This is a genomic window from Methylobacterium currus (assembly GCF_003058325.1).
GTDB classification, from domain to species: Bacteria; Pseudomonadota; Alphaproteobacteria; order Rhizobiales; family Beijerinckiaceae; genus Methylobacterium; species Methylobacterium currus.
The window spans coordinates 150,001-197,500 of the sequence record NZ_CP028844.1; the positions used below are offsets into that span (position 1 = coordinate 150,001).

Sequence of the window (47,500 nt, forward strand, 5' to 3'; positions counted from 1 at the left end):
ATCGATTCGGAATGGCCCACGGCCAGGTAGCCGCCCGGGCGCAGGTGGCTGGCGAGCCGTCCGAGCACCGCCTTCTGCGTCGGCCGGTCGAAGTAGATCAGCACGTTGCGGCAGAAGATGACGTCGACGTCGCGGTCGACGGAATAGCGCTCGTCCATGAGGTTGAGGTGGCGGAAGCGGACCCGGCGGCGCAGCTCGGGCACGATCCGGCCGACCTGCCGGGCGGGGTCGCGGGCCGTCATGACGTAGCGGCGCCGGGATTCCGGCGGCACCGCGGCGAGCATCTCGTCGGAGTAGATCCCGTCCATGGCGGACCGCAGGACCTCCGTCGAGACGTCGGTGCCGAGGATCGCGTAGGCGAAGGGGTGGCCCGCCGCGATCATGTCCTGCAGGACCATCGCCAGGGTGTAGGCCTCGGCCCCGGTGGAGGCGGCGGCACTCCAGACCTTGAGGAGCGGACGCTCGCCGCGATGGGCGGGAAGGGTGCAGAGCCGCGGCACCAGCGTCTCGCGCAGGAGGTCGAAATGCGCCGGCTCGCGGAAGAAGTCGGTCTTGTTGGTCGTCACGCAATCGACGAGGTGCACGAACTCGTCCGCCAGCCGCCCCTCGTCGAAGAGGTGACGGGCATAGGCGTCCAGGCTCTCGAGCTGGAGAGCCCGCACGCGCTTGCGCAGGCGCCCCTCCACCATCGTGCGCTTGGAGGGCGGCAGCTGGATGCCGACGCGCTCCTCGATGACTTCGGCGATCGACCGGAAGTAACGCTCGCTCAGCTGCTGCGACGTGAGGGGGAGGGGCGTGGGGGAGAGGGGCACGGCAGGACGAGCCGCTCGCGGAAGGGTCGCTTCAGGAAGGATCACTTGAGCCCCGGTTTCTCAGGCCGCCAAAGCAGGACCGGCGAGAGCCGGCTCGTCGCCCGCCATCAGGCGCGCGAGGTCGAATACGACCACGAAGGCGTCGCCGCGCCGGCCGATGCCGGCGATGTAGCTGGAGCGCCAGCGTCCGCCGACCTCGGGGGCGGCCTCCATCTCGGCGCGGTCGAGCTCCGTCACCTCGAAGACCCGGTCGGCCACGAAGCCGACCCGCATCGTGCGCTCCGCCATCGGCACGTTGAGCAGGATGATCCGGGTCGCCGGCGTCGGTTCCTCCGGCGGCAGGCCGAGCTTGGTCCGCAGGTCGACCACCGGATAGCTCTGGCCGCGCACGTCGATCATGCCGACGAGGAAGGCGGGTGCCTGCGGCAGCGACGCGGGCACGCGGTAATCCAGGATCTCCTGGACGTTCTCGATGTCGATCCCGAAGGTCTCGCGCCCGAGACCGAGGGTCAGATATTGCCACACACTCGACATCCTGGCGCTCCGCCTTGCCTGCGGCCGGCCTCGGGACGACGAGGCACGACCTGGTGATCGCATGATGGGGTGATCGGAGAGGCTCCCGGCCGGGGGCCTTCGGTGCACCTCACGAAACGCCCGCTTCGGGGGTGCCGTCCTCGCAGGAGGAGGAAAACGGGAGCTTCGTGAGAGGCACGGGGACGGTGGGGCCTGCGGGCGGACACGCCCGCAGGCCGTGTCCGGCTCAGGAGACGCGGGTAAAGTCGGCGTCGTGCTCGTCACCCTCGCCCATGTCGAGGACAAAGCCCCCGCCGAGCGATCTCGGCGCCGGCCGGCCCGCCGCGACCCGCTTGGCCGGGGCCCGGGCCGGCGACTTCACCACCGCCGAGGGAGCGGCCATCCGGGACGCCGTGGCCCGCAGCTGCGACACGGCTCCGTCCACGCGCCCGTTCGCTGGCCGCGACCGCCCCACGGAGGGCTCGCCCCCCTCGATCCGGAAATAGGCGATCGTCGCCTGCAACGTCTCGGCCTGCGCCGCCAGCTCCTCCGACGTCGCCGACACCTGCTCCGACGCCGACGCGTTCTGCTGCGTCACCTTGTCGAGCTGCTGGATCGCCTGGTTGATCTGCCCGGACCCCACATCCTGCTCCCGGCACGCCGCCGAGATCTCCTCCACCAGGGCCGCCGTCCGCTTGATGTCCGGCACCAGACGGCCCAGCATGTCGCCCGCCGCCTGCGCCGCCTTCACGGTGTCGATCGACAACGTCCCGATCTCCGCCGCCGCCGTCTGCGACCGCTCGGCGAGCTTCCTCACCTCGGAAGCCACCACCGCAAAGCCCCGGCCGTGCTCGCCGGCCCGCGCCGCCTCGACGGCGGCGTTGAGCGCCAGCAGGTCGGTCTGGCGGGCGATCTCCTGCACGATGGTGATCTTCTGGGCGATGGTCTGCATCGCCTCGACGGCACGGCCCACCGCCACGCCGCTCGCCTCGGCGTCCTTGGCCGATTGGCGGGCGATGGTCTCGGTCTGGCCGGCATTCTCGGCGTTCTGCTTCACGTTGGCGGCCATCTCCTCCATCGAGGCCGAGGCCTCCTCGGTCGAGGCGGCCTGCTCGGTCGAGCCCTGCGACAGCTGCTCGGCCGAGGCCGACAGCTCCTGGCTGCCACCCGCAACCTTGCCGGCCGCATCCGCGACATTGACGGCGAAGGTCGTCAGGCTGTCGACCAGCGCGTTGACCGCCTCTTTCATGCGCTGATGGTCACCCTCGCATTCGATGTCGACACGCTGTGTCAGGTCGCCGGAGCTGACGAGGCTGAGGACGCGGTTGCCCTCCATGATCGGCAGGATGATGGCGTCGAGCATCCCGTTGATGCCGAGCACGAGCTTGGCAAAATCCCCGACATATTGGCTGGCATCGCCTCTTTCGCTGAGGCGACCCGCCGTAGAGGCTGTTATCAGGTGCTGGATTTCGGCGGTGATCGATCGGAGATTGGTGCGCAGCGTCTCGATCGTGTCGTTGATGAAGGCTTTCTTGCCGGGGAATGCCTCGAGAGGCGCATTGAAATCGCCCTCTCCGAACGCTTTGACGCAGGCCATCGCCTTCTTCTTCACGGCGATGTGGCCGGCGACCATCTGGTTGATGCCCTGCGCCATCACGGCGAAGTCGCCGCTGAAGCGATCGACCGGAACGAACACGTCGATATCGCCCTTGTCGTGCTCGGACGACATGCGGTTCATGTCCGCGATCAGGCGCTTGAGATTGCCTCTCAGCGTCTCGATCGTGTCGTTGATGAAGGCTTTCTTGCCCGGAAACGCCTCGAGAGGCGCATTGAAATCGCCCTCTCCCAACGCCTTGACGCAGGCCATCGCCTTCTTCTTCACGGCGATGTGGCCGGCGACCATCTGGTTGACGCCCTGCGCCATCACGGCGAAATCGCCGCTGAAGCGGTCGACCGGAACGAACACGTCGATATCGCCCTTGTCATGCTCGGACGACATCCGGCCGATGCAGTCGCCGAACGAGAGGGCCGGACGTGTCGCGGCTTCGAGCAGCCCGTTGACGGCGACCAGGATCGCCCTCGCATCTCCTGTTGCCGTCTCCAGATCGGCTCGCGCAGACAGGTTGCCGCTGGCCATCACCTGCCCCAGCCGATGTATCTCGTCCAGGGCCACCCGTGTCTTGGATGAACTTTTCATCCCTACGAAGAGAGACATGAGCATTCTTTCTGGAAAATAAGGGAAACGGATCAACGGACAGGTGCGGAATGCGCACGAGCGGGCGGCCACGCGCCGGGTGATGATCTCGGCCGATCCGGACGCCGCCGCGGCGTCCGGATCGGCCGCATCAAGCGCGTTTGAACTCCTGGTCGCGGACGTCCTCGGCGGCGCTCATGTCGAAGGCGAAGCCACTGCCATGGAGCCCGTTGGCCTTGGGCTTGGCCGCCGAGCGGGCCGCCGCCCGGGAGGGCGACTTCACGGCCGCCGACGGAGCGGCCATCCGGGCCGCCGTGGCCCGCAGCTGTGACACGGCTCCGTCCACGCGCCCGTGCACCTGCTGCGGCCCGGCCGCCGGGGCGGTGGCCCCGTTGATCCGGAAATAGGCGATCGTCGCCTGCAGCATCTCGGCCTGCGCCGCCAGCTCCTCCGACGTCGCCGACACCTGCTCCGACGCCGACGCGTTCTGCTGCGTCACCTTGTCGAGCTGCTGGATCGCCTGGTTGATCTGCCCGGACCCCACATCCTGCTCCCGGCACGCCGCCGAGATCTCCTCCACCAGCGACGCCGTCCGCTTGATGTCCGGAACCAGACGGCCCAGCATGTCGCCCGCCGCCTGCGCCGCCTTCACGGTGTCGATCGACAACGTCCCGATCTCGGCTGCCGCCGCCTGCGAGCGCTCGGCGAGCTTCCTCACCTCGGAAGCCACCACCGCAAAGCCCCGGCCGTGCTCGCCGGCCCGCGCCGCCTCGACGGCGGCGTTGAGCGCCAGCAGGTCGGTCTGGCGGGCGATCTCCTGCACGATGGTGATCTTCTGGGCGATGGTCTGCATCGCCTCGACGGCACGGCCCACCGCCACGCCGCTCGCCTCGGCGTCCTTGGCAGACTGGCGGGCGATGGTCTCGGTCTGGCCGGCATTCTCGGCATTCTGCTTCACGTTGGCGGCCATCTCCTCCATCGAGGCCGAGGCCTCCTCGGTCGAGGCCGCCTGCTCGGTCGAGCCCTGCGACAGCTGCTCGGCCGAAGCCGACAGCTCCTGGGACCCCGCCGACACGTTGCTCGCCGCCGCGGAGGCTTCCGACACGACGGTGCGCAGCTTCGCCAGCATCTGCTCGAGGGCGATGCCGAGCCCGTCCTTGTCCGAGAGCCGCTTCGCCTCGATGGTCAGGTCGCCGTCGGCGATCGCGGTCGCGACGTCGGCGACGGCCCGCAGGTTCGTGGTCATCGCGCGGAGATTGGCCTGCACCTCGCTGCTGAGACCGCCGTAATCCTTCGACAGCGACTTGGAGAAGTCGCCGACCGAGGCGGCCGCCAGAACCTCGGAGATCTCCCGGAAGGCCTGCTCGACCGCGAGCGCGGTGCCCTGGATCTGCCCGACCTCGTCGCGCCGCCCGGTATCGAGCGGGGTCGCGAGGTCGGCAAGCTTGGCGCTGACCCGGTTCACGGGCCTCGCCACGGTGCGGATCAGCATGAAGGCGATGCCGGCCACGATCAGCAGGGTGGCCAGGATGCCGAACACGATCATCTGCGTCGTCGTGTCGAAGGCGGCATCCTGCGCGTTGCGCCGCGTCTGCATCAGGGCGTTCTCGGTGCCGATCACCTCGGCGACCTTGGCGCGCAGGCCGTCCATCGCCTCCTTGCCGGCGCCGGCGCCGGCGATCTCGGTCTGCCGGGCGGCGTCGCGCGTCTCGGCATTGGCCATCAGGGCGATGCCCTTCTCGGCCACGCCGTTATGCCACGCTTCCGCCAGCCGGTGGACCGCCTCGAGCCGCTCCTGCTGGGCCGGGTTGTCGGCCGTCAGGGTCTTGGCCCGGCGCCAGGCGTCGTTGAAGGTCTCCCAGCCCCTCTGGTAGGGAGCGAGGAACTTCGGGTCGCCGGACAGGAGGAAGCCGCGGTAGCCGGTTTCCTGGTCGACCATCCCGGAGAGCGCGCGGTTGGTCGCGTCGATCACCTGAATCGTGTGATCCGACCAGTTGACCGCCTGCCGGATCTCCGACGACTTCCAGTGCACGACGGCGTTCACGCCCAGCTCGACGGCCAGCATCACGGTGAAGGTGAGGGCCAACTTTCGAGGCATCGAAATATTGTCGAACATGCTCATCGAAGAAACCTTCCCATGATCGGGTCGCAGAGGAATGATCGGTGCGCGGACCTCCCGTGGAACGGCCCGGCCGGGAGTGGGGACTGTGGGTGATCAGAACTTGCGGTCTGGGCTCGACGACGATCCGGGCGGATCGCCCGGAATGCCCGTCCGGGCAGGGGCGGAGAGATCGATGGATCTCGATCGCGTCCGTCCGGACGGGGGGCGGCAAGCCGGGCCTGCCGCCGGCTCGCATCAGGCGACGCGGGTGAAGTCGGCGTCGCGCGCGTCGCCCTCGCTCATGTCGAGGGAAAAGCCGCCTCCGCCCGCAGACTTGGCGGCGGCAGATTTCGGCGTGACGGACTTAGGTGTGGCCTTCGGCGCCGGGCGGCCCGCGGCGAGGCCCTTGGCCGGGGCCCGGGCCGGCGACCTCACCACCGCCGAGGGAGCGGCCATCCGGGCCGCCGTGGCCCGCAGCTGCGACACGGCTCCGTCCACGCGCCCGTCCACTGGCCGCGACCGCGCCGCCGGAGCGTCGCCCCCCTCGATCCGGAAATAGGCGATCGTCGCCTGCAGCGTCTCGGCCTGCGCCGCCAGCTCCTCCGACGTCGCCGACACCTGCTCCGACGCCGACGCGTTCTGCTGCGTCACCTTGTCGAGCTGCTGGATCGCCTGGTTGATCTGCCCGGACCCCACATCCTGCTCCCGGCACGCCGCCGAGATCTCCTCCACCAGGGCCGCCGTCCGCTTGATGTCCGGAACCAGACGGCCCAGCATGTCGCCCGCCGCCTGCGCCGCCTTCACGGTGTCGATCGACAACGTCCCGATCTCGGCTGCCGCCGTCTGCGAGCGCTCGGCGAGCTTCCTCACCTCGCTCGCCACCACCGCAAAGCCCCGGCCGTGCTCGCCGGCCCGCGCCGCCTCGACGGCGGCATTGAGCGCCAGCAGGTCGGTCTGGCGGGCGATCTCCTGCACGATGGTGATCTTCTGGGCGATGGTCTGCATCGCCTCGACGGCACGGCCCACCGCCACGCCGCTCGCCTCGGCGTCCTTGGCAGACTGGCGGGCGATGGTCTCGGTCTGGCCGGCATTCTCGGCGTTCTGCTTCACGTTGGCGGCCATCTCCTCCATCGAGGCCGAGGCCTCCTCGGTCGAGGCCGCCTGCTCGGTCGAGCCCTGCGACAGCTGCTCGGCCGAGGCCGACAGCTCCTGCGACCCCGCCGACACGTTGCTCGCCGCCGCCGCCGCATCCGCCACCACGGCGCGCAGGCGCGTCAGCATCGTCTGCAGGGCGAGGCCCATCGCGTCCTTCTCGGAGAGGGGCCTGGCCTCCACCGTGAGGTCGCCGCCCGCGATCGCGTCGGCGAGGCCGGCGGTCGCGCGCAGGTTGCTGGTCATCCGGTTCATGGCGGTGACGAGGTCGCCGATCTCGTCGCGGGAGGTCACCGTGACCGTCTGGCTGAGATCGCCCAGCGCCACGGCGTCGGCGAGCGTCACCGCCCGGCTCAAGCCCCGGGAGATCGTGACGGCCAGCCAGGTCGCGATGGCGAGGCCGAGCAGGAGCGCGCCCGCGATCACCGCGAGGAGCAGCGTCTGGCCCTCGCTCGATTCCGCCTTGGCCCGCGCCACCGCATCGGCCATGCGCTTGTTCTGGAACTCGACCAGGGCGTCGAAGGCACCGACCGCAGTCGTGCTCGCGGTCGAGTAATCGCCCGAGGCGAGGGCCGCGGCCTTGATGCTGCTCCCGCTCTCGGCGGTCGCGAGGGCCTTCTGGAACGACGCGGCCCAGGCATTGAACTTCTGCCGGATCGCCTCGACCGGGACGTTGCGGGCGGCGGCGACGCGGAGCAACTCGTCCATCGCGCGCGTGATCTCCTCGCGCACCTGCTTGGCGGCCGTCACGCGCTGCTCCAGCGCCTCGACGCTCGTGGCACCGGTCGCCGACTGCATCTGGCCCCAGGCCCGCTCCAGACGGGCCTGGAAGCCCGCCGCGGCACGGACGAACTCGTCGTCGCCCGGCTCGCCCGACCGGCCCTTGATGATCGCCTCCAGGTCCGCCCGCAAAGCGGCCGTGGCGGGACGCCCAGTCGTGGTGATCTCCGACCACGTCCGGGCATTCGAGTTGAGCCGGGTCAGCTCCAGCACCTTGGCGCCCACGGCGCGCACGGTGTCGTACTTGGCGGACAGATCCTCGAAGAGGCGCCGGCCCTCCTCGGAGTTGATGTAGGTCTTCGCCTTCGCCATCGCGGCGAGCGTGTCGGCGGCGTTCTCCGCCACGCGCTTGCTGAAGTGGGCCATCTGGGCGTCATCCGCGCTGATGACCGCGGCGCGCGTGTTCGAGATGCCCCGGAGGGCATTGGCCTTCGCGTCGAGCACGTGCGTCTGCACCTCGGCGCGGCCGACGACGAACTTCATCGCCTCGTCGGCCGCCGTCAGCTTCTGGTACCCGACGCCGCCGGCCACGCCGGCCAGGACGAGGACCGAGGCGAAGCCGCCGGCGAGTTTCGCCTTGATCGTGAAACGCATGGAATGTCTCCGGCCTCGCTCAGTTCAGGATCCGCTCGACGTCGGGCAGGATGACGAAGTCGTCCCCGCACTTGACGATCGACTTGATGTATTCGGGCCGCCACGAGGTGCCGACCTTCGGCACCTGCTGCGCCGTGCCGGTCTGGACCTCCGTCACCTCGAAGACCTTGTCGGCGACGAGGGCCACGACGACGGGATCGCCCGCGATCCCGACCTCGATCACCACGAAGCGGGTATCCGGCGTCACGGCCTCCGGCTTCATGCCGAAGCGCTCGCGGATGTCGGCGAGCGGCACGACGTTGCCGCGCACGTTCATGACCCGGTCGAGATGCGCCCGCGCCCCCGCCACGCGGGTCGTCGAGATCGGGTCGATGATCTCGCGCACCATGCCGGCATCGAGCGCGAAGGTCTCCGAGCCGATGCGCACCATCACTACCTGCAGGCCGCCCACCTGCCGCAGGGCTTCCACTGAGCCTGTCATCATGCCACCTCTTGGTATTCGCGCGGCAGCTCCGCATGACCGCCGGTCACGAGCCGTCCGACGTCGATGATGAGGGCGGCGGTGCCGTCGCCGAGGATCGTCGCCCCCGAGAAGGTCGTCACGTCGGCGTGCAGCTTCGACAGCGACTTGATCACCGTCTGGTGGTTGCCGATGATCTGGTCGGCCACGAGCCCGACCCGGGTCGCGCCGACCGAGACGATGATCACCTTCTGATACGGGTCGGGCTCGCCCTCCGCGTCGAACAGCGACCGCAGGCGCAGGAACGGCACGAGGGCGCCGCGGATGTTCAGGAAGTCCCGGCCGCGGCTCGCCCGGTCGTTCTCGGGCAGCTCGACGCATTCCTCGACCGCCGAGAGCGGGACGACGTAGCGCCCCTCGCCGACCCGGATCAGCAATCCTTCGATGATCGCCAGCGTCAGCGGCAGCCGCAAGGTGACCGTGGTGCCGGCCCCCGGCACGGTCGCGATGTCGATCGTGCCGCGCAAGCCCTCGATCGTCTTCTTGACGACATCCATGCCGACTCCGCGGCCCGACAGCGCCGAGATCGTCGCGGCGGTCGAGAAGCCGGGGGCGAACAGGAACTGGTAGACCTGCTGGTCGGTCAGCACGGCACCGGGGGCGACGAGCCCCTTCTCCTCGGCCTTGGCGCGGATGCGGGCCGCGTCCAGCCCGGCGCCGTCGTCGCGCACGCTGACCCGCACCTGGGCGCCGGCATGCTCGGCCGAGAGGGTGATGCGGCCTGTGGGGTCCTTGGCCGTGCCCGCACGCTGCCCCGGATCCTCGATGCCGTGGTCGATGGCGTTGCGGATCAGATGGACCAGCGGATCGGCCAGGCGCTCGATCACGGTCTTGTCGAGCTCGGTCTCCTCGCCCTCGGTGACGAAGTCGACCGGCTTGCCGAGATCCCGCGACAGGTCATGGACGAGGCGCCGGAAGCGGCCGAACAGCGCCCCGATCGGCACCATGCGGATGCTCATCGTGGTGTCGCGTAAGCGCGCCGAGAGGCGCTCGATCTCTTCGGCCACCGTCTTGATTCCGGAATCGGCGTGCAGGCCGGCGAGCTGGCTGAGCCGGGCCTGGGCGATGACGAGCTCCCCGACCCGGTCCATCAGCTCGTCGAGGCGCCCGGCCTCGACCCGAACCGTGCTGGCGGTGCGCTCCTCGCTCCGTCGCGCGCCCGCCCGCGGCTCAGGCGGCGGCGGGGCAGGGGGAGCGGGACGAGCGGCCGGCGGCATGGCGGCGAGCCGCGCCACCGGATCCGCGGCGGCCTCCTCGGTCACGACCGGCTCGGGCGGGACCTGCGCCGGAATCTCCGCCGGGACCGGCATCGCGGCCTCGCCGCCGAGCGGCGTCAGGGTGAGGGTCATCTCGTCCTGGACGAACAGGAACACGTCCTCGATGGCCTCCCGGGTCACGCCGGCCGGCAGCGTGACCTCCCAGCCGATCGACAGGGCCTCGGGATCGAGCGCGGCGAGGTCGGGCACGGCGTCGAGCCGCGGCACGATCGTGCGAGCCCCGAGGTCCCGCAGGTCGTCGAGGAGGGCGAGCGGGTTCGTGCCGTTGCGCAGGATGTCCGGCGCGAAGGCGATCCCGACCCGCCAGCCGGCCGCCCCGGCGACCGGTGCGGCCCCAGGGGCCGGCGCGGCCTCCGCACGGCCCGTCGCCCGGCCGACGAGGCCGCTGAGCTCGTCGAGGATGGCTTGGCCGAAGATTGGCTCGGCCCCGTCCGGATCCTCGATCAGGAGGCGGATATAGTCCTTGGCCGAGAGCGCGACGTTCACGAGGTCGACGCTCGCCGGGACCCGCCCCTGGCGCACGAGGTCGAAGGCGGTCTCGAAGTCATGCGTGAACGCCGCCACGCGCTCGAAGCCGAACATCGCCCCCGAGCCCTTGATGGTGTGGAGCGCACGGAACGCCGTGTCGATCAGGGCTCTGTCCTGAGGCTTCTCGCCGAGATCGAGCAGCGTGGTCTCGAGGCAGGCGAGAAGCTCGTCGGCCTCCATGCGGAACACGTCGACCGGGTTGAGGGAAGTCATGTCTGCATCGACCCTTGGATCGCGCGGGACTCTTGGATCGCGCGGGTATCACGAAGACGAATGCGTCACGCCGCCCCCGGCCCACCTCCGTCAATCGCGTCCCGTGCCGCAGCCCGGGTCGTGCGAGGGGCGGCAAGATTCGTAAAATTGCGAAGATTTGCTGAGAAATACGGAATTTCGCAGGACGGTATCTTGGCCTGTCATGGGATAATTTTCGGTTAGCAATCGAACGCTACGCGCTCCCTTACGGTAAAATTTGCCGTCTACCCCAAGGGGAGCGGGGCGAGGAGGGGCCGCGCCGGGCCGATGGCGCACGGCGTCGCGGGCGCGGCGCGGCGCGCTTACGCAGATGACGGCAAAGGCCCGGCTTGGATCGAGCTGGCCGGCTCGATACCGGCCGTCCGTGCGGCTCCCCGCGTGGCGCCGGGCCGACGCCATGGCGGCGGCGACGCGGGCTGGACCGGCCTCCCGGGTGATCGGTCCGATCGTGCGGACGCGCTCCCCCCGCGACCCGCGCGAGCGCGCCGTCAGAACAGGTCGATGCCGTCGAGATCGTCCGCCGACTGCGCCGCGTTCGCGGCCTTGTTGGCTTGCGCGCAGTCCGGCCTCCGGCCCAGCACGTGCTGCCGGAGGCGGTCCCGCACCTCGCCGAGGGTGCAGGCGGCGATCATCGCCTCGGCCCAGGCCTGGTCGGGCTCGGTTTCCGGCGCATCGAGCCCCCGCGCCGCCGTCGCCTCGGCCATCCGCCCGAATTCGGCGGCCAGCGCCCGCAGCACGGTCTCGCCGTTCTGGAGGCGCTGCTTCGTCAAGTCCTGGAACTGCATGGCGACGATGGCGCCCGACACGTCGGCCGTGATCGACTGCGTCGTCTCGGCGGTCTGCTGCAGGACGCCGGCGAACCGGGAATTCTGTGCGACGAGCGCCTGCATCACCGTGTGGACGCGCGCCTCGGCGCTGCGGCTCTCGTCCGAGACGTCGACGGTCGCGATGTCCTGCAGGAGGCCGTGGCTGTCGCGCAGGCCGGTGGCGATCGAGCCGATCTGCTCCTTGATGGTGCCGGAGAGCGCGTTGATCGATTGCGCCAGCTGGCGGACCTCGTCGGCCACCACCGCGAAGGCCCGGCCCGCCTCGCCCGCCCGCGCCGCCTCGATCTTGGCGTTGAGCGCCAGGAGGTTGGTCTGTCGGTTGATCGCCTCGATCCGCGCGACGCTGCCCTCGACCGCGTCGATCTCAGCCAGGACCGAATCGAGCGCCCGCGCCGTCGCGCCGCCCTCGCGCGAGAGCCGGCCGACCTTGTCCATCAGCGCCGTCAGCGTCTCCCCGAGCCCGGAGGCGACGTCGGCGAGGGGGACCGAGCGTCCGTCGATCTCGACGGCCTGGATCGAGGTGACGAGGCCCTGCACGATCTCGGCCTGGTCGCGCGTCGTGGCGGCGATGTTCTCGAAGCGATGCGTCAGGCCGTGGACGCTCTCCTCCATGTGGCTCGACGCGAGACCGAGCTCGCCGACCAGCGCGTCGAGCGCCCGCCGCTGCAGGGCGGACAGGCCGAGCCAGGATTGCAGGAGATCGCAGGAGTGCTGGAGATCGGCGGCGGCCGACGCGGCCGGCGCGGCCGGTTCGGCGCCGGAGACGACCGCAGCCGGGGCGACCGCAGCCGCGACGAGGGCCGGCGCTTGCGCGCGGGACTGCAGCCACCGTGTACGGGGGCGCTCCCGCGTCACCTGCGCCACCTCGGAAATCATCGTCCTCACTCCGTCGGACCGTTCGTAGCGTCCGCGCTCGTCACGGCGAGTCTCGGATCGTGGTGACGCTACGGGCCCCATGCTTGCGGAAGCGTTAGCGTTCGGTCCGCGACCGGATCGATCGATTCAAGGAAGTTTTACGGGGAGTCCGCATAGTCTTCCTTCGAGGCGCGGTTCGGACGCCTCGCCAGGATCTCGGCGCCGTCATGTCAGATTACCTCCCCATCACGATGCCGGGCGATTGCACCCTACGGTCGATCCGCGCCCTTCACGGCGAGATCGCCGCCGCCCTCGCATCGACCGCGGACCTGGCTCTCGATTGCGCCGGGGTCGAGCGGGCCGACATCGCCTTCGTGCAACTCGTCGTCTCGGCGGCCGGCACGGCGGAGCGGAGGGCGAAGCGGCTCACCCTCGTCGGCGCGTCCGACGTCGTGCAGGGCGCCTTCGCGCGGGCCGGCCTGACCACGCGGCCTCCTTTCCGCAACGCCGCCTGAGCATCGCGTCGCACCGACCTCCCCTCGTCCTGCACGCCCTCCCCGCAACACGATCTTCCCGGAGTTTTCCTTCCCATGGCTACCGTTCTCGCCGTCGACGATTCCTTGAGCATCCGGCAGATGATCAAGGTTGTTCTCGGCCCCGCCGGACATACCGTCATCGAGGCAGGGGACGGTGCCGAGGGGGTCGCCAAGGCCAAGTCCAACGCCCTCAACCTCGTCATCACCGATCTCAACATGCCGGTGATGAACGGCCTCGACATGATCAAGGCCCTCCGGACGCTGCCGGCCCTGACCGGCGTGCCGATCCTGTTCCTGAGCACGGAATCGGACGAGGGCATCAAGCAGCAGGCCAAGGCCGCCGGCGCGACGGGCTGGATCACCAAGCCGTTCAAGCCCGAGCAGCTGCTCGCCGTCGTCTCCAAGCTGACCCGCGCCTGATCCCGGCCGCGGCTCCGGCGGTTCGCGAGGCTCCGGGGGCCCGGGCTCGCCGCGATGGGTGTTCGGCCGCCTCGACCCGCTCGACGGGGTGAATCCCAGCCATGCTGCGGGTTCCATGCGGGTCGGCCGACCGTGATGGACCGCCGAAGCGACAAAGCGTTCGATGGATGGTCACCCGCCGTGCTCAAGTCCGCGCGGCGGGTGCGGGGCACCGTGGTCTCAGGCGGTGCCGAGGAGGTCCAGGATGATGCGGCGATCGGCGACGACGCCCGGATCCTCCCGGTGGCGCGGATAGGGCCGGTCGCAAGGAATATCGGCCCGGATGCGGGCCGGCCGGTCGGAGAAGACGAGGATGCGCTGCGCCAGCATCAAGGCCTCCTCCACGTCGTGGGTGACCAGCAGGGCGGTGAAGCCCTTGTCCTGCCACAGCCGCACCAGCTCGGCCTGCATGGTCAGGCGGGTCAGCGAATCGAGCTTGCCCAGGGGCTCGTCGAGGAGCAGCAACGGCGGCGCGTTGACGAGGGCCCGGGCGAGCGCCACCCTTTGCGCCATGCCGCCCGAGAGCTGGTGCGGGAAGGCGTCGGCGAAGCCCGACAGCCCGACGAGCGCCAGAGCCTCCTCGACGCGGTCGCGCTCCGCCCGCAGCCGGCCCCGGGCCTCCGGCCCGACCGCGACGTTGCCGATGACGCTGCGCCAGGGATAGAGCGTCGGGTCCTGGAACACGAGGCCGCGGGAGGGGTGCGGGCCGCGCAACGGTGCCCCGTCGACGCTGATCCGGCCCTCGTTCGGCGGCTCGAGCCCGGCGGCCAGACGCAGGAGCGTCGACTTTCCGCACCCCGACGGCCCGAGCAGGGCCACGAAGGCGCCGGGCTCGACGTCGAACGAGACGCCGTCGAGGACCGGGAGCGGCGCCTTCTTCAGCGCGAAGGCGTGGCGCAGGTCGCGAACGGAGAGGGCGGCGCCGCGGGCGGGCGCGGGACCACCTGCGGGAACCGGGACGGGGCTTCTGGACGGGGCGACCAGGCCGGCTACCATTGGACGAGGCCCTTCTGCCAGGAGAGGAAGCGGTCGCGCACCCGGAACAGCAGGGTGATCAGGCCGGAGCAGGCCAGGGCCATCACGGCGAGCGCCGCGTACATGTTGGCGTAGGCCGCCCAGCCCTGCGCCCATTGCAGGTACCAGCCGAGGCCGGCCTTCACGCCCAGCATCTCGGCCACGACGAGCACCGCGAAGGAGCTGCCGAGGCCCATGAACAGCCCGACGAAGACGTGCGGCAGGGCCGCCGGGATCGCCACCCGCAGGATCAGGAATCCCTCGCGGGCGCCCAGCGTCCGGGCGACGTCGTAATAGGCCTTGTTGACCCCGGCGATGCCCGACCACGTCAGCACCGTGACGGGAAATCCGGTGGCGAGCGCGACCAGGAAGGTCGAGGCGGCGCCGCTCGACGGGAAGACGAAGAAGGCCAGCGGCAGCCAGGCGGTAGCCGGCAGCGGGCCGACGAAGCGCAGGACCGGGTGCACCCAGTAGCCGACGCTGCGCGACCAGCCGACCGCGACGCCGAGGCTGAAGCCTGCGAGCGCCCCGAGGGCGTAACCGCCGGCGAGGAGGCGCAAGGAATGCCAGACGCTGTCGGCCAGCCGCGCGTAATCCTCGACGAAGACCTCGACGATCGCCTGCGGCGGCGGGAAGAACGGCATCGGCAGCCAGCCGCCCTTGGCGGTCGCCACCTCCCACAGGCCGACCAGGCCGGCGAGCACGACGAGCCAGGGCGACCCGCCCTGGACCCGCCGGACGAGCCCGGCCTCACCGGGACGCAGGAATCCGGCCGCCAGGACGAGGACACTGACGGCCGCGAAGCCGGCGGCGAGCTCGCGGGTGAACCCGAAATCCGCGAGATCGGGCGGCCAGGCCACGAGAGCGGAGAGCCCGGCCCAGGCGGCGGCGGCGGCCACCGAGGCCGGGGCGGGCCGGAAGGCGGGGCGCCGGACGGCGTCGTCCGCGCGGGCAAGCGCGATGTCGCTGGCTATGTCGCTCATGGGGACCGCCCTCAGCTCAGGACGTCGGCGGTGACGCGCTCGGCGAATTGCCTGGCGTCGGTGCGGGCGCGGATCACCTTCACGATCTTCAGCTCCTCGACATAGGCGGCGATCTGCTGCTTGAGATCGGCCCCGAGGGGATGGTGATGGTGGGTGTGGCTGCGCAGCATCGCGGCGAGATCCTCGACCGAGCCCTTGCCGCCGTAGCCGGCATAGACCTTGGCGGCGTAATCGGGATCGTGCGCGACCCGGGTGCCGGCCTCGAGCAGCGCCCGGGTGAGGGCGGTCGCCACCGGGCGCTCGTCGCGCACCAGCGACCCGCGCAGGGCGAGCACGCAGCAGGTGCGGTCGTGGTACTCGGCCGAGAGATTGCTGGCGATCTCGGTCAGGCGGGTGTCCTTCCTCCACAGGAAGGTGCGCGGATCGCTGTCGGCGAGCGCCTGGGCCTCGCCCTTCTCCACCGCCAGGGCGAGGAGATCGAGGGGATAGGCCCGCCACTCGACGTCACGCTCGGGATCGATGCCGCGCTTGGCCAGCAGCAGGCCGAAGAAGTTCTTGGCCGGCGAGGCCTGGTCGCTCACCGCGATCACCTTGCCCTTCAGCGATTCGAGGCTGGTCGCCCCGGCGGACGTCGCGCCGAGCAGCCGCATGCAGCCGCCATGGATGCCGGCCGTGACCTTGACGTCGAAGCCCTGCTCCAGGGGCTTGAGCCAGCGCAGGGCCATGCCGATCCCGCCATCGGCCTTGCCGGTCGCGATCGCCTCCAGCAGCTGCTCCGTCGAGCCGCCGAAATTGACGAACTCGACGTCGAGCCCATGCCGGGCGAAGACTCCGCTCTCCTTGGCGACGGGGGCCGCCGCGGTGCAGATCGCCGAGGCGTTCCAGGCGAGCTTGATCGGGCGCAGGGCGCCTCCCGGTGCAGGCCCCTCGGCTGCGACCCGGCAGATCGGCGCGCCGGCGAGGTCCGGGACCGGCAGGAGCCCGGCGGAGGAGGGCGATCCGACGAGGCCCAGCGGCGCCGCGAGGCCGAGGGCGCCGGCGCGGGCGAGGAAGCGGCGACGGGTGTGGGGGAGCGTGGGGAGCGTCATGGTGCGGGGGCTTCGCAGGATCTCGGGGCTTGGCGGGGGCGACGGTCAGGCGGCCTGAGCGGGCGCTTCGGGCGCGCGATGGTCGAGCGTGCCCCGCACGGTCTGCGGGGAGCGCAGGAGGTTGAGGATCGGGCAGAAGCGGTCGACCTCGGCCTCGAGGCGGGCTACGGCCTCGCGGGAGGCCGGCGAGACGACCCTGACGACGTACGTGATGTCGTGCGGGCTGACCGGCACCGCCTCGAAGCCCGGACGCCCGGCGCGGGCATCGAGCCGGCCGCTCACCGCCACGTCGACCGCGTCGAGGGGCACGCCGAGGCGCGCGGCATGGATCAGGTAGGAATGGGCGAGGCAGCTGCCGAGGATGCCGAGCTGCAGCTCGGGCGAGCCGGGGCCGAGGTCGTACCCGGCGAAATCCGGCGGCGAATCCGTGATGACCTGATGGTTGCGGATCCGAATCCGGCGCACGCCGCTGCGGCCCTCGACGCTGACCTGCGCGGCGAGCGGCACCGGCCCGAGGCTGCCGGACTCGATCCGCGCCTCCCGCGCGGCGACGGCGGCGCGCTTCTCCACCAGGTACTCGTTGAGCGACGTCATGCCATCCTCATGCGTTGGGCGCGTCGTCATTCGGTGCGCGCGAGTTGTCGTGAGGTGCTGATCTTGTCGTTGCCGATGATGATCGTCAACGAGACAAGTTTGTTTTTATATTCCGGTTTTCTGTAATAGATGTGCGCGAGTTGCGCGGTTGACAGAACAGTTCTTCTCGGAAGACCGATTTCGCCGTCCGCACGCAGGCTTGGTCCGGCGCGCAAAGCCGGGCAGATGCCATCTCGCGGAACCGTGCGAGCGCGCCTCTCTGCGGGCCTGATCCCGATATGATGGGCCGCAGGGCCGTCTGCCCTCGCGCTGGCCGGCGTGGCGATCGAGCCGAGATGTGCAGCCCTCAGGGCCGCTCGGTCGTCTTTCAGGCTCAGGGTGTCGCGCCCCGGGTCTGCGCCGGGGCGCGGACCGGGTCAGAAGTCCGGGGCGGCCGGGGCCGGCAGAGCGGGCTTGTCCTTCGGCTTGTCCGCCACGAGCGCCTCCGTGGTGACGAGCAGGCCCACTACCGAGGCCGCGTCCTGGAGCGCCGTGCGCACGACCTTCACCGGATCGACGATCCCGGCCTCGATCAGGTCGAGGTCGGTCTCCCGTTGCGCATCGAAGCCGCAGGTGTCGGAACCGCTCTCGCCCACCATCGCCACCACGATCGAGCCCTCGACCCCGGCATTGGCGGCGATCTGCCGGATCGGGGCTTCGCGCGCCCTCAAGACGATCGTGATCCCGGCCGTCACGTCCGGGTTGCCGCCCTGGAGCGCCGCGACCGCGCCGCGGGCCCGCAGGAGCGCGGTGCCGCCGCCCGGCACGATGCCCTCCTCGATCGCCGCCCGCGTGGCGTTCAGCGCGTCGTCGAACCGGTCCTTCTTCTCCTTGACCTCGACCTCGGTGCCCCACCGACCCGCAGCACCGCGACGCCGCCCGACAGCTTGGCCGGGCGCTCCTGGAGCTTCTTGCGGTCGTAGTCGGAGGTCGTCTCCTCGATCTGCGCCTTGATCTGGGCGACGCGGGACGCGATCTCGGAGGCCCCGCCCGCCCGCGCCGCCGACGATCGTGGTGGTCCTGGGCAGGGATCACGCCGCGAGGGAGACGGGCGCAGCCCGCAAGCCCGCCTGGCGCATCAGCGGCAGCACCCGCTCGCCGAAGAAGGCGAGGTCGGGCTTGAAATCGTAGAAGCTGAGCTGGAGCCCATCAATCCCGGCCCGCTTGAGCGCGGCGAACTGCGCCACGACCTGCTCGGGCGAGCCGATCACCCGGATGTTGCCGCCGATCGCGGCATAAGGATCGGCCCGGCCCTCCCGTCCCTTCCAGGCATGGGCGTCGGAATCGAGCGTACGAAAACCCTTCGGGCTGCGCGGGTCGGCATGGGCCACGATGGCGTCGGCATAGGCCCAGGCCTCGGCGTCCGTCTCGCGGCAGATCACCAGCGGATTGATCAGCGTGCGGATGTCGCGCCCGACCGCGCGGGCCGCCGCCTTCACCCGGGCGGTGTGGTCGGGCAGCGCCTCGAGCGCGCTGTCGATGTCGGCGCCCGCCGGGCTCGTCACGAACACGATGTCGGAGTAGCGCCCCGCGAAGGCGATCCCCGCCTCCGAGCCCGTGGCGTTGACGAGGATCGGCCGGCCGTAGCGGGGCTTCGGGGTCACGAAGCCGTCGCCGAGGCACCACGAGGATTCGCCCGTGAACGAGAACGGCGCATCGTCCTGCCACAGGCGCTGCACCACCTCGACGAACTCGGCCGCGAGCGCGTAGCGCCGGTCGTGCTCGATGCGCGGCCAGCCGAACATCTCGTGCTCCACCGCCCGGTGGCCGGTGACGACGTTGAAGCCGAAACGGCCGCCGGAGATGTGGTCGAGGGTGGCGCCGAACTTGGCCAAATGCAGCGGGTGCCACGGCCCGTAGAGCACGTGCACGGTCGCCACCAGCAGGATGCGGCGGGTGAGGGCCGACAGGGCCGCGACGCTGGTGAAGGAATCGAGGGCCTGCCCGTCGAGCACGCCGCCGTAGCCGCCCTTCGGCAGCCATTGCGACAGGGCGAAGACGAGGTCGAAGCCGAGCCTCTCGGCCTCCAGCACGAGGTCGCGATTGTAGTCGAAGCTCCAGTCGGTGGTGCGTGGCAGGGTCGAGGCGGTCCAGCCGCCGGCCTGGATCGGCAGGAACAGGCCGAGCAGCAGCGGCTCCGCCAGAGCCCGCGACAGCGGACTGTCCGGGAAATTGGTCGGGCTGGCGAAGCCGGATCGGCCGACGAGAGCGCCCGGAGGATGGATGAGGGTCATGACGGTGCTCGCCCGGGAGGTCGCGGGCCGCGGGCCCGCTCGATGGCGCCATCCTATAGTTGACAAAATAGATCGACAATATCAATTTAGCGCCGTCGTCGCGACCCGGCGGCGCCGAGCCGGAGTGACCCGCCATGGACCGAACACGCCGCCTGCTCCCTGTTTTGGGACGGGCGCTCGCCGACGCGGTGCCAACGGCTCTCCTGATCCTGGTGGTGAACTTCTTCCTCTTGCGCCTTGCCCCCGGTGACGCCGCCGAGGTGATGGCCGGCGAGGCGGGGGCGGCGACCGAGGAGACGCTCGCGGCGATGCGCAGCCGCTTCGGTCTCGACCTGCCGCTCGTCGACCAGTTCCTGGCCTACCTGAACAACCTCGCCCATCTGAGCCTCGGCGTCTCGCCGCGCTACAACATGCCGGTCGCCGAGCTGATCGGGCAACGCCTGCCGGGCACGCTGATGCTGATGGGCCTGGCGCTCGCCCTCGCGCTGCTCGCCGGCCTGGCGCTCGGCGCGCTGATGGCCCGGGCGCCGGGCGGAATCCTCGACCGGGTCCTGTCGGTGGCGGTGCTGCTGTTCTACTCGGTGCCGGGCTTCTGGATCGGCCTGATGCTGATCGTGCTGTTCTCGGTGAAGCTCGGCTGGCTGCCGAGCGGGGGCGCGCGCACCATCGGGCAGGGGCTCACCGGCGTCGCGGCGCTCATCGACCAGCTCCGCTACATGGTGCTGCCCGGCCTGTCGCTCGCCCTGTTCTACGTGGCGATCTATGCCCGCCTCGTGCGCGCCGCGATGCTGGAGGTGCGGGCCCAGGACTTCGTGCGCACCGCCGCCGCCAAGGGCCTGTCGCCGCTGGCGATCACCCTGCGCCACGTCCTGCGCAACGCGCTCCTGCCGGTCACCACGGTGGCGGGCATGCATGTCGGCGGGCTTCTCGGCGGCGCGGTCGTGGTCGAGACGGTCTATTCCTGGCCCGGCCTCGGGCGCCTCGCTTTCGAGGCGGTGATGGCGCGCGACTTCAGCGTGCTGCTCGGCGTGCTCCTGCTCTCCTCGCTCCTGGTCCTCGTCGCCAACGTGGCGGTCGACCTCATCCAGGCGATCCTCGACCCTCGCATCGCGGTGCGCTCATGACCTCGTCGCCGATGACCCTGCCTCTCGCGCAGGCCCCCGCCGCCGTGGAGCGTGGGGCTACGCTGCCGGCGCCCGCGCCGCGCCGGGCGTTGCGGGCCTTCCTGCGCAACCCGACCGCCCTGTCCGGCCTCGCGATCCTCGGCGTGGTCGCGGTGGCTGCCTTGGCCGCGCCGTTCGCCTATCCCGACGATCCACTCGGCATGGTGGCGCAGCCCTTCCTGTGGCCGGGCCAGGACCCGGCCTATCCGCTGGGCACCGACTCCCTCGGCCGCGACGTCGCCGCCGGGATCGCCCACGGCGCCCGGGTCTCGCTCCTCGTCGGCTTCGCGGCCACCGCCACCGGCCTCGCCGTTGGCGTGCTGGTCGGCGCCACCGCCGGCTATGCCGGCGGGCGGATCGATCGGACGCTCGGCCGCGTGATCGCCCTGTTCCAGACCATCCCGTCCTTCATCCTGCTGGTGGTGCTGGTGGCGATCGCGCAGCCCTCGATCCCGGCGATCACGCTCGCCATCGGCGCGACCTCGTGGCCGATTGTGGCCCGGCTCACCCGGGCCGAGTTCCGCTCCTTGCGCGAGAAGGACTTCGTCACCGCCGCCCGCGGCCTCGGCTACGGGCCCGTGCGGATCGTGTTCGCCGAGATCCTGCCGAACGCCCTGCCGCCGATCGTCGTCACCGCCTCGGTGATGGTCGCTTCCGGCATCCTGATGGAATCGGCCCTGTCCTTCATGGGGCTGGGCGACCCCAACGTCGTGAGCTGGGGCAGCATGATCGGTGCCGGCCGGGAGGTTCTGCGCAGCGCCTGGTACCTGACCGCGATCCCCGGGGTCGCGATCGTGCTCAGCGTGCTCGCCCTCAATCTCGTCGGCGACGGGCTCAACGACGCCCTCAACCCGCGTCTCGCCGGGGAGGCGTGAGATGGCGCTTCTCGACGTCCAGGGCCTCGGCATCGCCTTCCCGCGGGCCCGGCCGGTGCAGGACCTGAGCTTCACCGTCGATCCGGGCGAGACCGTCGCGCTGGTGGGAGAATCGGGCTCGGGCAAGTCGCTCACCGCGCTCGCGCTGATGCGCCTCCTGCCGCCGCGCGGCCGGATCGAGGCCGGCACGATCCGGTTCGATGGTCGCGACATCGGGAGTTTGAGCGAGCGCCAATTCCGCGAGATACGCGGGCGCGAGATCGCGATGGTGTTCCAGGAGCCGATGACGGCGCTGAACCCGGTGCTGACCGTCGGCGTCCAGATCGCCGAGGTCCTGCGCCGGCACGAAGGCCTCTCGGCCCGCGCCGCCCGGGCCCGCGCCGTCGACCTCCTCGACCGCGTCCGCCTCCCCGATCCGCACAGGCGGGTCGACGCCTACTCGCACCAGCTCTCCGGCGGCATGCGCCAGCGGGTGATGATCGCCGTCGCGGTCGCCTGCGCCCCGAAGCTCCTCGTCGCCGACGAGCCGACGACGGCCCTCGACGTGACGATCCAGGCTCAGGTGCTCGACCTCATCGACTCGCTTCGCCGCGACCTCGGGATGGCGGTGCTGCTCATCACCCACGACCTCGGGGTGGTCGGGCAATGGGCCGACCGCGTAATGGTGATGTATGCCGGCCGCCGGGTCGAGGAGGCGAAGCCGGACGCGCTGTTCGACGATCCCCTCCATCCCTACACCCGCGGCCTCCTCGCTGCCTCACCCCGCGGCCGGACGACCCTCCATGGTGAGTTCCGGCGCGGCGAGGCCCTGCCGGAGATCCCGGGTTCGATCGCCTCGGCGCACGGCCAGCCCGGCTGCGCCTTCGCACCCCGCTGCCCGCTGGTCGAGCCAAGCTGCCGCGCCGCTCCGCCGCCGGCTCTGGCGCGGCCCGACGGGCGCATCGTCGCCTGCCCGGTCACGACCGCGATCGCCCATCCCGCCCTTCCGCCCCGCATTCCCGGCCATCGTCATGACGCTGCTCTCGGTCTCTGACCTCACGACCGCCTATGACGGGGTGCGGGCGGTCGACGGCGTCAGCCTGACGGTCGCGCGCGGGGAGACCGTCGGCCTCGTCGGCGAGTCCGGCTGCGGCAAGTCGAGCCTGGCGAAGAGCCTGCTGCGCCTCGTCGAGCCGCAGGGCGGCGAGATCGTCTTCGACGGGGTGGCGGTGCGCGGTCTCCGCGGCAGCGATCTGCGCGCCTATCGTCGCCGGGCGCAGATGGTGTTCCAGGACCCCTTCGCCTCGCTCAATCCCCGCCAAACCATCGGCAGCATCCTCGAGACGCCGCTCAAGGTTCACGGTCTCGGCGGCCGGGGCGAGCGCCGCGCCCGGATCGCCCGGGCCCTCGACCAGGTCGGCCTGCCGGGGAGCGCGGCGACGCGCTATCCGCACGAGTTCTCCGGCGGCCAGCGCCAGCGCATCGGCATCGCCCGCGCTCTGGTGGTCGAGCCGCAACTCGTGGTCTGCGACGAGCCGGTCTCGGCCCTCGACCTCTCGGTCCAGGCCCAGATCCTCAACCTGCTCGCCGCGATGCGCCGCGAACTCGGTCTCGCCTACCTGTTCGTCTCGCACGACCTGTCGGTGGTCCATCACGTCGCCGACCGGGTGCTGGTGATGTATCTCGGCCGCATCGTCGAGAGCGCCCCGACCGGGGCCCTGTGGGTCGCCCCGCGCCACCCCTATACCCGCGCCCTCATGGCCGCGGTGCCGGATCCTTCGCGAAAACGCCAGGCGCCGCCGCTCGGCGGCGACCTGCCGAGCCCGACCGACGTGCCGGCCGGCTGCCGCTTCCACCCCCGCTGCCCGCTGGCGACCGACCTCTGCCGCCGCGACGATCCGGCCCTGCGCCCGGTCGCGGACGGCCATGCCGTCGCCTGCCACCACGCCTGACTGAATTCCCCAGCACGAGGATTTTCCATGAGCCTGCGCCAGACTGCCCGCTTCCGCATCGTCGGCTTCAGCGGCAATACCCACCGGCCGTCGAAGTCGCGGGCCCTCGTCGGCGCCATCGCCGAGGCCGTGGCCGCGCGCCGTCCCGTCGACGTCCAGCTCCTCGACATCCTCGATGGCGGGCCGGAACTCGGCGCCGCCTACATCCCGAACGACCTGAGCGCCCGCGCCGCCGCCCTGATCCGGGCGATCGCGGAGGCCGACGCCCTGATCGTGGCGAGCCCGGTCTACAAGGGCTCCTATGCCGGCCTGTTCAAGCACGTCTTCGACCTCATCGACCCGGCGGCGCTGGCCGACCGGCCGGTGATCGTCGCGGCGACCGGCGGCGGGCACCGCCACGCCCTCGTCGTCGAGCATCAGTTGCGGCCGCTCTTCGGGTTCTTCGGCGCCCACACGGTGGCGACCTCGGTCTATGCCAGCGATGCCGAGTTCAGCGACGGCCGCCCCGCCGACGCCGCCCTGGAGGCCCGGATCGCCTTAGCCGCCGGCCAACTCGTCGAGGCCCTGGCGCACCGCACGCCCCGCGCCGCGGTTCCGGTGGCCGCCTGATGACCAGCTTCCTTACCCGCCGGGCCATCCTCGGCACCGCGCTCGCGGCTTCCGCCATCGGAGGCGTTCGCGTCAGTCCCGCCCGGGCCGCGTCGCCCCTGCGCATCGGCACCACCGCCGGCCCGGTCGGCCAGACGCTCGACGTCGCCGCAAAGCTCGCCAAGGCGCAAGGGCAAAGCGTCGAGATCATCGAGTTCACCGATTGGGTCACCCCGAACGAGGCGGTGGCGACCGGCAGCCTCGACGCCAACCTGTTCCAGCACGTGCCCTTCCTCACCAGCGCCATCAAGGCGAGGGGCTACGCCCTGGTGCCGGTGGCGCCGGCCATCATCCTGCCGGTCGGCCTGTTCTCGAAGTCCATCAAGCGCCTTGAGGACGTGCCGAAGGGCGCCTCGGTCGCGATCGCCAACGACCCGGTCAACGCCGCCCGCGGCCTGCACCTGCTCGAGAAGGCCGGCCTCCTCTCCCTCAAGCCGGGCCTCGGCGACGCGGTCACGGTGGCGGACGTCGTGCAGAACCCGAAGGGCTTGCGCATCCTCGAACTCGACGCCGCGCAGCTTCCCCGCGTCCTCGATGACGTGGCCCTGGCCCAGATCAGCTTCACCTACCTGATCGCCTCCGGCGGCGACCCGAAGACCGCCCTCATCACCGACGGGGCCGGCGACCGGCACTACACGCTGAGCTTCGTGGCGCGTCCGGACAATCGCGACGACCCGCGGCTCACCGCCTTCATTGCCACCTACCGCTCGCCGGAGGTGAAGCAGTTCCTGCTCGACCGCTACGGCGGGTTCCTCGAGCCGGCGTGGTAGGGGCGGGGCCGGGACGCCCGGCCCCCCGTTTGTGAGCCTGGAAGCAGGGGAGGGCCTGCGGGCGCTCCTCACGCCTCCCGCGGGTCGATGTACAGATCCGAAAAATTTCCGGTGATCCCCTCGGCACCGGAGGCGAAGTTCTTCACCTTGCGGTGCGCCACGATGATGCCGGAGGGGGCGATCAGGTCGACCGACGGCAGGTCGGCGCGGATGCGACGCTGGAAGGCAACGAACAGGTCGCGGCGGCGCGCCTCGTCGGGCTCGATGGCGGCGGCTTCGAGCAGGCGGTCGACCTCGGGGTCGGCATAGTGCGCGGCGTTCGAGAACGGCAGGCCGAGCTTGAAGTTCTTCGACCAGTAGGCGCGCTGCACCCCGATCGTCGGGTCGAAGGTGTTCGACAGGGACTCGATCGTCACGTCGAAGGCGCGGTCGCGGTAGACCCGGGTGAGATAGGTCGCGAGGTCCAGGCGCTGGAAGTCGACTGCGATGCCGATCCGGGTGAGCGCCTGGCGGATGAAGTCGCCGTAGCGCCCCTCCAGGAACGGGTTGAGGGTGAGCCGCAAGGGAAAGCGGATCCCGCCAGCACCGCGGCGGTGGCCGGCCTCGTCCAGCAGCGCCTCGGCCCGCTTCACGTCGAACGGCACCGGGCCGAGGCTCGCATCGTGGAACTTCGGGTGCACCACGCTGACCGGGGTCGGCGAGACCGCGCCGTGCCCGAAATACACCGCCGCCAGCAGGGCCTTGAGGTCGATGGCGTGCGCCACCGCCTGCCGCACCCGCCGATCCTGCAAAACCCCCGTGTCGAGGTTGAAGAAGAGCTGGGTCTGCGGGCCCGAATAGGCGTAGGTCGTGGTGTCGACCACGAGCTTCGGCAGGGCGCGCAGGCGGGCGAGGTCGGCGAGCGGGACCGGGTTGCCGCCGAGATCGACCTCGCCGGCCTCGAACGCCGCCGCCCGGGCGCCCGGATCGGTGATGATCCGCATCACGATCCGGTCGAGATAGGGCTTTCCGGCGTCCCAGTAGTTCGGGTTCCGCTCGAACAGGAGGTGGCTGCCCGGCACCCATTCCTTGAGCACGAACGGCCCGGTGCCGATGGTCTGGGCGAGGCTGGCATTGGCCTCCGGCCGGATCGCCTCGTAGACGTGGCGCGGCACGATGGGGGATTCCGCCCCCGCGAAGGCGCTGATCAGGAACGGGGCCGGCCGCGACAGCACGATCTCGACGCTGTGGGCGTCGGGCGTCCGCACCTCGGCGACGTTGGCGAAGGTGACGCGCCCGCGCGGATGCGCCTCGCGCAGGCGCAGGAGCGAGAACGCCACGTCGGCGGCGGTGAAGGGCCGACCATCGTGCCAGGTCACGCCGCGCCGCAAGGCGAAGCGGTAGCGCAATCCGTCCGGGCTGATCGTCCACTCCGTCGCCAGGTTCGGCAGCGGGGTCATGTCGTAGGCGTAGCGCAGCAGGCCCTCGTTGATCTTGCTGCCGATGGTCTGGCCGGTGCCCGAGGTGGTGTTGATGGCGATGATCGCCTGCGGCTCGGGAAAGAACACCCAATTGAGCGTGCCGCCGCGCACCGGCGTCTCGGCCGGGGCCGCGAGGAGCGGGGAGCCGGACAGGGACGCGGGCAGGGCGGTGCCCGCGGCGGCGCTCAGGAGCAGGCGGGTCGCGTGGCGGCGCGTGAGGGGCATGACGCGGGCTCTCCGAAAGGGGGAGCAGGGTCGGCGTTCGTTCCTTAAAGCGAACATCATCCGACCATGCGGCCGTGATTTCACGATTTCGCTATTGGAGTGTCAAGCAAATGCAGCCAGACTATCTCGGTTCGCCAATCGTATTCTCCATGAGATGCAGATGACAGGAGATATTTCCGCTGCCAATAGTTCTGTAAAAAGAACATTCTCGTTGACCGGACGGTTCGGCGCGGCGAGACTGCCGCTCCGTGAGAACGTGCCCAGCCGCGCCGGAGACCGATCGATGCCGGAGACGCAGCCCCGAAGGATCTGCTGCCAAGCGACCAGCCGTCAGGATCCGAGGCCGGAATCCGTCTCCCGCGGCCGGCACGTCCTGGTGATCGGTGCGACCGCGGGCGGACTGGGACTGGCATCCCACCTGCTGCGGCGCGAGGCCCGGGTGCAGGTCACCGTGATCGAGGCGCAAGCCTCCCGCTGTCGCCGCCTGCGCCGCGGCGAGTACGCCGCCCTGATGGCAGCGGAGACCGGCCCGCTGCCGGCCGAGCCCCTGCACCTCGTCGAGGCGCTGCGCCGCCATGCCGGCCGTCTCCACGTCGCCGAGACGACATGCCTGTCGGTCGCTCTCACGCCACGGGGCGTGGCGGCGCGGACCGCCGACGGCACCACCTATCTCGGTCGCGCCGCGGTGCTGGCCTTCGCCTTGCAGCCGCCGTCCCTGGGGGCTCCGCCGCGGGAAAGGAATGCCGCGATCCGTGCCCTGCGACTCGACCCGGCCGACCTGCCCCTCGGGACCGGCGCCGCCGCCTTGGTCCGCGCCCTGCGGGCGCTGGTGCGGGAAGCGCGCACCCGCGGCGTCGCCATCGACGAGGTTTTGGCCGGCCTGCGCCTGCATGCCCCGACCCTGTGGCACAGCCTGCCCGACGAGACGCGCGAGCGCCTGTTGCGGCACGGACGACGGGTGTGGGACCGGATCCTCGGCGGCGGGACATCCGGGCCGGTGACGCGCCGCGATGCCCCGGGACCGCTTCCCCTCGCGCGGGATCTCGTCTCGCACGGCCTGATGCTGGCGCGCGCCGGCGGCCTCTCCGTCGCGCCGGAGGCGGGGGATCGGCTGTTCGCGGCCGATCCGACGATCCTGATGCCCTACGCGGCGCCCCGGCTCCTCGACCTCGAAGCCGCCTGCGCCTGGCTCGCGGGGCGCGTCAGCGACGGCGCTGCAGCGCCTGTCGTACCGTCGGCTGCGGCGCTAGCGGGGCGGGCATAGAATGCGTTCAGATGTGGTAGGTGAGGCTCGCCGCGGCCTCCGCCTGCGGCAAGGCCCGCATCTGCTCCAGGGTCAGGTTGTCGAGGATGCCCGCGATGCTGTTGCGCACCGCCAGCATCGCGAGGCGCACCGAGCAGGCCGCCTCGTCGGTGCAATCCTCGCAGGGGCGGTAGGCCGTGCGGCTGGCGCAGGGAAGCGGCGCCAGCGGGCCGTCCAGGACCCGCACGACGTGGCCGATCCGGATCTCCTCGGCCGGGCGCGCCAGGGCGTAACCGCCTCCGGGACCCTTCTTGCTGTGCACGAAGCCGGCATTGCGCAGGTCGCCCAGGATCGCGTCGAGGAATTTCTTCGGGATGCGGTGCGCCTCGGCGATCTCGGCGACGCCGATCCGGGCGCCCTGGGGCAGCCCGGCGAGGTGCACCATCGCCTTGAGGCCGTACTTGCCCTTGTTGGTCAGCATCGTCGTCCTGCGTGAAGCGCCTGCGGCGGGAGCCATAGCCGGCGCGCGGTGCCGCAGAGATGGGAATTTGTCGATCGGTTCGGTAGACTTCGCCTCGGCCGGGCGCCGCGACGGCATGTCCGGCGGCGGGCCGGACGAGGGCAGCAACCAAGACCGCCATCATAGTCCATAAAAGCCATGAGCTAAATAGATTGGGCCTGTGAAATTCCCTCGCCGGACGGCGTGCTCCCCTCCGTCGCGAGCGGGGTCCTTGGCGAGCGGGGTCCTTGGCGAGCGGGGTCCTTGGCGAGCGGGGTCCTTGGCGCGCGGGGACGGCATGGCGCGGCGCGACGGCACCCTGCATCCGGGCGCCGTCCTACCCGCCGGTGGTCACCACGCCGCTTGGAGCGATGCTGGAGCCGGGGCCGGTCCGGGGCCACCTCGCGCGGCGCGTCAGCGCGCAGCTTCGAGCACGAAGTCGATCAGGCTGCGGATATGCACGGCAACGGCCGTCCGGGCCGCCGCGGCGTCGCCGGCGATCAGCGCGTCGGCGATCGCCAGATGCTCGCGCGAATCGGGCTTCAGACGCTCCTTCAGCCGGTCGATCTCGAACAGCCGGGTCGTCGCGCGCAGGTCCTTGAGGATGCGCGCCATCACCTCGTTGCCGGAATGGTCGATGAACATCGTGTGCAGGTTGTCGTCCGAGCGCCAATGCGCGTCGGTGTGGTAGGTCGTGGCCTCCAGCATCTGGAGCACCTCCTGGCGCACGCCGGCCAGGATCGTCCCCGGGATGCGCCCCGCCGCGAGCGCCGCCGCCTCGGGCTCCAGCACCTCGCGCACCTTCAGGCTCTTCAGGTACTCGCCGAGATCGACCCGGCGCACGACGTAGGAGCGCCCGGCCTTCACCACCATGCCCTCGCCCTCGAGGCGCTGCAGCGCCTCGCGCAGGGGGGTGCGCGACACGCCCAGGGTCTCGGCCAGGCGCGCCTCGACGATCGCGTCGCCGGCCCGCAGCCGGCGGTGGCGGATCATGTCCGACAGGGCGCCGTAGGCGAGGTTGCCGAGGTGGAGCGGCGCCGCCTTCGGGTCGGCCTCGCCGGGCGCCGGTTCGGCGGCGCGGTGCGAACGGTATGCCATCGGTACACTCATACGGGCCGCCGGCCGGCCCTCGCAAGATCAGCCACTCGGGATCACCCGCTTGCGCAACGGTACACGAACGGTATACCAAACGCTTGCGGAGAGCGGGAGAGAGCGATGGGCGGGCTGCGCCGGATGGTTCTGGGATGGTCGCTCGCGGCTGCGGCCGCATCGGGGGCGCTCGCGGCGGAGTGCACCTCGCCGGTCAAGCCCTCCGACCTGACGAAGCCCGGCAGCCTTGTGATGTCGACCAACCCGACGCTGCCGCCGATGCAATATGTGGACCGGTCGGGCCAGCTCGTCGGCATGCGCATCGAGCTCGGGCGCGAGATCGCCCGGCGGCTCTGCCTCACGCCGGACTACGTCAAGATCGAGTTCCCGGCGATGATCCCGGGCCTTCAGGCCGGTCGCTGGGACATGATCAATACCGGGATCTTCTTCACGCCCGAGCGGGCGAAGATCATGCAGATGATCCCCTACGAGAGCCAGACGATCAGCATCGCGACGGCGCTCAAGCCGAAGGTGCCGGTGACCCGGGTCGAGGATCTCGACGGCCGCACGATCGGGGTCGAGATGGGGGGCTTCGAGGAGAACAAGGCGAAGGCGCTCAATGCCGAACTGAAGGGCAAGGGCCTTTCCGGCATGACGATCCGCACCTTCGACAGCTACGCCCTGGCCTACCAGGCGCTGCGGGCCGGCCATGTCGAGGCGGTGGTGTCGATCGACGCCGTCGCCAAGGAATACGCCGACCGCGGCGAGTTCCAGCGTGCGCTCACAGGCCTGTTCCCGACCCCGGTCTCCCTGGCGTTCAAGAACCGGAACCTCGCCGACGCGGTGCTCAAGGTGCTGGAGGCGATGCAGGAAGACGGCAGCTTCGCGGCCCTGCTCGGGCGCTTCGGCGTGGTGCCGGTGCCCGGCCGCCTCGCCGTGCAGGGGCCGGCCGGCTGAGCGGGACCCGACCCGTGGCGGGCTGGAACTGGGCCGGGTTCTTCGAGTACCTGGCCAACCCCTACATCCTGATGGGCGCCTGGGCCACGCTCTGGCTCACCGCCGCCGCGATGCTGATCGGCCTCGCGCTCGGCTTCGGCCTCGCCTTGATGCGGCGCTCGCGCCATGTCTGGCTCTCGGCGCCGGCCGGCCTCTACGTCTGGCTGTTCCGGGGCACGCCGCTCCTGGTGCAGCTGATCGTGATCTATACCGGGCTGCCGCAGCTCGGGATCAAGTTCACGGTGATCGAATCGGCGCTGATCGGCCTCTCGCTCAACGAGGCGGCCTATCTTGCCGAGATCATCCGGGCCGGGATCGACGCCGTGCCGAAGGGTCAGGTGGGCGCCGCCCGGGCGCTCGGCCTGCGCGAGCCGCAGGTGATGGCTCATGTCGTCCTGCCCCAGGCCCTGCGCATCGTCGTGCCGCCGCTCGGCAATTCGGTGAACGGCCTCCTCAAGACGACCTCGATCACCTCGGTGATCTCGATGGAGGAGCTTTTGCGCCGCACCCAGGTGCTGATCCAGGAGCGCTTCGAGGTGCTGGAGCTCTTCTCCGTCGCCGCCCTCTACTACCTCGCCATGACGACCGCCTGGCAGCTCGTGCAGCGGCGGCTGGAGCGTCACTACGGCCGCTCCGACCTGCCGCCGACCGGCGCCGGCGCCTGAGGACCTCTTCTCCATGACCAAGCGCTTTCGCGGCACCTATACGGTGATGATCACCCCCACCGACGCCGAGGGCCGCCTCGACCTGAAGGCGCTCGCCGCCTTCACCGAGTGGCAGATCGCGCAAGGGATCCACGGCCTGATCCCCCTCGGCTCCACCGGCGAGTTCCTGTCCCTCGCCGAGGAGGAGCGGGTGGCGGTGGCCGAGACGGTGATCCGCGTCGCCGCCGGCCGGGTGCCGGTGCTGGTCGGCACCGGCGCCGAGGATACCCGCGAGGCTTTGCGCCTCAGCCGCCAGGCGGAAGCGCTCGGCGCCGACGGCGTGATGATCATCCCGCCCTTCTACGCGACGCCGACGGCGGACGAGCTCGTCCACCATTACCGCACGATCGGCGAGGCGATCGGCCTGCCGATCATGGTCTACAACAACCCGGCGACCGCGAATGTCGACCTGCGGCCCGACCTCGTCGCCCGCATCGCCGAGATCGACAATTGCCGCTACATCAAGGAATCGACCCTCGAGGTGACGCGGGTGCGCGACATCCTCCGGCTCTGCGGCGACCGGATGACGGTGTTCGGCGGCATCCTGGGCTTCGAATCCTTCGTCGAGGGCGCGGAGGGCTGGGTGGCGGTGGCGTCGAACGTCGCGCCCGGACCGCTCGCGCGCCTGTTCACCCTGGTGGCCGACGAGGAGAAGCTGCGCGAGGCCCGCGCCCTGTCGCTGCACTGGCTGCCGCTGATCGAGGCGGTGGGGGGCCAGGCCTACGTCGCCGGCACCAAGGCGCTCCTCACCCATATGGGCTTCCCCGCCGGCCCGCCGCGGCCGCCCCGCCTGCCCCTGCCGCCGGCCGCCGACGCGGCGATGCGCGACCTCGTCGCGCGGTTCGGCCTGCGCTTCGATGGGTGAGGCGGGCGCCTGGACGCTGATCGTCGAGGGGAGGGCGGTTCCGGCCGCTCCGGGCGCGAGCCTCGCGGCGGCGCTCGTCGCGGCCGGCCAACTCTCCCTGAACACCGCCAGGGACGGCACGCCCCGGGGTCCGTTCTGCGGCATGGGCGCCTGCCACGACTGCCTCGTGACGGTCGACGGCCGTTCCGGCCTCCGGGCCTGCATGACCAAGGTCCGGGACGGGATGCGTGTGTCGCGCCAGCCGGCCCTGCCTGAGCCCAGCGCCGACCTCGCCGCCCTCCCGGCCGGGATCCCGATCCTCACGACCGACCTGCTGGTGGTCGGCGCCGGGCCGGCCGGGCTCGCCGCCGCGGAAGCCGCAGCCCGCGCGGGCGCCACGGTCACGCTCCTCGACGAGCGCCCGGCCCCGGGCGGGCAGTACTTCAAGCAGCCCTCGACCGAGGACGCCGCGCGCGGGGCCGACTCGCAAGCGGCGACCGGGCGGGCCGCGATCGACCGTCTGCGCCGCCTCGGCGCGAGCCTCGTGTCCGAGGCCCTGGTCTGGGGTGCCGAGCGCGAGCCGGACGGCGCCTTGCGGGTCGGCGTCCTCGTCGCCGGCGAGGCGCGGACGCTGCGCCCCCGCCTCGTGATCGTCGCGACGGGCGCGATCGAGGCCGCCCCGATCCTGCCCGGCTGGACCCTGCCCGGGGTGATGACGGCGGGCGCCCTCCAGACCCTCCTGCGCAGCGACGGCGTGGTGCCGCCCGGGCCCGTGGTGGTCGCCGGCAACGGCCCGCTCAACCTTCAGGTCGCGGTCGAGCTCCTGCGCCGCGGCGGCACCGTCGCGGCCCTCGTCGAGGCGGCGGATCCGCCCTGGCGGCGGCCCGGCGACGGAGCGGCGCTCGCCACGGCCGGCCCGGGCTTGGCGGCGGCGGGCCTGCGCCAGATGGCGATCCTGCATCGGGCTGGCGTGCCGGTCCTGTGGGGGGCGCGGGTGGTCCGGGTCGAGGGCGAGGGCGGCGTCGAGCGCGTCGTCGTCGCCGGCCGCACCGGCGCGACCCGGACCTTCCCGGCCGGGTTCTGCGCCCTCGGCGAGGGCTTCCGGCCGGCCAACGAGCTGCCGCGCCTCCTCGGCTGCCGTCACGAGCCGGACGGGCGGGGCGGCCTCGCGACCGTCCGGGATGCGCACGGCGCGACCTCGCTCGCGGACGTGTTCGTCGCCGGCGAGGCCGGGCGCTTCGGTGGCGCGGTGCTGGCCGGGTTGCAGGGCACGCTCGCCGGCCGGGCGGCGGCGCGGCGCCTCGGCCGTCCGGTGCCGGGCGACGACGCGATCCTGCTGCGCCGCAGCGCCCGGGCCCGCGCCTTCCAGGACGCGCTCTGGCGGCTGTTCGCCGCTCCGGCAGCTGGTCTCGCCCGGGCCGACGACGCCACGATCCTGTGCCGCTGCGAGGCCCTGACCCTCGGCGACCTCCGGCGCACCATCGCCGCGGCGGGCCTGCGGGACGTCGCCTCGCTCAAGCGCCTGACCCGCGCCGGCATGGGCCGCTGCCAGGGCCGCCTCTGCGGCGAGCATCTCGGGAGCCTGGTCGGCGCCGCCCCGGGCGAGCGCGCCGGCCTCGCGCCGCAGATGCCGCTGCGGCCGGTCCCGATCGCCGCGCTCGCGGTCGAGAAGCCCGAATGGGGCGGCCACCGCCGCAGCCTGCTGCCGGATTGGGATCCGGCCGAGACCGGCGAGCGCGTGGCGCGGGAGGCCGACATCGTGGTGATCGGCGCCGGCATCGCCGGCCTGTCGACCGCCCTGTTCCTGGCCCGCGCCGGCCGCGACGTCCTGGTGATCGAGCGGGCGGAGCCGAACGCGCTCGCCTCCGGCGGCAATGCCGGCAGCCTGCACGCCCAGCTCCTCTCCTTCGACCACGGCGCCCGGGCGGAGGGCGGCGGCGGCCCGGCCGCCCGCACCCTGCCCCTCCAGCGCGATTCGATCGCCCTGTGGCTCGACCTCGCGCGGGAGCTTGACCGCGACGTCGAGATCGGCCGCACCGGGGGGCTGATGGTGGCGGAGACCGAGCGCGACCTGGCCTTCCTGGCGGAGAAGACCCGGATCGAGCGCAGCCAGGGCATCGACAGCCACGTGATCTCGGCCGCCGAGCTGCGGACCCTGGAGCCGGCCCTCTGGGAGGGGTTTGCGGGTGCCGCCTACTGCCCGCAGGAGGGCAAGATCAACCCGCTCCTCGCGACGCACGCGATCCTGGAGGCGGCGCGGGCCGCCGGCGCCCGCCTGCTCACCCGGACGGCGGTCACGGGCATCGCCCGGGACGGCGCCGGCTTCCGGATCGAGACCGCCCGCGGCCCGGTGCGGGCCGGCCGGGTGGTCAACGCCGCCGGCGCCTTCGCGTCGGTGATCGGAAGGATGCTCGGTGTCGAGGTGCCGGTCTTCGGCGCCCCGTTGCAGATGATCGTCACCGAGCCCGCCGCGCCGCTGGTCGGTTGCCTGATCGCCCATGCCGACCGCCACCTGACCCTGAAGCAGGCGCGGAACGGCAGCCTGCTCGTCGGCGGCGGCTGGACCGCCGGCCTCGATCCGGTCCACGGCCATCCGCGCCCGCTGATGGCGAGCCTCGAGGGCAACCTGTGGGTGGCGCAACACGTCGTGCCGGCCTTGCGGGCGTTACGGGTCGTGCGCTCCTGGGCGGCGATGAACATCAACATCGACGGCGCCCCGATCCTCGGCGAGGATCCGCGCCGGCCGGGACTGTTCCACGCCGTGACCTCGAACGGCTACACCCTGGGCCCGCTCGTCGGCCGCATCACCGCCGACCTGATCGCCCGGGGCGACACGGACCGCGACGTGGCGGGGTTCTCGGTGGCACGGTTCGAGGGGAAGGCGGCCGGCTCGTCCTCGGCATAGGCGCGCGCGACACTCCCGCTGCCCGCGGCTGAGGGGTCTGCGTGAGTCGCCGGCCGAATGCCGTGATCGACGGATCGTCTTGTCGCGAGCGCGTCGGAGGATCGGCAGACCGGATTGGCGACGATCGGGCGAAAGCTGCCGCGTCTCCGGCAACGCTCCGGCCGCCCGCGACTGGAGACCGAAGCGGCCACCGGCCGGCGTCGTCCAGACGCCGGCCGGTGGCCGCCACGGAGCGGTCAGCGCCGCGGCAGGCTGTGCAGCGCCCTGAGGAACGCGTCGACGTCCTCGCGGGTGTTGTAGAAGGCGAGCGAGGCCCGGATCGACTGGTCGACGCCGAAGCGGCGCAGGGCCGGCAGGGCGCAATGGTGGCCCGAGCGCACCGCGATGCCATGCCGGTCGAGGTGATGGGCGACCGTCTCGTTCTCGTATCCGTCGATCACGAACGACATCACGCTCGCCTTCTCGCGCGCCGTCCCGAGGAGCCGCAGGCCCTTCACATCGGCCAGCCCTGCCTGCGCATAGTCGAGCAGGTCGTGCTCGTAGGCCGCGATGCCGGGCAGCCCGACGCCCTCCAGGTAGTCGAGGGCGGCCCCTAAGCCCACCGCCCCCGCGATGTCCGGGGTGCCGGCCTCGAACTTCTCCGGCGCGCCCTTGTAGACGGTCTTCGCGAAGGTGACGTCCTCGATCATGTGGCCGCCGCCCTGCCAGGGCGGCATCGCCGCCAGCAGGTGGCTCTTACCGTAGAGCGCGCCGATCCCGGTCGGCCCGAATACCTTGTGGCCGGAGAAGACCAGGAAGTCGGCGTCGAGCGCCTGCACGTCGATGGGGATGTGCGGGGTCGATTGCGCAGCATCGACCAGCACCGGCACGCCGTAGGCGTGGGCGAGAGCGATGATCTCACCGATCGGGTTCACCGTCCCGAGCGCGTTGGCGACATGGGTCACCGACACGATCTTGGTCCGGCCCGACAGCAGGGCGGCGTATTGCTCGAAGATGATCTCGCCGCGGTCGTTGACCGGGATCACCCGGATCGTCGCGCCAGTGGCCTGCGCCAGGAGCTGCCAGGGCACGATGTTGGCGTGGTGCTCGATCGTCGAGACGATGATCTCGTCGCCCGGGCCGATATTGGCGCGGCCATACGAGTTGGCGACGAGGTTGATGCCCTCGGTGGTGCCGCGCAGGAAGACGATGTCGTCCTTCGACGGCGCGTTCAGGAAGCGGCGGGTCTTCTCGCGGCCGCCCTCGAACAGGTCGGTCGCGCGCGCCGCGAGCGTGTGCGCCGCCCGGTGGATGTTCGAGTTGTGGCGGCCGTAGAACTCACTCGTCGCGTCGATGACGCTCTGCGGCTTGTGGGTGGTGGCGGCGTTGTCGAGCCAGACCAGCCGGTGGCCGTTGACGCTCTGGTGCAGGGCCGGGAAGTCCCGGCGCACGCGCTCGACGTCGAAGGGCGCCGCGACCGGGCTCGATCCGAGGGCGAGCGCCCGCGGGGTCGGGCCGTCATGCCGCGCCGGCTCGACGAGCGGCCGGGCCGCCGGCCGTCCGCCGGGGCGGGCCGGGGCGGGGGCGAGGAAGTAGTATTCCGCCTCCGCGGAAGGCGACTCGGGGAGGCGGCCGGCGGGCGCCTGCGCCACGCCGCGTCGCGACGGATCCGCCGGGACGAGCCCTGACGCCACCGCCTGCGCGAAGGCGGTGGCGCGCGGATGGTCGGCGGCGATCTGCCGGAAGAGATCGGTGCCGCCGGGCAGGCCGGCCGCAACCTCCGGCAGCGTCGGCACGAAGTACTCGGGCAGGCCCCGGGCGGCCAACGGGTCGCTCAGGGGATGCACCGAGGGGATCGCGCCGAGATCGAGGACGTTCGCGCTCACCGGGGCCGACGTCGCCCCGACCGGGCTGGCGGCCGAGGGGCCGGTCAGGCCCGGCAGGCCAATGGCCGGCGTGCCGAAGGAGCGGGCGCCGAGGGCGGACAGCCCGGGCTCGACGCCCGAGGGGGCGCCCCCGGCCGGAGCCGGGGGAACCGCCGAGGGGAGCGCATCGAGGGCCTGCGGGACTTGAATGCCCTGCGGGAGCTGGGGTCTCGCCGGCAGCGTCGGCGCGAAGGGGGCGCTCGCGGCCTGGCCCTGCCCGCCGATCTCGCGGGCGAGTCGCCCGACGAGATCCGCGTGGGCGAGCTCGGCCGGCGTCCCGGAGGGGAAGCCGGACGGCGCCTCAGGCGTAGTCATGGTAGTTGCCGAGCAGCACGTTATCGAGACGGGCGATCGCGTCCTCGACCAGCACCGCGGCCGAGAAGTAGCGGGTCACGAGGTGCGAGGCGATCGAGTGGTCGTTGGTGCCCATGTAGCGCACCGACAGGCCGGGCTCGATCTCGCCGGTCACGCCCGACTTGTGCAGGCCGACCACGCCCTGCTCGCCCTCGCCGACGCGCAGCAGCAGGATCGAGGTGGTCTGGGCGCCGGTCACCGGGTCGATGTCGATCGGCAGCTTGTCGCTGGGGACGAGCGGCACGCCGCGCCAGGTGATGAACGGCGCCCCGAACAGGTGGACCACCACCGGCGGCACGCCGCGGCGGGTCGCCTCCCGGCCGAAGGCCGCGATGGCGCGGGGATGCGCGACGAAGAAGGCGGGCTTCTTCCAGACCAGGGTCAGAAGCTCGTCGAGGTCGTCCGGGGTGGGGGGACCGCCACGGGTCGGGATGCGCTGGCGCGGCGCCACCTCGTTGAGCAGGCCGAACTGCGAGTTGTTGAGGAGTTCCCACTCCTCGCGCTCCTTCACGGCGTCGACCGTGAGGCGGATCTGCTCGCGCAGCTGGTCGATCTCGTTGGAGTAGAGATCGGTGACGCGGGTATGGGTGTTGAGGATCGTCTGGATCGTCGAGAGGTGGTACTCGCGCGGATCGATCTCGTAGTCGACGAAGGTGGTCGGCAGGCGCGGCTCGCCGGCATGGACCGCGAGCAGCTCGATGCCGTGCTCGCCGTGGGAGTTGGTGTGGCCCTTGAGCCGGTCGCGCTCCTCGCGGTACTGGGCGATGCGCGAGGCGATGGCCTCGTCCTCGATCGCGGCGCGGTCGAGGGTCAGCAGCGTCACCGCCGAGAGCGCCTTGACGGCCGGGGCAGGGCCCGCTTCGCCGACGAGGTCGCCGTCGCCGAAATGGTCGCCGCGGGTGGCCAGCCCCTGGCGCAGGCGGCCCTTGTAGGGACCCGACAGGGTCAGCTCGACGGTGCCGTCGGCCACCACCACGAGGCTGCGCCCGGTCGAGCCCTCCTCGGCGATGACCTCGCCGGCTTGGTGCCGGCTCTCGGTGAACCTGGCCGCCAGCGCCGCCAGCTCGGCGTCGCCGAGGCGGCTGAACAGCGGCACGGCGCGCAGCGAGCCGGCCTTGACCGGGCGGGACTCGCCCTCGGCCGACAGGTCGACGCGGCCGGGCTTGGCCAGCACGACGGCGCGGCGGTTGACCCGGTAGACGCCGCCCGCGACGTCGACGAAGGGCAGGAGCCGCAGCAGGAAGCGCGGCGTATTGGCCGCGTTCTGGACCGAGGTGACGGTCGCGGTGGCAAGGTTGCGTGCGGCTGAGGCGCTGACGCTCAAACCCGGTCCGCTCATCGAAGTTCGTCTCCGTGTCGCCGTGATGGGCCTGTCCCGGCCCGGCATTCTGCGCGCACGACGCCGGGAACCGTCGCCGTTCCTGCGGAACGGCAAGTCGTGACAGATGGTCGTGCGACGATCATCTTGCCCGGTCCGGCGTCTCGATATCCGCGACGGCAGCAGACATTTCGAGAGACTGTCCGTTCCGCCGTTCGCTGACGCTGGGATAGCCCCAGCGAACAGCCAGGGTCAATAGAATGTTTTTTCGTTTATCGGCCATTCGGGCGAGATATTATCTTTAAATTAGTCACAATTTACATTTTTCATCTCATATATAGTAATAACATAGAAATATTTTCTAAGTCAGCGAGAGCAGTGCTGCGCTCTCGCGATGAACCGTCTCCGGAACGGATTTTTCGGGGCCGGTCAGATCCCCTCGCCGAAGAACTGGTCCATGGTCAGGGCCGGCTCCTCGTCGCGTGGGATGCGCGAGACCACCCGGGCCGGCACGCCCGCGACGGTGGTGTGGGGCGGGACCTCGTGCAGCACCACCGCGGCGGCGGCGACCTTGGCGCCCTCGCCGACCCGGATGTTGCCGAGCACCTTGGCGCCGACGCTGAGCAGCACCCCGCGCTCGATCTTGGGATGGCGGTCGCCGCTCTCCTTGCCGTTGCCGCCCAGCGTCACCGATTGCAGGATCGACACGTCGTCGGCGATCACCGTGGTCTCGCCGATCACCACGCCGGTGGCGTGGTCGATGAACACCCCCGAGCCGATGCGCGCCGCCGGATGGATGTCGCAGCCGAACACTTCCGAGATCCGGCTCTGGACATGGAGGGCCAGCGTCATCCGGCCCTGATGCCAGAGCCAATGGGCGACGCGGTAGCCTTCGAGGGCGGCGAGGCCCTTGTAGAACAGGAACGGGTCGAGGTAGCGCCGGCAGGTCGGATCGCGCTCGCGGATCGCGATCAGGTCGCGCACCGCGTGGGCGCCGGCCTGCGGGTCGGCCTCGAAGGCGGCGAGGCAGAGGTCGCGCATCGACAGCCGGGCGAGGTCGCCGTCGCCGAGCCGGTGGGCGAGGCGGTAGGCGAAGGCCTGCGCCAGGCCGCGCTGGTCGAGGATCGTCGCCTGGATGATCCCGGCATAGAGCGGCTCCTCGATCAGGGCCGCCTCGGCCTCGGCGCGCAGCTCCGCCCAGACGTCGGCCTCGGCCGTGCTGTGGCTCGTGGCGCGTAAGGAAGGCTGGCGCAACGCGGCGGTGTTCACGCGAATGGCCTCCGCCGAGGCAGCCGGGGGTGCCAGATCCATGCCGATCAAGGTCGTTCCGCCAAGTTTGGTCTGCCAAGTCTAATGTGCAAAATTCATGTCGATGGCCTCTCGCACGGCGGTCACTGCACGCGCCGGAACAGGTCCGGCAGGTAGCGCCGCAGGGTCTCGTGGCCGTCGAACTTGACGTCGACGGTGGGGATGCGGCCGTCCTGGCGGTGGATGCCGACGATCCGCCCCTTGGCGTTGCGCCAGATCCCCAGGGCATCCGCAAGGTCGAGCCGGTCGAACACCACCTCGTCGCCGCGCGTCATCATCGCCGAAACCATAGCGTCCTCCTCCGATCGGTCTCGCGAAGGGCCCTGCCGCGCGACGCGACCCTGCGGGCGGGAAGACCCTTCCTCAATTCCGGCGAGACCGGAGAAGGGTATGGTCGCAATCTGAGCGGACGAGAGCATTTGCTTCGCTAAGCTATTGATTTAAATCGATAATCGACGAAACAACGGCGCACCGCAAGCCCTGTTCCGCACCCGTCCTCCGTTCCGTCGGGACTCGCGGGGCCGGGTGGCGTCGACCCGGGCCCGCCCCGCGGTCCCGTCACGGCGCGAGCCAGGTCTCCGAGAAGTCGCCGGCGGTGAGGTCGATGCTGTTGAACAGGCGCCGTACCCGGGCGTTCTGCACCGTGATCGTCGGGATCGTCACCAGCGCCAGGGCCGGCAGGTCGGCGCCGACGATCGCCTGGATCTGTCGGAAGGTCTCGCACCGGCGGGCCTCGTCGACCTCGGTCGCCGCCTGGCGGAAGAGGTCGTCGACCGCCGGGTTGTCGTAGTGGGCGGCGTTCAGATAGGGCAGGGGGTGCTTGATCCCGTCCGACCAGTACAGCCGCTGGACACCGGCCGTCGGGTCGAACAGGCGGCTGATGCCGTTGAGGTTGAAGTCGAAATCGCGCTCTGTATAGACGCGGCGGATGAAGGTGGCGAGATCGCCGTCGACGACCTCGACCTTGACGCCGAGGCGCGCGAGCGCGGCGCGCAGGTACTCGGCGGTCTTCCTGAAGGTCGGTCCCGGAAGGAAGGTGAGGCGGAGGGGAAACCGCGTGCCGTCCGGCCCGCGCGGCAGCCCGGCCTCGTCGAGCAGCCGGTTCGCCCGGGCGAGGTCGAACGGGTGGGCGAAGGGCGCCTCGTCGTTATAGGCCTTGAGCGAAGCGGGGATCGTCGAGCCCGCGGCCTCGGCGTGGCCATAGAAGATCGTGCCGGTGATGATCCGGCGGTCGATCGCCGCGGCGAGGGCGTGGCGGACCTCCCGGCGCGCCAGGACCGGCCGGTCGAGGTTGAATTCCAGCACCTGCGCGTTGTTGAGGTAGTCGTCCGGGGCGGTCGTCACCGCGAGGCGCGGATGCGCCCGCAGCCGCTCCAGTTCCGGCAGCGCCGCGCTGTAGGTGACATCGGCCTCGCCGGATTCGAGCGCCGCCGAGACCGCCATCGTGTCGGCGACGAAGCGGATCACGATGCGGTCGAGAAAGGGCCGCCCGGGCTGCCAGTAATCCGGGTTGCGGCTCAGGACGACGTGGCTGCCCCGGGCCCATTCGGTGAAGAGGTAGGGCCCGGTCCCGATCGGCGCCCTGCCGTTCGGGCTGTCGCCATAGGCCTCGCCCGGATAGGCGTGGGCCGGCACGATCGGCGACTCGGCCGCAGCGAGCGCCTTGAGGAGGTATGGCGTCGGCTTCGACAGGACCAGGATCGCCGTCAGCGGGTCCGGCGTCTCGACCTCGACGAGGTTCGCGAAGGTGATGCGCCCGCGTGGGCCGATTGTCTTCAGCGCCAGGAGCGAGAAGCGCACGTCGGCGGCGGTGAACGGCTTGCCGTCGTGCCACCTGACGTTCGGGCGCAGGGTGAAGCGGTAGCGCAGGCCATCCTGGCTGACGCTCCAGGCCGTCGCCAGCAGCGGTTGCGGAGTGAAACTCGCATCGAAGCGCAGCAGGCCCTCGGTGACCTTGGTGCTGATGTTGCGGGTGCGGGTGTTCGTGTCGGTGAGCGGCACGAGGGTGGTCGGCTCGCCGACCTCGACGAGGGTCAGCGTGCCGCCCCGATGCGGCTCCGCATCCTGTGAACGGGCGAGGCGGGCGCCGAGCGGCAGGAGCAGCGTCGAGGAGAGGAAGGCGAGGGCTTGGCGGCGATCGGGCATGGACGGCCTGGGGAGAGGGAATCGGAAGGGCGGCCGGCCTCGGTTGCGGCTATCCGGGGCGGCGGGCCAGGTATCGCGGCGCTCATGCTCCGCTCCGGGCCTGCTTCATGTCAACGAGAATGTTCTTTTTATAGAACGCCCGCAAGGGAAACGGCGATCCTCTCGCGGCGCCCGAGAAAACAAGACTCTTTTGAATTCGGAGGATTTCAGGATTCAACGGCGACGACGTCTTGTCTTCGTCACGGGCATCGAGGAAAACTCCCCTTTCACTGGCCCTCCACCGTTCTCTTCAAAGAACGTCATGTCGAAAGCGCAGGTGCGCGTTCGACATGTCAGCCCGACGATACCCTGCGAAGACAGTTCCATAGGACGGACCATGCTCGCCCTCGCCAGACGCACCCTGCTCGCCGCCGCCGCGCTCTCGCTCCTCTCGGGCGCCGCTCTCGCCGCCCCCCTGCGGATCGTCGCCTCGCCGGTGCCGCACGCCGAGATCCTGCGCTTCATCAAGGACAAGCTCGCCCCCGACCTCGACATCCAGGTCATCGAGATCTCCGGCGACATCCGGCCGAACTCCCTGGTGCTCAACGGCGACGCCGACGCGAACTTCTTCCAGCACGCGCCCTACCTGCACACCGAGGAAGCTCAGCTCGGCACCACCTTCGCGGTGACCGCTTCCACCCATGTCGAGCCGCTGGGGATCTACTCGCGCAAGGTGAGGAGCCTCGCCGAGGTGCCGGCCGGCGCCACCGTGGCCGTGCCCAACAACGTGACGAATCTCAGCCGCGCCCTGAACCTGTTGCAGGCGGGCGGCCTGATCACCCTCGAGGCCGGCCTCAAGGACGGCCAGCTCGCGACGCCGTCCGACATCGCCGGCAACCCCAAGCGGATCGCCATCGTGCAGGTCGCCCCGGCCCAGCTGCCGCGCGCGATCGACGACGTGACGCTCGCGATCATCAACGGCAATTACGCGCTCGAGGCCGGCCTGATCCCGGCGAGGGACGCGCTGGCGCTCGAGAAGGCCGAGAACAACCCCTATGCCAACATCCTCGTCACCACGAAGGCCCTGGCGCAGGATCCGCGGGTCCAGCGCCTCTCGGTGCTCCTCGCCTCGCCCGAAGTCGCGACCTTCATCCGCGAAAAATACCGCGGCTCGGTCGTCCCGGTGCATGGCGGCTGACGGCTGACCGTCCCGGGCGCCGGCCCCGCCGGGCAATGGGTCTTCACCGAGGCCCCGCCGGGCTTCGAGGAGCATGGCGGCGCGGCCATGGCGAGGCCGCCCCGCGCGCTGAGGACCGGCAGGGCGGGGTGCATCCGGTAAGTTCGACATCGACTACCCGAGATCGGCCGAGCCCGTCCCGGCCCCGCTTCCGCGACGTGCCCCGGTCGCCCACGCATGTCGCAGATCAGTTGAAGTGCCCGACCCAGCGAACGGTGTAGCGCTGCCCCTCCGGACGGTTCTGCGCGCCGAACTCGTAATAGGCGTTGAAGAACAGGAAGTTGTCCTTGTCGAGCGCCAGCAGGGCTCCGGGGCCGGGGGCGAAGACGCGTTCGCGCCGGCCGGGCACCGCGACGCCGTTGGCCAGCGTGTCGCTGATCTGCTGCAGCCAATAGCCGTTGACGCCGAGCTTCAGCTCCTTCGTCACGCTGTATTCGCTGGCGAAGTTCGCGTGCAGGGCCTGCCCGGCCTGGGTCGAGACCACGGTCGGGCCGAAGCCGATATTCGGGCGGTCATTGGACGCGTTCCAGAGGTAGTGGAACCGGGCCGAGACGGTCCAGTCCGGCGCCAGGAACAGCGTGCCGGCGATGGAGCGGGTTGAACGAGAAGGTGTTCGAGCCGAAACTGACCGCCGCGATCGGATCGTAGCGTCCGGTCGGCAGGATCATCTGGGCCTCGACGCGCCCCATGAAGACCGGGCCCTCGTCGCCCATGATCGGGTCGAGCTGGATGAAGGGCCCGACCAGGAGGTCGCCGATGCCCTGCTGGGCCTCGAGGACCGCCCCGCCCAGGCCGTCATCCGTGCTCGAAGCCGGGATTGCCGGGAGGATGAGGTCGAATCCGAAGGCGCGGGGGCCGACCTTGAGCGGCGAGACGTAGAGGAGTTGCGTCAGGCTGGCGAAGACCGTGACGTCCTGGCGGGGCAGGCCGAGGCTGCGGCCGCGATTGTCCGTGAGGCGGCCGGCCGTGTAGACTTGGAGATACTGCGTCGGATACCAGCCGGGCCCGGAGGGCGGGGCGCCGTCGAGGAAGCTGGTGAAGCCGAGATTCACGCTCGGCAGGTCGTAGGCCGACGCCGTGCCCGGGATGCCGAGCGTGGCGGCCAGGGCCGTGCCGGCCCTCTTGGCGAAGGACCGGGCTCGCCGCGGCAGCCCGGCGATCCGTCTCGTCATGATGCCCCTCGTGGATGGGGTCCCCTCGTGGATCGACCGTGCGGCGGGGGACCGGGTTGCCGCGTCGTCGTCGCCCGTCGTGGCGTCTCGGGGACCTCGGCGGCCGGGCTCACGCGCCCGGCACGGAACCCGGCGGCAGGAAGTCGACCTCGCAGGCGGCGGAGCGGCGCACCACCTCCTCCGGGTCGGTGAGGTCGTGGAGCAGGTCGAACAGCTGCTTCAGCTTGCGGCCCGGGCTCACCCAGAAGATCGCCCGGTTGGGCGTGTCGGTGCGGTTGTAGTAGGCGTGCGGCTTGCCCTTCGGCATGCAGACCAGGTCGCCGGCCTTGGCCTGGAGCCATTCGCCGTCGAGGTAGAGGTCGAAGGTCCCTTCGAGGACGTAGATGAACTCGTCCTGCGTCGGGTGGACGTGCGGCGGCACGAAGGTGCCTGGCGGATCGTAAGTCTCGAAGGAGAAGGCGCTGTCGCAATTCGCCTTGAAGTAATAAGTATGGCCGAGCACGTTCCATACCGTCCCGTCGATGGCCTCGCCTGCCCGTATGATCCGCGCAGGAAGCGGTCCGTTCTCGCTCATCTTTTCCTCGCTGTGCTGATTGATTGAGCGTGGTGGCGCGATCTTGTCTCTCATCTGCTGATGAATACTCGGGCCTCGCGCCGGCGCCGGCTATCCACCCGGCGTCGGCCTTATCCACTTTACGCGGGAAACGGAGGGCCGGCCGGCGACGGGGCCTTGTGCGGGTTTCGGCGCCACAGGCATTCTCTTCCTCTCGGGCCTGGACGAGCGGTTGGGGCCATGGACGACGAGACGCTATCCGATCCGCCCCGTTTGGCAGGGGCCGCCCTGCCCCTGGCGCGCTACGCCGTCGTGGCGACGCGGGACCCCGCCCTGGCGCGCGAGCAGATCGGGCGGCTCTTCTGCCCGCACGGCCTGATCCTTCCCGGCTCGGAGGCCGCCGCACGTTTCGAGGCGCGGCACCATTCCGCGGCCTTCGGCGGCCTCACGATCAACTTCGTGTCCTACGGCGCCCGGGTGGAGATCGACCCGGGCTGCCTCGACCGCTTCTTCCTGCTGCAGATCCCGCTCGCCGGCTCGGCGCTGGTGCGCAGCGGCCGCCACGAGACCCTCGCCGATTCCCGTTGCGCCACCCTGCTCTCGCCGGCCCTCCCAACCCGCATGGTGTGGGAGGCGGGCTGCGAGAAGCTCATCGTGCTCGTGCCGCGGGGGCTGCTGGAGGAGCACGTCGTCCGGGTGCTCGACCGGCTCCCGCGGCCGTTCGACTTCGATCCGGCGATCGACCTGCGGTGCCCCCGGGGGGCCGCGATCCTGTCCCAGGCGCGGCTGCTGTAGCACCTTGCGGAGAGCCGCGCGCGGCCCGGCTCCGCATCCGACGCGGTCGAGCGCGAGCTCGCCTCCGCCTTCGTCACGCTGCTGGTCGGGCACATGCTCGAACGGGGCGGGGGAGGGACCGTGCCGGCGCAGGCGCCGCGCGTCTCGCTGGCCCCCGCTCATGTCCGGCGGGCCGAGGAGTACATCCGAGCGCATCTCGATTCCGCCCTGAGCCTGCCGCACCTCGCCGAGAAGGCCGGGAGCAGCATGCGCTCGCTCCAGGAGGGCTTCCGCCAGTTCCGCCACAGCACGATCTCCGACTTCATCCTGGCCCAGCGCCTCGACCGGTGGCGGGCCCTGATCCTCGCCGCCGACCCGGAGGCGAAGGTGGGCGACCTCGCCCTCGGCGTCGGGCTCAACCATCCGGGCCGCGCCGCGGCGGCCTATCGCGACCGCTTCGGCGAGACTCCGTCGCGGACGCTGCGCCAGCGCCGGCGCTGACGCGCGCGCAGGGGCGTCAGGCGGCGCGGGATGTGCCGACGATCCGCGCCGCCTGCTTGGCGGGTGCGCCGGCCTGATAGGCGGGGGCGCGGGCGAGGAGGTCGGCATAGACCGGCGGCCGGAGCGGCGCGAACAGGGCCGTCACGGGGTTCGCCTCGCGGGTCGGCACCCCGATATCGGCGAGCAGGCTGGCGAAGTGGCGGTTGTGGTAGGGCGCGATGCACAGGCCGCCATAGCCCTTCGCCGAGGGGCGCTCGTGCTGGCGCCACACGCGCAGGCGGGCGATCTCGGCCTCCATCTGGGCCCGGGTCGGCTGGCGCGCGAGCCGGCCGTCCATGTACCGCACCAGCCAATGGGCGCCGAGCTCGGCCGACAGGTTGGTGGCGAAGCTCGAATTGAAGCCGACGAAGCCGAGATCGGGCAGGTCGGGGTTCACCATCCAGCGGTAGAGCCTGTACTGGCCCTCGGCATCGACGAGCGTGGCGCGGTCGGCGGCCGCGAGCACCGGCACGTCCTGGCGCCAGCCGGTGGCCATCACCACGAGATCGGCCGGGATCCGCTGGCCGCCGGTGAGCACCGCCTTCGAGCCCTCGTAGGCCGCGATCGTGCCCTGGATCGTCGCGATCCGGCCCTCGGTCACCAGCGCGTAGAAGCCCGGCGTCTCCACGGCGAGGTTGCAGTGGATGTCGTCCTCGATCCGGGTCTTGGGCCGCAAGCCATTGCGGCGGAGCTTGAACTGCGCCGTCAGCAGCGTCTCGAGGGCGCGCCAGTTCGCCCAGACCAGCGGGGCGGCGAGCCTCTGCACGAAGCGCCGGACCGGCCCGGCATCGAAGGGCAGGAACATCGCCTCCGCCGCCCGGCAATAGAGGATCCGCTTGAAGTTGATCAGGCCGCCGAAGAAGTAGGGGATCTTCCAGGCCGGCTCCAGGAAGACCACCGTGACGGAAGCGGCCCCATGCCTGACCGCGCTCACCGCGACGTCGGTGGCCGATTTCGAGTAGCCGAGCACGACGACCCGCTGGCCGCGGACCGATTCCGCGTCGTTGTGCTCGCTCGAATGCAGGATGCGTCCGCCGGCGGCCTCGAACGCGTCGGCGCCGGGATGCACGGGCTTGTTCTTGTGGCTGAACTGGCCGGTGCAGACGGCGACGAAGTCGTAGGACTGCGTGGTTGCGGTGCCGTCGGCCCCGGTCGTCGTCACGTCCCATCCCCGGTCGGCGCGCTTCGCCAGCCGCGTCACCGACTGGCCGGTGCGGATCAGCGGGAGGAGGCCGAACCGCTCGGCATATGCCCGCAGATAGGCGAAGACCTGCTGCCCCGACGGCCATTCCGGGTAGCCGTCCGGCATCGGCAGCTCGCTGAAGGCGTAGATGTCCTTGGGCGTCTGCGTCCTCACGTCGGGATAGGAGCGCGACGGCTCCCAGACGCCGCCCAGATCCGGGCCGCGCTCGATCACCGTGACCTGGTGCCCGCTCTCCCGGAAGGCCTTGGCGGCAGCGAGTCCGCTGATGCCGGACCCGATGACGCACACGTTGCGCTGCGTGACCATGA

41 protein-coding genes and 1 pseudogene (1 of these 42 cut by a window edge) are annotated in these 47,500 nt (G+C 71.1%); 16 read left to right on the forward strand and 26 right to left on the reverse strand.

All coding sequences use genetic code 11. The features are described from left to right. The 8 genes from DA075_RS30780 to DA075_RS30815 all read right to left on the reverse strand — a co-directional run. On the reverse strand, positions 1–812 hold the 5' portion of the coding sequence (locus DA075_RS30780) for a CheR family methyltransferase (RefSeq protein ID WP_244936687.1). Its footprint begins 58 nt before the window's first position; 812 of the gene's 870 nt are visible here — the first part of the coding sequence; it begins with the start codon at positions 810–812; the stop codon falls past the left edge of the window. Positions 813–872: 60 nt separating this feature from the next. Then, entirely contained in the window at positions 873–1,346 is a 474-nt protein-coding gene (locus DA075_RS30785) for a chemotaxis protein CheW (protein ID WP_099956974.1), read from the reverse strand. Positions 1,347–1,572: 226 nt separating this feature from the next. Next, complete coding sequence (locus DA075_RS30790; RefSeq protein ID WP_174800199.1) at positions 1,573–3,540, reverse strand: methyl-accepting chemotaxis protein; 1,968 nt, start codon at positions 3,538–3,540, stop codon at positions 1,573–1,575. 130 nt (positions 3,541–3,670) lie between these two features. Further along, a complete protein-coding gene (locus DA075_RS30795; RefSeq protein WP_244936688.1) occupies positions 3,671–5,617 on the reverse strand; it encodes a methyl-accepting chemotaxis protein in 1,947 nt (648 codons plus the stop codon). A gap of 258 nt (positions 5,618–5,875) precedes the next feature. Further along, positions 5,876–8,146, reverse strand: a complete 2,271-nt coding sequence (locus DA075_RS30800) for a HAMP domain-containing methyl-accepting chemotaxis protein (protein WP_099956975.1) — start codon at positions 8,144–8,146, stop codon at positions 5,876–5,878. A 19-nt stretch (positions 8,147–8,165) separates the two neighbouring features. Continuing rightward, positions 8,166–8,630 (reverse strand): chemotaxis protein CheW, encoded by a 465-nt coding sequence (locus DA075_RS30805; RefSeq protein ID WP_420813173.1) that lies wholly within the window; start codon positions 8,628–8,630, stop codon positions 8,166–8,168. After that, positions 8,627–10,684, reverse strand: coding sequence for a chemotaxis protein CheA (locus tag DA075_RS30810; protein ID WP_099956976.1), 2,058 nt, complete (start codon positions 10,682–10,684; stop codon positions 8,627–8,629). The genes DA075_RS30805 and DA075_RS30810 overlap by 4 nt, the downstream gene beginning before the upstream one ends. Positions 10,685–11,211: 527 nt before the next feature. Then, complete coding sequence (locus DA075_RS30815) at positions 11,212–12,426, reverse strand: methyl-accepting chemotaxis protein (RefSeq protein WP_244936689.1); 1,215 nt, start codon at positions 12,424–12,426, stop codon at positions 11,212–11,214. Between the two features lie 206 nt (positions 12,427–12,632). Between DA075_RS30815 and DA075_RS30820 the strand changes: the two genes are divergently transcribed. Together DA075_RS30820 and DA075_RS30825 are read left to right on the forward strand one after the other, a co-directional pair. After that, a complete protein-coding gene (locus DA075_RS30820; RefSeq protein ID WP_099956978.1) occupies positions 12,633–12,920 on the forward strand; it encodes an STAS domain-containing protein in 288 nt (95 codons plus the stop codon). Positions 12,921–12,995: 75 nt separating this feature from the next. Beyond that, the gene (locus DA075_RS30825) at positions 12,996–13,361 is read left to right on the forward strand and encodes a response regulator (RefSeq protein ID WP_099956979.1); all 366 of its coding nucleotides are present in this window, start codon (positions 12,996–12,998) and stop codon (positions 13,359–13,361) included. Between the two features lie 219 nt (positions 13,362–13,580). Here DA075_RS30825 and DA075_RS30830 read toward each other — a convergent pair whose 3' ends face one another. The 6 genes and pseudogenes from DA075_RS30830 to DA075_RS30855 all read right to left on the reverse strand — a co-directional run bounded on the left by DA075_RS30830 (position 13,581) and on the right by DA075_RS30855 (position 19,352). Then, on the reverse strand, positions 13,581–14,396 hold the full coding sequence (locus DA075_RS30830; protein ID WP_099956980.1) for an ABC transporter ATP-binding protein: 816 nt from the start codon (positions 14,394–14,396) through the stop codon (positions 13,581–13,583). Then, a complete protein-coding gene (locus DA075_RS30835) occupies positions 14,390–15,397 on the reverse strand; it encodes an ABC transporter permease (protein WP_099956981.1) in 1,008 nt (335 codons plus the stop codon). Before DA075_RS30835 ends, DA075_RS30830 begins: the two co-directional genes overlap by 7 nt. Before the next feature lie 11 nt (positions 15,398–15,408). Then, complete coding sequence (locus DA075_RS30840) at positions 15,409–16,485, reverse strand: ABC transporter substrate-binding protein (RefSeq protein WP_099956982.1); 1,077 nt, start codon at positions 16,483–16,485, stop codon at positions 15,409–15,411. Between the two features lie 45 nt (positions 16,486–16,530). Further along, entirely contained in the window at positions 16,531–17,079 is a 549-nt protein-coding gene (locus tag DA075_RS30845; RefSeq protein WP_099956983.1) for an OsmC family protein, read from the reverse strand. Positions 17,080–17,495: 416 nt separating this feature from the next. Beyond that, a pseudogene (locus DA075_RS30850) lies at positions 17,496–18,112 on the reverse strand (TCP-1/cpn60 chaperonin family protein); the annotation flags it as partial. A 37-nt stretch (positions 18,113–18,149) separates the two neighbouring features. Next, entirely contained in the window at positions 18,150–19,352 is a 1,203-nt protein-coding gene (locus tag DA075_RS30855) for an LLM class flavin-dependent oxidoreductase (RefSeq protein WP_099956984.1), read from the reverse strand. Between the two features lie 134 nt (positions 19,353–19,486). Here DA075_RS30855 and DA075_RS30860 point away from each other — a divergent pair, with 134 nt between their 5' ends. From DA075_RS30860 to DA075_RS30885, 6 genes are read left to right on the forward strand one after another with little or no spacing between them, the layout of a single operon-like run. Then, positions 19,487–20,476, forward strand: coding sequence for an ABC transporter permease (locus DA075_RS30860; protein WP_099956985.1), 990 nt, complete (start codon positions 19,487–19,489; stop codon positions 20,474–20,476). Between the two features lie 11 nt (positions 20,477–20,487). Beyond that, positions 20,488–21,390, forward strand: a complete 903-nt coding sequence (locus tag DA075_RS30865; RefSeq protein WP_244936690.1) for an ABC transporter permease — start codon at positions 20,488–20,490, stop codon at positions 21,388–21,390. A gap of 1 nt (position 21,391) precedes the next feature. Then, the gene (locus tag DA075_RS30870; RefSeq protein WP_099956987.1) at positions 21,392–22,423 is read left to right on the forward strand and encodes an ABC transporter ATP-binding protein; all 1,032 of its coding nucleotides are present in this window, start codon (positions 21,392–21,394) and stop codon (positions 22,421–22,423) included. Next, on the forward strand, positions 22,401–23,321 hold the full coding sequence (locus tag DA075_RS30875) for an ABC transporter ATP-binding protein (RefSeq protein ID WP_099956988.1): 921 nt from the start codon (positions 22,401–22,403) through the stop codon (positions 23,319–23,321). Before DA075_RS30870 ends, DA075_RS30875 begins: the two co-directional genes overlap by 23 nt. Before the next feature lie 27 nt (positions 23,322–23,348). After that, on the forward strand, positions 23,349–23,930 hold the full coding sequence (gene msuE, locus DA075_RS30880; RefSeq protein WP_099956989.1) for an FMN reductase: 582 nt from the start codon (positions 23,349–23,351) through the stop codon (positions 23,928–23,930). Further along, positions 23,930–24,739, forward strand: a complete 810-nt coding sequence (locus DA075_RS30885; protein ID WP_099956990.1) for a MetQ/NlpA family ABC transporter substrate-binding protein — start codon at positions 23,930–23,932, stop codon at positions 24,737–24,739. Before msuE ends, DA075_RS30885 begins: the two co-directional genes overlap by 1 nt. 68 nt (positions 24,740–24,807) lie before the next feature. Here DA075_RS30885 and DA075_RS30890 read toward each other — a convergent pair whose 3' ends face one another. Continuing rightward, on the reverse strand, positions 24,808–26,424 hold the full coding sequence (locus tag DA075_RS30890; protein WP_099956991.1) for an ABC transporter substrate-binding protein: 1,617 nt from the start codon (positions 26,422–26,424) through the stop codon (positions 24,808–24,810). Positions 26,425–26,800: 376 nt separating this feature from the next. Here DA075_RS30890 and DA075_RS30895 point away from each other — a divergent pair, with 376 nt between their 5' ends. Beyond that, positions 26,801–27,688 carry a hypothetical protein gene (locus DA075_RS30895; protein WP_244936691.1) on the forward strand — a complete coding sequence of 296 codons (888 nt, stop codon included), beginning with the start codon at positions 26,801–26,803 and terminating at the stop codon, positions 27,686–27,688. A gap of 7 nt (positions 27,689–27,695) precedes the next feature. Here the strand turns inward: DA075_RS30895 and DA075_RS30900 are convergent, their stop codons facing one another. Next, a complete protein-coding gene (locus tag DA075_RS30900; protein ID WP_099956992.1) occupies positions 27,696–28,148 on the reverse strand; it encodes an RrF2 family transcriptional regulator in 453 nt (150 codons plus the stop codon). Between the two features lie 432 nt (positions 28,149–28,580). Further along, complete coding sequence (locus DA075_RS30905; RefSeq protein WP_099956993.1) at positions 28,581–29,264, reverse strand: GntR family transcriptional regulator; 684 nt, start codon at positions 29,262–29,264, stop codon at positions 28,581–28,583. 117 nt (positions 29,265–29,381) lie between these two features. Here DA075_RS30905 and DA075_RS30910 point away from each other — a divergent pair, with 117 nt between their 5' ends. The 4 genes from DA075_RS30910 to DA075_RS30925 are packed head-to-tail and all read left to right on the forward strand — an operon-like array spanning position 29,382 to position 34,704. After that, entirely contained in the window at positions 29,382–30,212 is an 831-nt protein-coding gene (locus tag DA075_RS30910; RefSeq protein WP_210207084.1) for an ABC transporter substrate-binding protein, read from the forward strand. Between the two features lie 14 nt (positions 30,213–30,226). Beyond that, positions 30,227–30,916 (forward strand): amino acid ABC transporter permease, encoded by a 690-nt coding sequence (locus DA075_RS30915; RefSeq protein ID WP_174800191.1) that lies wholly within the window; start codon positions 30,227–30,229, stop codon positions 30,914–30,916. 13 nt (positions 30,917–30,929) lie between these two features. Next, the gene (locus DA075_RS30920) at positions 30,930–31,820 is read left to right on the forward strand and encodes a dihydrodipicolinate synthase family protein (protein ID WP_099956994.1); all 891 of its coding nucleotides are present in this window, start codon (positions 30,930–30,932) and stop codon (positions 31,818–31,820) included. After that, entirely contained in the window at positions 31,813–34,704 is a 2,892-nt protein-coding gene (locus tag DA075_RS30925) for an FAD-dependent oxidoreductase (RefSeq protein ID WP_099956995.1), read from the forward strand. The genes DA075_RS30920 and DA075_RS30925 overlap by 8 nt, the downstream gene beginning before the upstream one ends. A gap of 236 nt (positions 34,705–34,940) precedes the next feature. Here DA075_RS30925 and DA075_RS30930 read toward each other — a convergent pair whose 3' ends face one another. The 5 genes from DA075_RS30930 to DA075_RS30950 form a co-directional block, all read right to left on the reverse strand. Continuing rightward, entirely contained in the window at positions 34,941–36,923 is a 1,983-nt protein-coding gene (locus tag DA075_RS30930) for a family 2A encapsulin nanocompartment cargo protein cysteine desulfurase (protein ID WP_099956996.1), read from the reverse strand. Then, on the reverse strand, positions 36,910–38,301 hold the full coding sequence (locus DA075_RS38290) for a family 2B encapsulin nanocompartment shell protein (protein ID WP_099956997.1): 1,392 nt from the start codon (positions 38,299–38,301) through the stop codon (positions 36,910–36,912). Before DA075_RS38290 ends, DA075_RS30930 begins: the two co-directional genes overlap by 14 nt. Positions 38,302–38,709: 408 nt before the next feature. After that, positions 38,710–39,549 carry a serine O-acetyltransferase gene (gene cysE, locus DA075_RS30940; RefSeq protein ID WP_244936692.1) on the reverse strand — a complete coding sequence of 280 codons (840 nt, stop codon included), beginning with the start codon at positions 39,547–39,549 and terminating at the stop codon, positions 38,710–38,712. A 122-nt stretch (positions 39,550–39,671) separates the two neighbouring features. Further along, positions 39,672–39,878 carry a hypothetical protein gene (locus DA075_RS30945; RefSeq protein WP_099956998.1) on the reverse strand — a complete coding sequence of 69 codons (207 nt, stop codon included), beginning with the start codon at positions 39,876–39,878 and terminating at the stop codon, positions 39,672–39,674. A 268-nt stretch (positions 39,879–40,146) separates the two neighbouring features. After that, entirely contained in the window at positions 40,147–41,733 is a 1,587-nt protein-coding gene (locus DA075_RS30950; protein ID WP_099956999.1) for an ABC transporter substrate-binding protein, read from the reverse strand. A gap of 376 nt (positions 41,734–42,109) precedes the next feature. On the opposite strand from DA075_RS30950, the gene DA075_RS30955 reads away from it, so the two are divergent. Next, a complete protein-coding gene (locus tag DA075_RS30955) occupies positions 42,110–42,910 on the forward strand; it encodes a MetQ/NlpA family ABC transporter substrate-binding protein (RefSeq protein ID WP_099957000.1) in 801 nt (266 codons plus the stop codon). A gap of 226 nt (positions 42,911–43,136) precedes the next feature. Here the strand turns inward: DA075_RS30955 and DA075_RS38295 are convergent, their stop codons facing one another. The 3 genes from DA075_RS38295 to DA075_RS30965 all read right to left on the reverse strand — a co-directional run bounded on the left by DA075_RS38295 (position 43,137) and on the right by DA075_RS30965 (position 44,695). Further along, positions 43,137–43,538 carry a transporter gene (locus DA075_RS38295; protein WP_338068039.1) on the reverse strand — a complete coding sequence of 134 codons (402 nt, stop codon included), beginning with the start codon at positions 43,536–43,538 and terminating at the stop codon, positions 43,137–43,139. Then, a complete protein-coding gene (locus tag DA075_RS30960; protein WP_210207086.1) occupies positions 43,462–44,121 on the reverse strand; it encodes a SphA family protein in 660 nt (219 codons plus the stop codon). The genes DA075_RS38295 and DA075_RS30960 overlap by 77 nt, the downstream gene beginning before the upstream one ends. A 109-nt stretch (positions 44,122–44,230) precedes the next feature. Continuing rightward, the gene (locus DA075_RS30965; RefSeq protein ID WP_099957001.1) at positions 44,231–44,695 is read right to left on the reverse strand and encodes a cupin domain-containing protein; all 465 of its coding nucleotides are present in this window, start codon (positions 44,693–44,695) and stop codon (positions 44,231–44,233) included. Between the two features lie 219 nt (positions 44,696–44,914). Here DA075_RS30965 and DA075_RS30970 point away from each other — a divergent pair, with 219 nt between their 5' ends. Continuing rightward, the gene (locus DA075_RS30970; RefSeq protein WP_164712569.1) at positions 44,915–45,469 is read left to right on the forward strand and encodes a cupin domain-containing protein; all 555 of its coding nucleotides are present in this window, start codon (positions 44,915–44,917) and stop codon (positions 45,467–45,469) included. A gap of 120 nt (positions 45,470–45,589) precedes the next feature. Further along, complete coding sequence (locus DA075_RS30975; RefSeq protein ID WP_164712570.1) at positions 45,590–45,949, forward strand: helix-turn-helix domain-containing protein; 360 nt, start codon at positions 45,590–45,592, stop codon at positions 45,947–45,949. Positions 45,950–45,965: 16 nt separating this feature from the next. On the opposite strand, the gene DA075_RS30980 is transcribed toward DA075_RS30975, so the two are convergent. Further along, the gene (locus DA075_RS30980) at positions 45,966–47,498 is read right to left on the reverse strand and encodes a flavin-containing monooxygenase (protein ID WP_099957004.1); all 1,533 of its coding nucleotides are present in this window, start codon (positions 47,496–47,498) and stop codon (positions 45,966–45,968) included. Positions 47,499–47,500: the final 2 nt, after the last annotated feature.

What these genes read in the sequence shown, in the direction of transcription:
- DA075_RS30965 (WP_099957001.1), bottom strand. Translation starts at nt 44,695, where the DNA reads ATGAGCGAGAACGGACCGCTTCCTGCGCGGATCATACGGGCAGGCGAG.
- DA075_RS30910 (WP_210207084.1), top strand. Translation starts at nt 29,382, where the DNA reads ATGGGCGGGCTGCGCCGGATGGTTCTGGGATGGTCGCTCGCGGCTGCG.
- DA075_RS30820 (WP_099956978.1), top strand. Translation starts at nt 12,633, where the DNA reads ATGTCAGATTACCTCCCCATCACGATGCCGGGCGATTGCACCCTACGG.
- DA075_RS30790 (WP_174800199.1), bottom strand. Translation starts at nt 3,540, where the DNA reads ATGTCTCTCTTCGTAGGGATGAAAAGTTCATCCAAGACACGGGTGGCC.
- DA075_RS30955 (WP_099957000.1), top strand. Translation starts at nt 42,110, where the DNA reads ATGCTCGCCCTCGCCAGACGCACCCTGCTCGCCGCCGCCGCGCTCTCG.
- DA075_RS30855 (WP_099956984.1), bottom strand. Translation starts at nt 19,352, where the DNA reads ATGACCCTCATCCATCCTCCGGGCGCTCTCGTCGGCCGATCCGGCTTC.
- DA075_RS30925 (WP_099956995.1), top strand. Translation starts at nt 31,813, where the DNA reads ATGGGTGAGGCGGGCGCCTGGACGCTGATCGTCGAGGGGAGGGCGGTT.
- DA075_RS30865 (WP_244936690.1), top strand. Translation starts at nt 20,488, where the DNA reads ATGACCCTGCCTCTCGCGCAGGCCCCCGCCGCCGTGGAGCGTGGGGCT.
- DA075_RS30960 (WP_210207086.1), bottom strand. Translation starts at nt 44,121, where the DNA reads ATGACGAGACGGATCGCCGGGCTGCCGCGGCGAGCCCGGTCCTTCGCC.
- DA075_RS30860 (WP_099956985.1), top strand. Translation starts at nt 19,487, where the DNA reads ATGGACCGAACACGCCGCCTGCTCCCTGTTTTGGGACGGGCGCTCGCC.
- DA075_RS30805 (WP_420813173.1), bottom strand. Translation starts at nt 8,630, where the DNA reads ATGATGACAGGCTCAGTGGAAGCCCTGCGGCAGGTGGGCGGCCTGCAG.
- DA075_RS30885 (WP_099956990.1), top strand. Translation starts at nt 23,930, where the DNA reads ATGACCAGCTTCCTTACCCGCCGGGCCATCCTCGGCACCGCGCTCGCG.
- msuE (WP_099956989.1), top strand. Translation starts at nt 23,349, where the DNA reads ATGAGCCTGCGCCAGACTGCCCGCTTCCGCATCGTCGGCTTCAGCGGC.
- DA075_RS30810 (WP_099956976.1), bottom strand. Translation starts at nt 10,684, where the DNA reads ATGACTTCCCTCAACCCGGTCGACGTGTTCCGCATGGAGGCCGACGAG.
- DA075_RS30815 (WP_244936689.1), bottom strand. Translation starts at nt 12,426, where the DNA reads ATGATTTCCGAGGTGGCGCAGGTGACGCGGGAGCGCCCCCGTACACGG.
- DA075_RS30785 (WP_099956974.1), bottom strand. Translation starts at nt 1,346, where the DNA reads ATGTCGAGTGTGTGGCAATATCTGACCCTCGGTCTCGGGCGCGAGACC.
- DA075_RS30835 (WP_099956981.1), bottom strand. Translation starts at nt 15,397, where the DNA reads ATGAGCGACATAGCCAGCGACATCGCGCTTGCCCGCGCGGACGACGCC.
- DA075_RS30830 (WP_099956980.1), bottom strand. Translation starts at nt 14,396, where the DNA reads ATGGTAGCCGGCCTGGTCGCCCCGTCCAGAAGCCCCGTCCCGGTTCCC.
- DA075_RS30945 (WP_099956998.1), bottom strand. Translation starts at nt 39,878, where the DNA reads ATGGTTTCGGCGATGATGACGCGCGGCGACGAGGTGGTGTTCGACCGG.
- DA075_RS30920 (WP_099956994.1), top strand. Translation starts at nt 30,930, where the DNA reads ATGACCAAGCGCTTTCGCGGCACCTATACGGTGATGATCACCCCCACC.
- DA075_RS30825 (WP_099956979.1), top strand. Translation starts at nt 12,996, where the DNA reads ATGGCTACCGTTCTCGCCGTCGACGATTCCTTGAGCATCCGGCAGATG.
- DA075_RS38290 (WP_099956997.1), bottom strand. Translation starts at nt 38,301, where the DNA reads ATGAGCGGACCGGGTTTGAGCGTCAGCGCCTCAGCCGCACGCAACCTT.
- DA075_RS30905 (WP_099956993.1), bottom strand. Translation starts at nt 29,264, where the DNA reads ATGGCATACCGTTCGCACCGCGCCGCCGAACCGGCGCCCGGCGAGGCC.
- DA075_RS30890 (WP_099956991.1), bottom strand. Translation starts at nt 26,424, where the DNA reads ATGCCCCTCACGCGCCGCCACGCGACCCGCCTGCTCCTGAGCGCCGCC.
- DA075_RS30970 (WP_164712569.1), top strand. Translation starts at nt 44,915, where the DNA reads ATGGACGACGAGACGCTATCCGATCCGCCCCGTTTGGCAGGGGCCGCC.
- DA075_RS30800 (WP_099956975.1), bottom strand. Translation starts at nt 8,146, where the DNA reads ATGCGTTTCACGATCAAGGCGAAACTCGCCGGCGGCTTCGCCTCGGTC.
- DA075_RS30980 (WP_099957004.1), bottom strand. Translation starts at nt 47,498, where the DNA reads ATGGTCACGCAGCGCAACGTGTGCGTCATCGGGTCCGGCATCAGCGGA.
- DA075_RS30950 (WP_099956999.1), bottom strand. Translation starts at nt 41,733, where the DNA reads ATGCCCGATCGCCGCCAAGCCCTCGCCTTCCTCTCCTCGACGCTGCTC.
- DA075_RS30795 (WP_244936688.1), bottom strand. Translation starts at nt 5,617, where the DNA reads ATGCCTCGAAAGTTGGCCCTCACCTTCACCGTGATGCTGGCCGTCGAG.
- DA075_RS30930 (WP_099956996.1), bottom strand. Translation starts at nt 36,923, where the DNA reads ATGACTACGCCTGAGGCGCCGTCCGGCTTCCCCTCCGGGACGCCGGCC.
- DA075_RS30870 (WP_099956987.1), top strand. Translation starts at nt 21,392, where the DNA reads ATGGCGCTTCTCGACGTCCAGGGCCTCGGCATCGCCTTCCCGCGGGCC.
- DA075_RS30900 (WP_099956992.1), bottom strand. Translation starts at nt 28,148, where the DNA reads ATGCTGACCAACAAGGGCAAGTACGGCCTCAAGGCGATGGTGCACCTC.
- DA075_RS30845 (WP_099956983.1), bottom strand. Translation starts at nt 17,079, where the DNA reads ATGACGTCGCTCAACGAGTACCTGGTGGAGAAGCGCGCCGCCGTCGCC.
- DA075_RS30875 (WP_099956988.1), top strand. Translation starts at nt 22,401, where the DNA reads ATGACGCTGCTCTCGGTCTCTGACCTCACGACCGCCTATGACGGGGTG.
- DA075_RS30840 (WP_099956982.1), bottom strand. Translation starts at nt 16,485, where the DNA reads ATGACGCTCCCCACGCTCCCCCACACCCGTCGCCGCTTCCTCGCCCGC.